Here is a 54,244-nt window from a genome sequence, read left to right as displayed (position 1 = left end):
TCCCTGGTGGGTTCCTCAGGCGCGATCCTCTCCTACATCATGTGCAAGGCGATGAACCGCTCGTTCTTCAACGTGATTCTCGGCGGCTTCGGGGGTGATGCCGATGCGGGCGCCGCCAACGGTTCGCAAGAGCAACGCAGCGTGAAGTCGGGTTCCTCAGATGATGCCGCGTTCCTGTTGACCAACGCCGACACGGTAGTGATCGTGCCGGGTTACGGCCTGGCGGTGGCCCGCGCCCAGCATGCCCTGATGGAATTAGCCGAAAAGCTGAGCCATCGCGGCGTCAACGTAAAATACGCCATCCACCCGGTGGCCGGGCGCATGCCGGGGCATATGAACGTACTGCTCGCCGAGGCCGAAGTGCCCTACGAACAGGTATTCGAGATGGAGGACATCAACTCCGAGTTCGGCCAGACCGACGTGGTGCTGGTGCTGGGCGCCAACGACGTGGTCAACCCGGCGGCGAAGAACGATCCCCAGTCACCGATTGCCGGCATGCCGATCCTCGAGGCGTACAAGGCCAAGACCGTGATCGTCAACAAGCGCTCCATGGCCAGCGGCTACGCCGGTCTGGATAACGAGCTGTTCTACATGGACAAGACCATGATGGTTTTTGGCGACGCCAAGAAAGTCATTGAAGACATGGTCAAGGCCGTGGATTGATCTGTAACGAGGCGCCTTGTGCCCTACGGGCTCGTTTCGCCCACAAAGACGGCGCTATTGGAGTCAATCGAATCCAGCGCCGTTTTTTTCGCACGTAAAGCCAAACAGGCCGTGAGGCTCATGCACTCGTATGGTGACAACGCCTTTCGCAGCGTCGCGCGCAACTACACAAGAATGACCTGGGGTCTGCGTGAGCTGAACGTGCCACCGCCCCAACTCATGAGGCTGCTCTCGGTGGCGCGAGTCGAGAACGGGCTTGGCTGGCCATCGCCCTGATGTTCGCCTGCACCCCGCTGTTGCCCTGAACCTAACCAGCCTGCGCCTGGACGCCCGGCCAGCCAGCAGCGCTGCGAGATGTGACACTCGACCATCGGCACCAGGTCACGCCTGTCGCTGAAACCGCCGTCAGACCTCACCACATCCAGCTGACGGGCTGTGCCACTACCGTACCGAAAGTGTCTTCATGCGACGAAGTTATAGTGCGTTTACCCCTTTGTTTACCCCTGGCCCACTGAAGATGAAAATCAGCAGGCATAAAAAAATCCAGTCACCGCTAAGTGACTGGATTTTTTGGAGTTTTTTGGTCGGGACGGAGTGATTCGAACACTCTACCCCTTGCACCCCATGCGGTTAATGAGTATATCTCACTGGACGCCAAACGATCCCGAAAGAAAGGGGCGAGCATAGTAATAACGCGGCCTGCAGGCTATTCTATCGTCCAGACCGCTCCACCCATGCCCATCGCAAGCCACAAAATTACATGGGGTAAAAATGGGGTAAAAAATGGAAGGCGCTGATCGAAGGGCTGATAGATGAAAGCGACGAAGTGGACAATGAAGGAGCTGCAATCGCTCACCGCCGCCGATGATGGCAAAGTGAGGCGTGAGCCGGACGGGATAGTTACCAAGGTGCGTGCCGGCAAGTTCGGCATCACTGTAGCGTTTCGCTATGAGTGGTTTGCTGGGGGCAAGAAGCACGATTACGCCCTAGGGTCATGGCCCAAGAAAACATTGGCTGAGCTTCGAGCAGAGCGCGACCGAGCTAAAGCCACCGCGGCCCAAGGTATCGATCCCGGCGCGGCCAAGAAAGCCGCCAGAATCGAAGCGCAGGCCGCCATAGTTGCAACCATTGCCGAGGCCGAACGTCAAGCAGCCGAAAACCTAACCGTCGCTGATTTGTTCGAAGCCTGGCTAATCGATGGCGTGCGACGCGAGGACGGCAATGCAGAGTTGCGCCGGAGCTTCGCCAAGGACGTGCTGCCCGTTATCGGTAAGAAGATGATCCGAGAGCTGTCCAAGCAAGACTTGCTAGCGGTTCTGCGCGCCGCGAAGAAGCGCGGGCTGAATAGAACGTTGGTAATCCTGAACAACGACATGCGCCAGATGTTGCGCTGGGCTGAAAAGCACAAGCCCTGGCGCTGCCTGATGTCGGACGGCAACCCCGCCGACCTGATGACACCCAAGGTATTGGATGACCTCAAGCTGCTAGACGCGGACTACAACGAAGTGCGTGACCGCACGTTATCGCCCGCTGAAGTTCGAGAGCTGTGCGACATATTCGCCAAGCTGGAGCGCGATTACGACGCCCTGCCCGAGGGGCAAAAGTATTCCGGCATTCGCCCGGTAAATCAGCGTGTGCAATGCGCCGTCTGGATCTGCCTGAGTACCCTTTGCCGTATTGGCGAACTGCTCATGTCCGAGTGGCAGCATATCGACCTGGAGGCCGGGACGTGGTTCATTCCTGCGGCCAACACCAAAGGCCGGCACCGCAAACGCAAAGACAACAACGTCACCCTGTCACTCTTTGCTCGGCGCCAGTTCGAAGTGCTGCACAAGTTGACCGGCGCAACGCCCTATGTGTTCCCCAACACGAAAGGCGACGGCCACGTCTGCACAAAGACAGTCAGCAAGCTGGTAGGCGACCGGCAATGCAAGTTCAAGAACCGCAGCAAGCCACTATCAGGCCGCCAGCATAACGACACACTGGTACTAGCAGGCGGGGCCAATGGTGAGTGGACGCCGCACGACCTGCGCCGCACCGGCTCGACCATGATGCAATCGCTCGGGGTAGTGCCCGACATTATCGACCTGTGCCAGGGCCACGCAGTCGAAGCGCCCAAGGTTCGCGGCGCCTACCAACATTACGACTACGCCAGGGAAAAGGCCGAAGCCTGGCGGCTGCTCGGCGAGCGAATCGAGGCGTTGTTGACGGCTGACAACGTGCTGGAGTTCCGCCGCGCCTAAACGAGTTACCGGCTGGCCTAGGGTCGCCCCCGAAATGCGGGCATCCCACCTGCCCCGGCCAGCCGATCTATTCAGAAGCGGGAGAGCCTGGGAGGGCGAATCATGGACAAGCAGGCAAAACAATCAGCCTGGGAGCCTGGCATGGAAGTCAGCTCCGAAGCCCAGTATCACGAAGTAACGGAGCGGCTGGCCAGAGAGCTTTTGCAGGCATACACACCGGAGCAGTTGGCTGTAATAACGGCGCAGCATCTGATCTATGTGGATGGGCTCAAGAGCGGCAGTGGCAAGGCAAAGGAGTCTATCCAACGCGCGAATGAAATCATCCAAGCCAAGAATGTGCAGATTCAACATGAAATCTTGAAAAACGAAGATTTATCAAGAAACACAGCCAGAATCTCGAAGATCGTGCTGGAAGCATGGAAAAACAAGACCACTAAAAAAAGGATGTCAGGTCTTGATCAATTTAACGAAGACAAATCTGCCGCTATCGAGCGCGCCCAAGTCATCGCCAAACAACAATGGCAGGCCGACGCCGCGAAGGAAATCCGCATAGGGAATATGGCTGACCGAGTTTACAGGGCGCTCGTTGATGAAGGCTTTAAAGAGTCACTGCCAGACACTCCCGACCGCCTCAAACAATGGATAAAGCCCGTCGCACCGAAATACGCCAGCCAAGCTGGTCGCTCCCGCAAAACCTCCTGAGCGTATCGGATAACCCCATAACTATAACGGTTAACCCCATATCCGTTACGGCTGGGGAATTTTCCCGCCCTGCCCTGCTAGATAAGTTTCGGCCACTTCATCCGCTAAGCGCCAGCGAGCGCAAAGGAGATTTGGCTATGCCTGTCATCACTACCCACCCGCCCAAACGCTTTACCCGCCCAGAGCGCCGTATCTACCGGCTGCAACAAGTCATAGACGCGACCGGTTTCGGTCGCGCCTGGATTTACGAATTGATGAGCAAGGGTGAATTCCCGAAGGCCCGCAAGATCGGCGCCCGCGCTGTCGGCTGGGATTCACTGGAGGTCGAGCAGTGGGTGACTGATCGACTGGAGGGTCGCGCATGAAAAAGGCGACCCGTCCCGTAGAACAAAGCCGCCCGCGCAAGGCCGAGTCTATCAGTTCCGTCCTGCACACGTTCGCACTCGATTGCACCTTCAGTCTGCTGATCGCGCTGACTGTGCTCGGCTGTTTCTGGCTGGCGGAGGTGCTGGCATGACTAACTACGCCAAACACCGGGTTGAGGATCACGAAGCCTTCATTCTGGACGAACTGCTGCCTCACATCATCGGCTATGCCCGCGCCAGTAATACTCCGACCGAGGTGGTTGCCATGGCCTGTTTCCTGAGCCTGGCGACGATACTGCAAGCCAAGGGCCTGAGTCGTGAATCGCTGCGCCAGTGCATCAACGGCGCACGCCTGCCGATCCACGACGCGCCGGAGGAACTGCAATGAAGCCCTTTCACTTCGAGATTCAGCGCATCGCCGACGCCGCCTTGCCGCAGGCCGACACGCTGCTCGCCGACTGGCTGCCGGATGGCACCCGCAAGGGCGTGGAGTACTGGCCGACCAATCCAGTACGCGGCGACCGCCAGCCGGGCAGCTTTAGTATCAACACCACCACCGGCACCTGGCACGACTTCGCCAGCGGCGATAAAGGCGGCGACCTTGTGTCGCTGATGGCCTACCTTCGCGGCTGCCGGCAAATGGATGCCGCCCGCATAATTGCCCAGCAGCTCGGACTGCCGTGCGGCGGCGAGCGTTCTAAGCCCGACCTGCTCGCCGAGGAAGTCGAGCGCCAGCGCATCGCCCGCCAGCGTGAACAGCGCCAGCGCAAAGCCGATGCAGAGCGCCAGGCCGGGTGGGATCGTGCAGCCGCCCGAGCACGTCGTGATTTCGCCCTTGCTGGCGCGCCTGATCCCGACCACCCGTACCTGAGCCGCAAGCGCATCAAGCCGCACCACCTGCGCCAGCTCGGCGACATGCTAATCGCCCCGATTTGCTGGCGCGGGGAAGTGGTGAACCTGCAGCGCATCGCCGCCGATGGCTGCAAACGTTTCCTGCCAGGCGGGAGGATTACCGGCGGCTACTGCCCGTTCGGTCGAATCGAGGCCGGCGTCGAGCTGCTGATCGTCGAGGGCATCGCCACCGCTGCCACCCTGCACGAGCAGACCGGCAAGCCGGTAGCCGCTGCAATGAGCGCGGGCAATCTGCTGCCGGCTGGGCAGGAGCTGAAGCGCCGCTATCCCGATGCCGTGCTGATCATCGCCGGCGACGATGACCGCGCCAAGGAAACCGAGGGCAAGCCCAACGCGGGCAAGCTGGCTGCCATCCACGCAGCCACGCAGCTCGGATGCGGTTACGTCCTCCCTGCCTGGCCGACGGATGCGCCTATGCATCTGAGCGACTTCAACGACTTGGCCATGTGGCAGGAGGGTCGGGCATGCATGCGCGACTGCTAACGGAGGTTCAGACCCCGGCCGGGACGGCACCGCAACCGCTGCTGCCAGAAACCGCGCCGCCGACACCCTACCCGGTAGACGCACTGCCCTGCGTAATGCGTGAAGCGGTCGAGGCCATCGTCGAACATGAGCTCGTCCCTGCAGCCATTGCCGGCCAGTGTGTTATCGGCGCAGCGACTCACTTGGCGCAAACCCGCGTCAATGCCTGGCACCCCAAGGGCAAACCCGGAGGAGCACCCTGCTCACTGTTCGCGCTGTCGCTGTTCGGCAGCGGAGAAGGTAAGTCGAGCGCGCGAAAACTGGCCTTCAAGACAATCGACGAAGCGGAAAAGGATGCCCGCACCCGATACCGCCAGACCTGCGCGGAAGTCGAGGCCATGGCCGCCGGCATGAAAGGCAAGGCGCGTGAGGAGTTCCTCGCCGCCCATACGCTGCCGCCTGATCCGCAGACCCAGTTCAGCGATGCGACCTTTGAACCGCTGGCCGGCGAGTTCATCCGGGGCAAACCGGCGGCGAGCTGGGACACGGATGAAGGAGGGCAAATGCTTGGTGGTTCATCGCTCAAGGCTGACACCGTGGCCGCGACCCTGGGCGGGCTGACCAAGGGTTTCGATGATGGACGCTTCGAGCGCACCCGTTCCAAGGGCAACCTGGAAGGCTCGGGCGTGGCCTACAACCGCCGCCTGAGCATTCACCTGCTGGCACAGCCGGTAACGGTCGCCGAGGCGCTAAGTAACCCTCTGATGGTAGGCCAAGGCTTTCTTGCGCGGTTTCTACTGGCTGCGCCGGATAGTTTGGCCGGGCAACGTTTCACCACTGTCGAGGCACTGAAGCGCAGCTCCTACGCTGACCCGCGCTTGCAACGCTACTGGGCGCGCTGCCAGGAGGTCGCAGCCAGCCCCGAACATATTGAGATGGAAATCGGCGAAGTCAGGCCGCCCGTTCTGCAGCCCGATGCAGAGGCGGTTGAGGTTTGGGTGGACTTCCGCAACGAGATCGAAGGCCACCTCGGGCCGCTCGGCAAGTTTGCCGGGCTCAAACCGTTCGCCAACCGGGGCGCCGAGCAGGCGCTGCGCCTGGCTGCCGTGCTGGGATGCTTCGAGGGTATTGAGCAAATCGACGGCGACTGCATGCGCCAGGCCTGCAAGCTGGTGCGCTACTCGCTGTCGGAGTGGCTGCGCTACACCGATGCAGACGCGATTGACCCTGAGATGAAGAAAGCCGCCGACCTGATGAGCTGGCTGCGCGACCCCAAGCGCGCGGCGAAGTGGCAAGAGTTCCACGTCAACGATCTGGGCAAGTCGGGGCCGGCGGCGATGCGCTCGGCCAAGGTACGCAACAAAGTGTTGGCCGTTCTGGTGAAGCATCACCATCTGCTGGCGCTCGGCAGCGACGGAAAGCAATTCCAAATCAACCCCCTTGCGAAAACTGCGGATTCTGAGGAAACCCAGCAACCGCGCGGCTTTGCGGTTGCGGATGATTTGCGGAAAGGTGCGGGAAAAACGCGGATCACCACCGCAGCCCGTCCGGCATCCGCAGAGCTTCCGCAAACTTCCGCAGGCCTTCCGCAAGCTGAAACCCAGCAAGTACGGGGCCTTCCGCAGAATCCGCAGTTTTCGCAGCCCCCGGCATCCGCAAACGCTGCCGCCGACTACTTGGAGTTCTGACCTATGGCCGCCTTGGACTACCTGAGCCGGGCCGGTCTGACTGTCGAGGCCGTGGCTGACAAGCTCCGCGTCTCGCCGGTCGAGCGGATGACTTCGGAGCTTCAGCAATACATCGTTGCCCACAAAGCCGAGCTGCTGATCGAGCTGGCCGGCACCCTCGCGGGGCCAGTACTGACGGCTGCGAACGACTCGCCCGAGGCGCTGGCCTGGCTGGGGCGTGTCGCTTGCCTGCTGGGTTGTTCGCCGGCCTACCTGTTGGAGCGTGGTTTTGTGGATCGTCACGACCTAGTCGAGCAGCACCAGACCCATCCGCGCTTCGCGGCCAACCTGATCCGCAGCAACCCGGCATGGATGCCGCAGCCCAGGCCCCCGGAGCAGCACCAGCACAATGAGCGGCGCCAGCCGCAGCACACCTACAACACCGCCGGCACGGCCACGCCGGAATGGATCGCCGCTCGCGATGCCTTTCATGCCCACGCCTTGGGCGGCTGCCCTCACTGCTGTCCGCCTCTAAACCGTTACTGTGAAACAGGGGGCGTGCTGCGCGCCCGCTATGTCAGCGAAACAAATACCTTGGAGACCCCCTGATGGAGCAGAAGCTGACCGTAGAGCTGCAAGCAGATGAAACCCCTGGCCAGGCCCTGGCGCGCACCGTGACCAGCCCGGAGTGCCTGAGCGCCTCGGTACTGACGATCTGCCAGAACATCGACCAGTCGCAGATCACCGAGATGGTCGGCGAGCTGAAGCAGCAGACGGCGGCCATTCGCGCCGATGATCTGTCGCGCGCTGAAAGTATGTTGATTGCCCAGGCTCACACCCTGGACGGCCTGTTCGCCAGGCTGGCCAGCCTGGCTCTAACCACCGGGGACTTAGACGCGATGGAGCGCTACATGCGGCTGGCGTTCAAATCTCAGAGCCAGGCACGCGCTACCCTGCAAACGCTTGGTGAACTCAAGACGCCGAAACAGATAGCCTTTGTGCGGCAGGCCAATATCGGCAACCAAGTTCAGGTCAACAACGACAGCGGTGCCTCGCGCGCACGTGCGAGGAAAAACAAAAAAGCGCCAAACGAACTATTGGAGGTGGAGCATGGCGAACGGCTGGACACCCGAGCGACGGGCTCGGCAGGCGGAGTTGATCCGGCAATGGCAGCCTTGGAAACAGAGCACCGGCCCAAGAAGTCAGGACGGAAAGGCCGCATCCGCGCGTAATGCCTGGAAGGGTGGTGTCCGGCCTCTGCTGCGCGACTTGGCGCTTGAGCTGCGTAAGCAGGAGGCGATCCGCCGGCAGTTGCTGGATTGAATCCAGGGCATCAACCAGAGGCGAGATATTCGCCCCGAAAATGCAGCATGTTCACTGCCGTGCTCGGCCGCCCCTTTTCGATGGCCTGACTAGCGACCTCCCTACTGCTGTGCGGAGATAAAGCACTGTCGGTGATAACCCAGATAGGGCAAATGTTCACTGGCAATCCAGTGTAACTGCAGGGGCCGATCAAGCCCTAGCAAGATCCGGTCTGAATGGGAAATTTGCGACGACAACAGCAACTCACCGCCATTATCAAAGCTGATTAAAAAACGATCAAACAGCGCATCCAGATTGGCACTGAGCAGAAAACCGTTGAACACATCCAGCCGCTCTGCATCACTGCCACATTCAGCCCAAGGTTTGGCGTGACTGGCGCGCAGTAGCTCGGGAATGGCAATACCGGTCACTGCGCAGGCGCCACCCCAGTAGTCCAGCATGGCGCTGCGAAATGCCTGCTGCCCAACGCGCTGGCGTACCAGACGCTCAACCTCAGTACCCTTAAGCTCGAGGGGCAAGTGGTCCAGCTCTTGTTGCAAGCTGACATCAAAGTCGCGGACGGCCTGATTCGGCAGTGCATGGGCAAGCTCTGCGGCACGGCGCAGCAGTACAGCCAGGGCATTCTGATCCGGCGCCTGGAACACCCCATCATCAAAAAGAAACTCGGGGAAGCTGCGGGCCAGTTCGTTGTTCAGCTGCGCCGTCGTCAGCGCGTTGAAAGACAAGATAAAACGGCCGCCATCCAGCCTGACAACCACCTGCGCCGGGTGCCGGGCTGAGGCCATTTGTACTTGGCTGTCCGTAGAGGCCGATACATATTCAAAGCCGTGATCATGCCCAGCTTTTTCGATCAGGGCACGCTGCAGGGGGTTCATGTCCTGCTGGCCCCCTGCCCCACCTTGTTCCACTCAATCGATCGGCTACGCCAATGATCGCTGATGGTCTGGGTAAATTCTGCCCGCACCAGCTTGGCTCGACTTTCACACCACTGCTGACTTTCTCTGCGAATCACCAAGCCCTCTGGGGCTCCTTGGCGATAACGGCTGGTGGTACTGGCGAGCAGTTTCTTCAGTTGTGTCAGGCTGGCTTTGCCTTCATACAAAGCTGGTACTGCAGACAGGCCAAGCGATTCAGCCAGAGCATTGCGGCGCTGGCTGCTCCAGAAGCGCTGAGCTGCCCGATCATACACATCGAACACCACAAACCAGTCAGGCAGGTTTTCGTAGTCCAGCGAGTGCTTGGCGGCACACCACTCACCAAACAGAATCAGGTCGGTGCCTAACTGCTCCTGCAATTGCCATTGATGTTGTGCCATCCAGGACGTCAGGCGCGAGAACTGGCCGACATAGGGTTCAATCAGATACTGGCCACGGTTCTGCGCGCGCAGTTGGCCATTCGGCACCAAGGAAATGCCCAGATTGGCGCCGTCAAGCTTCTCTTCCACCCGCACTGCATCGGCCAGCAACTCATCGACCTCATGGGGTGCCAGCACCTTGTCGTCCCGGGGCTGGCCTTCGCCCAGCCAGGCGATGTGTGAGGTATGGGGGAATCGGAAGAAGTCGGTCATGGATTCCCCGGAGGAAGAGCCGGCACCGGTTTACCAGGAAACTTGTTGGCATAAAAGCGACATGCATCAGCCGGACATACAAATTCCACTCTGACACCTGCCGCCTGTAACTGTGTCCACCAGTTTAGCCATTTACTGTCTGCACCTTGCCACACTGGTGGCTTTTCCGGATGGGCATTCGATACAGCGGCAAACTTGCGATCAGGCGCATCAAATTCAGGTTGCAATACCTGATCAGGAAATTCGAGGAAACTGTCATTTCCTATATCAGACAGTGCGACCTGCTCGCAGTACTTGACGTTGCCCGCATTGCGTAGCAGCCACTTGAGAAACACGTCGCCTACACCCTTGGGTGGATTGAGCTGCGTCTTGTGCTGGTATTCCCCCAAAACACGGTATCCATCATCAATCACAACGGTGCCGTCACGCTGGATCGCCCTCAACCGACGCACGCATTCCACGACACATTCAGGTGTCACATCCGGATGCTGTTCATTGGCAATCAGCAGGATATTGGTATCGATCACTGCTCGGCTCACTGACCAGACTCCTCGCGATATTTTTTCTTGCGCTGCATTGCAGCCAACGTTCTGGCGGCAATATCTGCCATTTCATCCCCAAAGAAATTTTCCGGCCAGTTTTCAATCTCACCGAACATATTCAACCGTAATGGCTCCAGTTCAGTTGCAGCACCTGCCCTATCGCAAAAATACACAGCAACATCCTCAGTGCTCAGCTTGCCTTCAGCAACACGGCGCTGAATACGGTTGAGAAAATGTTCCGAGTGACTTTCAATAATCAACTGCACATGGCGCTCCTTGCCCTTCTCCCTGGCCTGGGTAGCCGCAATAAACACATCAGCTAACTCTGCTTGGACCTGGGGGTGCAGATGAATTTCTGGTTGCTCCATCCAGACTGTTGAGTTGGGCGGGCAATAAAACGCCTGGGTCAAGGCCGGCAGTACTTGGGATACCCCGAAGCCCACATCGGTGATTTTGACTTCACTGCCAGCACCGTGGGTTCGCAGCAACACCTCGTATTCTTTGCGCCCTACAGCTACCGGCTTAACGCTGAAGCTATCGATAATCCCGAGTGTCTTCAGCCACTGGGCGATAAAGGCATCAAACGGGTAAGCCTTTTTCTTGTAGCCGCGGCTAAGTGAACGCTGCTGGGCGCTGGCAGCCAGAATGGCCGCAACGGTAAACTCCCCCTTTTGGCCGACACTCTCGGGCGTATCGCCGGACCAAGAGTAAATGCGTTTCGGGTGGTCGCGCAGTGGCCCCAGATAATAGATGCTGTTTAGTGCGGCCTCGGTGGACAATGCAAAGTCGCTGAGAAACTCAGCATTCTGGAACCGTGCCCGGCTCTGATCCGAAATACGATAAAACTTGTCTGGCTCATCCAGCGGCCATGCACGGCCTGTGCTGCGTACCAGCTTGAACTGACTTGATGTGATTTCCGGCTTGCCCTTCTGATCATTGGTATATCTCACTTCCAGCTGCGAGTTACCGTCATTGGCCAACTGGTAACACATTTCATGTATACGCGGCTGTTCGCGTTTGTCTGCCAGCAAACCGACCGACAGTTGCAAGTGGTCGCCTTGGAACCTCGCCCGTGTTAGCGGGTCGCGCACATCGAGCTTTTCTGGCAGTTGCCAGCCCAGCTCAAAGCTCAAGGATTGCTCAAGGTCGTGGTCGTGGACGCACTCGGCAAAGGTACCCAGATCTACCAACGCATTCTCATCGCCAAGATGCAGGGGACGTTTGCGATCAGTCGATAACACGGTCTGTTTCAAAGCCAGCAGCAAGTGACCTAGGCTACTTTTACCAGCGCTGTTGGCGCCAAAAATCACCGTTAAGGGTGCCAGGCGAATTGGGCCGGTATCCTTCCAGGCCTTGAAGTTCTTTATATGCAAATGGGTCAACATCAGGCCGACTCCTGGCTATGCTAATCGATGAATTTTGACCAAACCATTGATTCATTTTACAAAAATTTAGACCATCACCCAGTAGCCTGATCAGCCGTTCCAACTTCGGTAGTTTTTTACCTGTCAATGCTTCAATTCTATCGGCTATGGAAAAGTTTATGCGGCTACTTTCTGGGAAAATAGTTTTCATCAGCCTTATCTTTACAAGTCTCTTTTAAGAAGCCGTCCATCCGCAGTTGAACCAGACAAAGTTAGTACCAGCCAAGGTTTCTTCGCCAGGGTTTCTGGTGGTCGCGTCGTCGTGGTAATGATGTACTGAAAAAGAGGCTTCTCGCTCAATTTTTCGAGCTCAGAAATCAGTTCGAATAGACGGTCATAAAGTTGCAACCCCAAATCCGCTTCACGAGGGCTGTCGTGCACCAAGAATGCAGGAACATGCGTCTTTCCTTCAAGACTCAAGCAGATCACCGCCAAGTCAAATGCCACCACCTTGAGAGAGTCAATCGCTGACGTTGAGCGGTTACCACCCATCTGCACACTGAGCTTTAGCCCCTTTCCCGTAAGGCGCACTTCGCCATTAGCACTATCCCCTAAAAGAAATCGGATAATGGCGTCAAATTTTTCACTGATATCAGATAGCGCCGCGGAATTCCGGCTGATAGATCTTGACACCTCGTCTCTGAAGCCATCCAGAGCATCAAGCGACTTCTGCATTTCATCAGAGGCCGACTGGTGCTGACGCATCAATTTTTCAAGACGATCAACGTCGTCCACCACGCGCCGAGCGTCATACAAGAAGCGATCCTTTGAAGATCGCACCTCATCCAGCTTCTTATGATGGGCTTCTGCACTATCGCGCTTCTGCCTTGCCAACGCGAGTTCTGGCTTCAGTTGTTGCAAGGCGAGCTTTGCCGCATTGAGCCGCTCAGACTCCCATTGATAGTCTTCTCTGTTTTTCTGCAGGCGGTGTTTACAGGCTTCAATATCAGGCAGTTTATTGGACAAGCCGCATTTGTCCGCCAGCACTCTGTCAACAGGCACTTCACAAATAGGGCAGGGAAAGCTCTCTGCCTCTTCAAGCGCAATCCTCCGCGAAGGATATTCACCTTCAATACGGTTAATCAGGCTAGGAATGGTGTCAATTTCCCACTGGAGACGTTCAGCCTTTTTCTCCAGCTCCACCACAACAGCTCTGGCAGATTCATAGTTTTCCCGGGACTCACCGAAATCCTTTATCTCTTGATCCGCAGAAATACCTAACGCTTTACCCAGGCGATTCTGCGCCAGATCCCGGAGAATACTGATACCCATACTGCCTTGCGTAAGCTCATCGTCGCCAACCTCAAGAATCTGCAACAGACTCTCCCGCAAACGCCGTACTTCCCATTGTCTATGACCTATTTCACGTTCAAGACGATTCTTTTCTTCATCATGATTGGCAATTTGCTGCCGCAATAATTGCTCCTGCGGGTTCATCACTTTCAACAATGCTCGCAAGGCTTCAAGTTTTTCAGTCTGGTTCAACCCTCGTGCAGGCGAGTCGGAGTCAGACTGAGTGGAACGCCAATCCAATGCGTGGTCGAATCGGCACTCTTGGTCGCGGGTTAGCCAGGCCAAGGCCACCTGCCATGCAAGATGCTTCTGCCGGCGTCCCGGTATCAGCCCCGCCACTGCTGGAGTAATCAACCCGTTCTCTATCGCCTCAAGGAAAGGCTCCATACCCGTAGGCGCCAGGTCTCCCTTAATCAGATCATCAAGCTGTCCTTCAGGGATCGCAAAGTGCCTGCGGCGACGACCCAAAGGTCGCAGAATCGCCCAGCAAACCCCATCCAATATCACTTCCGCGCCAACGCTAGCGTTAAGAAACGCGGAGGTGACACTATCCCGCTGCTCTTCCGGAGCAAAGGTGCTTTCACCCAGACAATAGCGCAACAGACGGCAGAACAGCGTTTTTCCGCCGCCATGCCCAATGCCCTGATCATCCGGCGTCCAGACGATATTCATGCCTGGTCTCAAGCTGATATCGCGTAATGGCTCCTTGTCCGGTTCCTCCCAAATTACCAAGCGACGCACCCACAAACGGGGCTCTGTCGTATCAGTGGCGGGCTTTATATCCAGACTGCGCTGAAACAGTTCAGGCTGCATCATTAATCCATTCCCTGGCCACTTCGGGCAAGCGCGTTAATAGCGCGTCTATATCCATGTCTCGCAGCACATTCAACACCCAGTTCGCGCGACCGTCCGCCCATGCGGGCGTATCGAATGTGGATGAGCGAAAATCAGGTGCCCAAGTATGATCTTGCTGGTTTTCGATTAGATAACCGTTGGTTCTCAGGTGGCGCACCGCAGCACCCCAGTCGTTATTAGAGCGAGAAGCAAATGCCAAAACATTGCTTGATAAAGGCCTGGCAGCATCACCAATAAGACGTTGCCATTCCTTGGCTTGATGCTCGTCCAGCAACGGCAGCATAAGCCTTGGCTCCATCGCCAATGCAGCGGCCAACCTTACTTGACGAACACCCATTGGGGCATTGGCAGCCTTGAGCAAGGCAATGAGCTGAACGCTGGTGTCCGCTCGTTGATCGGCCCCCAAGCGCTGCCACGAAAGATCTGCTAGCAGCGCACTTTCGATTGATGACCTTTGGTGCGCACCTAGTCGACAAGAATCATAAGTATCGGCATTACCTTGCTGCCCCAACTGGTCCCAAGCATCCAATACCAATTGCTGAGTACGATACTCACCATACTTTTTAAGATCCTCATTCCTGACACTGGAAAAGTGGTCAAAAATGCTAACAATATCAGTGCGCGACAAACCGGCCAGACGAAAGAATATTGCCTCAATAAGAACTCTCTCTTGAGATTGCCGATTTGCTGCGTTCGGTTCATTCAAATCAGCAGCGGCTGACCAGCTTTCTTTAGCAAGGTTCAAAGACAACTCAGAGGCTCTTTTCATCAAAGGATTGGCGTGATCAAAGTTCGGGATCGGAACTCGTGCTAGCACATAACCTTTAACGTGCTTGTCAATAAATGGCCTAATCAGGAAATCTGCCAAGAATGACGTCAGGTATCCCGCATAAAATGCGAGCACATGCTCTTTGTGTTGCGATTCCTGTGAGGGGACAATCATAGGGGCGTCGTAAGTAGAAACGTACCCCGGGGGCACCAAGCAGGGTATCAACGTTCTAGTATCATCGTTACGTGCAATATCGCGAAATACAAGCTTAGGCATCGCAATCCAGCCCCTGGCATCCAAGCCTTTCTTTTCCAGCTTTTCCATTACTGATGCTCGACTCGCCCACTTCTCTACCGGACCAAATGACGGATGGAAGTGATGAAAACTGCCGTTCTTTAGCAAACCATAGCAGTGATCATTATCCTTACGACTCGTTAGGACATCTTTATCGGATGAGGCATGGAATTCAGCCACCACTCGGTACCGGAGCTGGCTCATGCCAAACATATTCGAAGCAACGCGCCTATGAAGCAATGCCTGCTCAAACTCATTAAAAAGAACAGCAGACCTAGCATCACCCAAGACATCGTCGAACTGTTCTCTATTGACGGTTATTAGCTCCGCTGAGTCCAGCTCACTAGAAGAGGAAATCACGGAGCTAAATCTATGTTCATCTAATATCTCAGGCGTAATGGTCATTGCCAGAAATCTATAACTAGCATGAACATCTGGAAAGAAATGCTTTTTCGAATTTTGCAAATGAAGTAGCGAGATTACAGTCCCCTTGTCGAACAGCTGCCTCCTCAATACCACGCTATCTTCTTCAAACATAAATCCAATTGGCAAAATTAGCCCGGCAATACCAGAAGGCGAAAGAACATTCTTAACAAGAACTATAAATAGTTTATAGAGATCTCTTCTTCCGTTAAGTACCTCGTAGATGCCCTGAGAGAACCACTGTTTCTGCCTAGCAATCAGGCTTTCATCGGCCGAGACATCTCGAGCCTGCACTATCTCCCACGGAGGGTTACCGATCACACAGTCAAAACCGCCATTGGCAAATACCTGAGGGAAAGCCAAAGGCCAGTGGAATACCCGCGCCTCACGGCAGGCGCTGCGTGCTGCCTCCAGCTGCTGCTGATGCTGAGTGTTGTGCTGGTCAGTGAACAGATGCAGGTACAACGTCTGGCTGGTGGGAATGCTGTTCGCTGTTTCTTCGGTTTTGGGCAGCACAAAGGCCCCCAGCAGCAGATCAGCAGCCTGCGCAATCCGGCTGTTATCGGCCTGCGCTGAAAAAGTCGCATAAGCAGCGGCGCGGGCGGCAATGTCCTCGGGCGTGTTCTCCGGTAGAGCTTCCAGAGCCTGCAATTGATCGAGGCCGCTGGCGCGATCAAGGCGCAGCTGCTGCTGGCGGCTGTGCAGGTCGCGCTCCAATTGTTTGAGGCCGGCTTTGTTATCCTTCGCCAGTTCCTTGCACACATCCTTGGCATCACCAGACAGGGGCTTGAAGGCCGCTGCAGGAATACCGGTTTCCAGTACCTTAAGGTCGGTCAGACCCAGCAAGGCATCACCGCATTGCAGGTGGTGATCGAGGAATGACAGAGGTCTGCCCTCCTCGAAACCTTCCAACCACAGGGCCGTGCGGCACAGTTCCAGCGCCATCGGGTTTCTATCCACGCCAAAGATGCAGTGGCTGATCACCTCACGCAGTGCATGGCGGTAGTCCTGCGGCTTTACCGCTCCTTCGGGACTGCGCTGGGCAGCCAGCGCTTCGGCCAAACGGCGGGCGGCGGCCAGCAGAAAGTGGCCACTGCCGCAGGCCGGGTCGATCACCTTGATATCCAGCAGCGCGGCGGTGGGGTTGGCGGGATTATCCGCAAGGCGCTGGGCGATTACCGGCTCAAGGGCGGATTTGATCAGCTCCTGCACCAGAGAATCGGGTGTGTAATAGCTACCGCTGGTTTTGCGGGCATTGCCCTTTGCTGTTTCAGAAGGGCTGGAGCCATCACTGGTCAGGCCGGCAAAGCCGAACTGGCGGGCCGGCAGGTCGACTTCTGGCACCAGTTCCAGCAGGCTTTCATAAACGCTGCCCAACTCCTCCGGCCCCATATTGCGGTAGTCCACCGGCGCCAGGCTGCCGCTGGCGTTGTCCCAGCGCAGGTGCAGGATCACCTGCAAAAGGTCGGCATTGCTCAGGCTGGCGCTGTCCAGCGCCGGGCATTGATCCTGGGAAAACAGGCCGCCGAGGGCTGGCAGTGCCAGGCGCGACTCACCGGATTGCAGGCCACGAAACACAATGCAAGCTGCCTGCCACAGATCGTCAAAACGGTTGCGTGCGCGGCGCTTGAGGGCACGGTCACGCAGGCGGGCCATGGCGTAGCCTTCTGCGTAAGCGCGCCGGGCCTGTTGTGCACCGGGGCTGTCATCAGCCGGGTGCAGGAGGCCGCGCTCTTCCACGGTAAACAGAAAGATCAGACGGTAGATCAGCCGTAGCAATTGCTGGAAGTAGGCATCCTTGGTCAGCGCACCACTTTGCAGTTGCTGGCGCAGCTCCTGGTTGGCCGTGTGTTGGATAAAGCCGCTGCCGAGGGTGAGCAGTGCCTGCTCAACACCCCTGCGCAGCCCCTCGCGCACGCGGGTGCCCTCTTCCTTACCGGCTTCGCGCCAGGCTTCCCAGATGCACTGGGCCGGGGTTTCGCCGGCCTGCCCCGCCCGGCTGGCATGCAGCAGGCGCCAGGCCATGGCGAATTCGGCAAAGCGTTGGCCGCCGAGTAGATCCTGCAGGTCAATTTCCAGATAGCTGGGACGGGTGAGGGTTTCGGCATCGCGCAGCAGACGCAGTTGCTTGCCGTTGGTGACCAGCGCCCAAAGGTGATCTTCGCTGGCGTTCAGCCATTCCTGGGCCAGCTGGAAAGCACTTTTCTTGCGGCTGCCACCACTGGCATGGGCAATGGCAAAGCGCTCGTCAGCGGTATCCAGTCCCAGATGATGGGGAGCCACTACCACCGGTACCAACCCGGCCTGCAAGCTGACCGGGTAATGGCGGTCGTTGGCATCAAAACCAGCAATAACCTGGATGCTGTGGTAGCCAAAGGCATCGCGCAGCAGCTCCAGTACGAAGGTCCGGGTCAGGCTATCCGGGTCAAGATCGCTGCGCTCGGTCTGTGGTGCGAAGTGTCGCCACTGGGCACAGGCGATCTGGAAGGCGCGACTGTAGTCATCCTTCAGGCGCAGCCCCTTGGGGGTCAGGTAATCGCTTTCCGTCTGCCGGACTGCTTCGCCCAGGGCGGCCTTTTCCAATTGGTCGGGCAGGAACAGTGTGCCTTCAAGACGCAGGCTGGGCAGATTGAGTGCGGCGTGGGCCTTGTTTCTGATCTTTTGCATGGGCCGCCTTACAGGGAATCCGGTAACAGAACATAGACGCCAATCACATCGACCGGCAGGCAAGGGGCAACGTGGTACTGACCCACGTCACGGGCTGCCTCACGCACGCGCTGGTGATCGCTGAGCAAGGCCTGCGCACGGGCTTCAGCCAGATCGCTGAGGCGTTCAGGCTGGGCCTGCAGGAAGGCCAGGGCGGCCTGCACTTCACGCTGTACCAGCTCCGCGGGAAGGTTGGCGCTGGGCTGGCATTGCAGCAGCGTGCTGACACTCTCGTCCGTCAGCCATTGCGGGTCGCTGCGACCACGCACTGCCAGGGTGACGGTTTCCTCAGCCATCAGCTGATGTGGTTGGCGGCGGCGCACATAGCTGAGCTGGTGGCGCAGACGCAGCAGGTATAGTGTGGTGACCACCTCCACATCGGCGGTCACGGTGGCGGCACAGCGCGCAGCGATTGGCTTTTCGCCCTGCAGGGCTTCTTCCAGCAGGTGGTCAGCCAGCAGGGTTACCAGCGGATGGCTGCGATGCAGGTCTGCAAAGTCCAGCGTCAGCGGCTGGGTGATGGCCTCGTCGGCCAAGCGCAGGCGCAGTGCTTCCGGCAGGTGTTGCGGCAGGAAACGGTAGCGACTGCCACGGGCCGGCTCCAGGGGGGCGTTCAGGCGTGCGCAGGCGCTGTGGACAAAGCGCCGCACATCCTCCTCGGTGCCCAGCGCCTGCTGCTGCTTTTGCCATTCGGGCAACACTTCGTCGGGGCGGATGCGCCGCTGGGCGAATACCGTGCGGTTGCTCTTGGCTTTTTCCAGGGCATCACGCCACTGGATTTGCAGGGGCTGCAGAATCTCTTCAGCGTCGGCAAACATATCTGCCGTGTAATGCTGGCGTTCGCTGCGTTTCATCAGTGCCGCCTTGACCAGCGCCTGATTGATGCGCTGTTCGTCCTCCGGCATCGGTACCAGTACACCCAGCTCCTTCTGGATTGCTTCGCCCTTGCGCAGAATCACGTTGAGCACAAAGCCATCCACCGGGTTGTCCTGGCCATAGAGCATGGTCACGCGCACCTCATCGGCCTGCTGCCCGAAACGGTCGACGCGCCCTTCCCGCTGTTCATGGCGGGTCGGGTTCCAGGCCAGATCGTAGTGCGCCACGGCGGTGAACAGGTGCTGCAGGTTGATGCCTTCGGACAGGCAATCAGTGGCGACCAGAATGCGTTGGTCGCTTTCAATCATGCCTTCCACCCGCTCGCGGCGCTCGTCGGGGGTCAGCTCGCCGGTGACTGATTCCACCAGCACCTTGCTGCCAAAGTGGCTGCGCAGGTGTTCGGCCACATAATGGGCAGTGGCAATGTAGCGGCAGAACACCACGGGCTGGAAGCCATCCTTGATCAGGCCCTGCAGGTGCTGGATCAGAGCAGCCAGCTTGGGGTCGCCCTGCTTGCCGGACAAACGCCCGGCCTCGTTGATCAGGGCTTGCAGGCGACTGGTGTCACGCAATTGCCCGGGTGGCTCCACATCACTGCCGGTCAGGTCGTCGGCTTCGCCGTCATGCAAGCGTTCGTCGTGCAGCGCCTCACTGCTGTCCAGGGTGCCTTGCAAGCGGGTGCTGAGCGCCTTGACCGCCGCTGCCGGCGAGGAAGCCACGCAACGCAGCAGTGCCAGGGTGGCGTACCAGATCAGCCGTGAGGCGCCAGCATCGGTCTGTTCGACGGTTTCCGCCAGCTCACGGCAATAGCTTTGCACCTCGTCAAACAGACGGCCCCAATCGCCACTGAGCTGATAGGTTAGCTCGGCTTTCATGCGTTTGGGGAAGGCGCGGCCGGCATCAGTTTCGGCTTGCCACTCCTCGATGTCCTTGCGCCGGCGCTGGACGAAATGCCGGGCCAGCTCCTGGCGCAAAGGATCGCTGGCAGAAGTGCGACTCTGCAACGCTGCAAACCGGGGGTCGAGCAGCGAAAGCAGATTATAGAAGGCCGCTTCATCACCAGAGTGCGGCGTAGCGGTTAGCATGATCAGATGACGCTCGGCGTCTTTGACCAGGCGTTGCAGCAACTCGTAACGCAGCTGTTTGCCCTGCCCACCGGTGGCGCAGGTGTGGGCCTCATCGACAATGATGCATTCCGGTGCAATGGCGAGGAAATACTCGCGATGACGCTCGGTTTTGATGTAGTCGAGGCTGACCACAACCACCGGGTGGTGATCAAACAAGCTGACGCCGTGGGGCAAATTACGCTCGATGCGTGCGGCACTGGCCGAGGTCAAAGCTACCGCCTGCAGGTTGAAGCGCTCGGCCAGTTCACTCTGCCATTGTTCCACCAGATGCGGCGGGCAGAGCACCGCCAGGCGGGCAATTTCGCCACGATCCATCAGTTCACGGGCGATCAGACCTGCTTCGATGGTCTTGCCAATACCCACGTCATCCGCAATCAGCAGGCGCACGGTGGACAGACGCAGCGCCATCAGCAGTGGCACGAGCTGATAGCTGCGTGGCTCTACCGCGATGTTGCCGAAGGAACGGAACGGGCCGCCACCAGCGCGCAGTTTCAGGCGCAGGGCATCGCGCAGCAACAGGGCGCCTGAATGGTTGCCGGGGCGTGTCGGATCTGGCCAGGGAAAGGTGGCTGACTCCACCGCGGTAGGCTCCAGCTCAGGGATCAGCGAAACGATATCTTCGTCGGTACCGCCGAGCGGCCGCAATCGCAACCAGTCCGGCTGGGAGTCGGTTTGTACTACCCACTCGCGGCCACGGGCGCGTACCAGGTTACCCGGTAGAAAAGTCGCTTGCGTCATGATGTGCTCTCAGGTGCGCCAAATACATCAGAATGTTTGTTGAACAAATCCGGCCACTGCTGCTTATCAGCAAACTCGAGTACCTGCCAGCCCTTGTCGTTAAGCATGGACCTCACATCGGCAGTAACTAAGTTCAGGAAAATCAGCGCGCGACTAGACTTGTATTGCGCTGCCGCAACGGCAGCTCCCTGCCCTACCGGCACATTCAATGCGTCAGGCGCACGTAAGCCGAGCTGATTGAGCGTCTGCTGCCATTGGTGCAGGAAATCGCCGGTTTCGCCAGCGTGTTCCTGAACGCTTGGCTTGATGGCTTGCGTGGAGGCGGCAAGTTTGACTTGCGCGTTGGCGATGGCAACAAGCAGTTGCAGGGCCTCCGGATTGCGACGATTGATGTTGTCGTGGTCTGGCTGGTTGAAGTAGGACAGCAGGCACTGATAGCACCCAGCCTCGCAGAGAGCCAGGCCGTGTTTCTTCTGTTCCAGCTGATCCAGTTCATCCGCAACCCATTCGCCAGCAGGCTTGTTGAAATGCATCAGCATCAGCGCAGCATTGGCCACCTCGCCCAGTGCTGCGGGTTCGGTTGCCAACCGGGTAAGCACCCCGGCCCCACCTTCCGCTGATTCATAAAACATCAGGGCCTTGCGGTTGTCCTGGGTCGGCAGCGGCTCCGCCACAAGTTCCGCCTCCTCAATCTGGAAAACCATTTCAATGCCGCGCTTGAGGGCAGCCTGGAGTGTCGCCATGGCTTCCAGTGACAGCTCCCTTAGCGGGGTCAGGATCAGCAGGTTCCGGTGATCTTCGACAAAAGGCACGATGCGTTGATTGGGCACTTTATCCAGAAGCGGCTCATCGACTGCGGCATCACCCTCCTCCGCATTTGGGTCGTCCTTTTTGCTCCAGGTGCCGGTAATGGGATTGATGTAAAAGCCCAGCTGATTTTTGTCCTTGCGTCTGCGCCAGCCACGGTTGATACGCCACAGGCGTGCTGCCGGGGTGTAAACAAGCCCAGCCAGCAAATCATCCCCCTGCCTGACCTCAGCCTGACTTTTCTGGATGACACCATCACGGCCAGGCAGGAAACGGAAGGTAGTCTGCAGTTCAAAGCCTTGCCGCTGACGATCTTCGTCGTTGATGGAGATTCGTTCTACCGGAACGGTTTCAACCGTTTCAATGCGATACAGCTCCCTGACCCAATCGCTGTCGGTCAGCAGCGCATCGCAGTTCTCGCAGCGATCCACCAGCGGCTCCCCTTCGCCAGGCTCACCAAGGTGGCCGTAACCGCACTGGCTACAGATGCGTGAGGCAATGGTACTTAGCTGGCTGCTGCCCGAGACGTGATCGGCGGAACCCACATTCAACTTGGCCCGAACGACTCTGTACATGCGCCCCTGGTGATAAATCAGGCTGCGCGGACCGAACTCTGAGAGCGCCAGGAATCGTGGCCGGCTGACCATGCTGCCCTCGTCATCCTTGCTGCTGCCTCCCTGCCCGCCCCGGGCAGGAATCCAGGCCATTAGTGGCAGACGCGGGAAGTTGTACCCCGGCAGAAAACCCTGACTGGCGAGATAACGGTAGGTATAGAAGTCCGACCCCTGAGTGTTTCCGGTTTTCAGCAACACAGCAAACTGGCGGGCCGCATCACCATAGCGGCGACTGGCATTGTTGCGCTCGGCATGCGAAGCAGTATGGCTTTTGACTATCTGATCGGCCATTTCCATTTGCTTGCGGGTGGCGTCAAACAGGGCTCGCCAGCGATCCAAAGCCAGGCTGAAGGCATGCGGCGCAGCCTTGATGACCTGACTGACATAATCCTCACTGAACCAGATGCTGCCCTTGAGTTCCTCAGTCAACTGGGTAATCACCCCCAAGGCGTTTTGTTGTGCACGCTCGATAACGGCTGGATCGGTGAGTCGCTCGGATAACATTTGCTTGACCGGCTTGCCGGATTCTTCAAGCTCCAGCAAGGGGGCGATACTGGTTTCAAGCCCTACCTCGGCACAGGCCAGCCATACAGCATGCAGATGGCTTTCAACCAAATCGCGATTGGCCAGATCCAGCGTCGGTGGCTTGACCACCCCATGCACCATGTCACTGGCATGGTGGAAAAACCACTGATCATGTGGGCTGAGTGCGGCACAGTAGGTGACAACCAGTGCCTGCTGGCCAGAACGGCCAGCGCGGCCGCTGCGCTGCGCATAGTTGGCCGGTGTTGGTGGCACGTTACGCAGGTAAACGGTGTTGAGCGCTGAAATGTCGACACCCAGTTCCATGGTCGGCGAACAGTACATTACCGGCAGGCGTTCGAGCGGCGCTTCGTGGGCCGGATTTTCATCCCAGTCCTTGCGGTCCTTGTCTGTAAAGCGAAAACGCTGCTCCAGCAATTGCCGGCGTGCAGGCTCCACCTGGGCGGTGTGTTCCTGGGCCTCAAAATCGAATAGCGGATGACCCGGTTGCTCAAGAAGTGCTGCAACGTTTTGGTATAGCTGGCGGAAAAAGGCATTCACCCTGCCTTCATTGCCGTCATTTTCTATCAAGCACCAGTCCAATGCAGCGGCGTTCAAGCGCCAGCCAACCAGCTTGTTATCAATAGGATGCTTGTGGATATAGCCATAGTGGCTAGCAGCCTGAAGCATGGCGCCAATCAGTTCTGCCCAGTCGACTTCCTTCCATTCATGCACCTGACCGGCAAGGGCGGTTTGCTTCCAAACCTCGGCGTTTTTTACCTGTTTGAGCAGACGAGAGCGTGGCCCGCCTGTTACCAGATCAGTACGTGGCTTGCCCTTATATTCCGGCCTTTTATCCAGAATCAGGTAACGCGCTGTTTCCAGTTTTTCATCAGCGGCGAAAGCCCAGCGTTCATGCAGGTAGCTGTATGCACTGGTGCGAGCCTTGTCCTGCTCCACAGGATCGAGATAGCGCGTTTCAAGACACAGACCACGGCGCATTTCATCGAACACCACCTGAAATAGCGCTGCGCGATTGTGCGGATTCAGCTTGCGCAGGACGGACCCTGCGTTATCAAACAATGACGCTTCATTGCAGAAGTCATCCAGCCCACGGTAGCGGATAGTCAGCAGGTTCAGCTGATCCAGGTTGGGGTTGTTGAACCGCCACCCACGGCGTAAGTCGCGTAACAGCCGATAGCCGATGATAAACCGCAGGGTGCGCTGCGCCTCCTGCCTGGCCAGCCCCATCAGTTTTGGCGTGCGCAGGTACTCCGCCAGGGTGGCGTAATCGACCGAATCAAAGCCAAGAGCCTTGAATACAGCATCGGCAAGATGTTCCTCGGTAAGCATTCCCTGATTCTTTTGCAGGGCACCGATCAAACCTGCCCTGAGGGTCAGCAGGAATACAAAGTCATTGAAATGACCGGCCTGAAGTGCCGCATCCTGACGATTGTCCGAAAACCCAAGGAGTTTGCGCGGGTCCGGCAGCCCTTCCGGCAAGTCACTGATCGAGAAAAGTTGCCGCAAGGCACTTAGCGTCAGAACCGTGGTAGCGGAAGACCGCCCCTCACCCGACAAACTGGCAAGGCGGTTCATGTCCTTGCCGTGCGCCTCGTGCAAGGTTGCGCAATTCAGGCAGAAACGGAACTTGCCCGGTATATACCAGAAGGCTTCACCCCTGCCTTCCAAGCCCTGGGGATCAACCAGGGCGGGTACCGGTACCGCCTTCTTATAATTGCTTTTGATTTTTGGTTCGGCTTTTGTCAGGTCCAGCCAGGCTTCCGGCAGGTCTTCAAGTATGCCCAGGTACGATTGGCCATCACGCTTCGGACAAAGAAAGCCGAAACGCGCGTCTTCATTGTCATCTGCGCTGATGTCATCGATTTCTCGGGGACTGTACTGAGCGCGACCCTGCTCTGAACGCCATACTGGGTGATATTCCTGACCGCAATCACGGCAGAAATGGGCGGGATACAGCATGACTGACTCAGACTGCCTGCCAGGAGCAAAGCGCTGTGCATCCAGAGTTATCTGTCGTGCAGCAACCGGTTCAAGCGTGATGTGGACCTTGCCCGGACCACTGATGAACTGGTGCAGCTTGAAGGCAAAGGGTGCTCGCCCTTGCTCGGTTTTCACACTGTGGGCAGCCACCAGAAAGCGCTGGAGGGCGGTCTTTGCCTGTTCCTCGCTGCATTCTGCATCAGCCGCGAGCAGCTGACTGGCGGCTTCTAGGGTTATCGGCTTGGCCCGCCGTGGCGCTTCATGGGCCGACAACTCAATACCGAGATGCAGTTCAACCCAGATAGCCAGTGGGTCGTTGCGAAACTCGGCAAAGCTGCCCCAGGAGAAAGCGTCCTTTGACAGCTGACTTTTCAACAACGGCCGCACCGCCTCAAGCCCCTTGGCAGGATCGGTGACGCGCTCCAGCGTTTCGCCAATCACGTCATGCTCAGTGATGCTGGTGCCAAACAGTTTGCTTGCGACCGCGGCAACTGTTCTGTTGCGATCAGCCTGAGTGCCAGCACTGGACATGGTTGCCGAGGTGCCAATACACACCAGTTCGTTGGCCTGAAGGCGCTGACGAAGCCGTCTGACCAGCAAGGCTACATCTGCACCTTGCCGGCCTCTGTAGGTGTGCAATTCATCGAGAATAAGAAAGTTCAAATCATGGCAGTGCTCGACAACGCGCCGGTCAGTTTCCTCATAGCGAGTGAGGATCAGCTCCAGCATCATGAAGTTGGTTAGCAGGATATCCGGCGGGTTGGTCGCTATCGCATCACGCTCTGCAGCAGATTCCTGGCCGGTGTAACGGGCTACCGTGAATGGCTTCTCGCCGTCCGCAAAACCGTAGAGAAACTTGTCCAGTTCTTCCAGCTGGCTGTTTGCCAAGGCGTTCATCGGGTAAATGACGATCGCCCGTGTGCGTGGCGTTGGGTCCAGCTGCTTGGACTTGAGGATGCGATCTATCACTGGCAAAAAGAATGACAAGGATTTACCCGAGCCAGTGCCGGTGGTAACAACGTAACTCTGCCCTGCCTGCCCCTTGGCCAGGGCCTCCATTTGGTGTGCATAAAGGTGTAGGGGTTGGGGATTACCCTCGGTCTTCCCGGTCTGGAAGATTTGCGCACAGGCGGGATGCAGCAGACCCTCAGTAACCAGCTTTTGGACAGTGCCCTTGCGCTGATAGTTTGGGTTGATTTGGATTAGGGGTTCAGGCCAGTAGCGCCCAGCGTCATACTGGCTCTCTACATGCTGCAGAATATCCGGTGCCGCGATTCTGGTGAAACTGCGTGAGAACGCGCTGTATTCGGAAACCAGCTTGGCGCGAAACTCAAACACATTGTCCATAAGGCTTACTCCATTTACCAAAATCGAAGCGCCTGCAGAGATAGCGCCGGGTCCATGAGGCCGTCACTCTACGCCCTTGAAACCGTCGCAGGATACGCCATCCAGGCTATAGAAAAGCTGCGCAGCTAGCGTCATTCGCCCCCGGAGAATTCCCTTTCCTCCGGACCTGCCGCACTGCCGGACGACTAATTCAAGCAACAAGATCCTGACGAGATCCTCGGCGCAACCTACTCGTCTTGGCGAGCCCCTGCCAACCTCTATCAATCACATTTAATTTCATGGGGTAAAACATGGGGTAAAAAAAACAACACCTCAAAAACCTTCGCCCATAAAAAAATCCAGTCACCGCTAAGTAACTGGATTTTTTAGGGTTTTTTTGGTCGGGACGGAGTGATTCGAACACTCGACCCCTTGCACCCCATGCAAGTGCGCTACCAGGCTGCGCTACGCCCCGACATCACTTATCAGCCTCGCTGAAAGTGGTGCGAACTATACATTAAGCTTATGAATTGTGGAAGTTTTTTTTGAGATTCGTGTCAATTTCTCAAGACCTGCAGAACATCTTCCAGCTCTGAGACGGTCTGGCGGATCAGCTGCTTGTATTGAGTGGTGTCGTCTTTGGCTTCTTCGCCAGACAAACGCAAGCGGGCTCCACCGATGGTGAAGCCCTGCTCGTATAAAAGGGCGCGAATCTGGCGGATCATCAGCACATCCTGGCGCTGATAGTAGCGGCGGTTTCCCCGCCGCTTTACCGGATTGAGCTGAGGAAACTCTTGTTCCCAGTAACGCAGGACGTGGGGCTTGACGGCACAAAGTTCGCTGGCTTCACCGATGGTGAAATAGCGCTTGCCCGGAATTGGCGGCAATTCGTCGTTATGACTTGGTTCCAGCATAAGCTTCGACCCTAGCCTTGAGCTTCTGGCCCGGACGGAACGTGACGACACGACGTGCAGATATCGGAATCTCCTCGCCAGTCTTGGGATTCCGCCCCGGGCGCTGACGCTTGTCTCGCAGATCGAAATTGCCGAATCCGGACAATTTGACCTGTTCGTTCTGCTCCAGCGCCTGACGGATTTCCTCAAAGAACAGTTCGACCAGTTCCTTGGCTTCCCGCTTATTCAGGCCTAGCTCTTCGTAAAGACGTTCAGCCATTTCAGCTTTCGTCAGAGCCCCCATACGCTACTTCCTTAACGTGGCGTTAAACCTTGTTTCCAGGGAGGTGAGGATATTTTGCGTGGTAGTGTTCACCTCATCGTCAGTAAGAGTGCGCGATGGATGCTGCCAGGTCAAGCCGACCGCCAAGCTTTTGCTAAGCGGATCAATACCTTTGCCCTGATACACGTCAAACAACCGGAGGTCGGTGAGCCATTCACCTGCCTGCTCGCGCATGCACTCCAGCACCGACTCGGCTGTCACGTCGCGAGCAACCAGCAAGGCTAGATCGCGACGCACTTCCGGGAAGCGTGACAGCTCTGCGAATTTCGGCAGACGTCCTTCGGCAACCTCAGACATCAGCAGCTCGAACAGATAGACCGGCTGATCAATGCCCAGTTCGGCGCCCAGCTGAGGATGCAGCGCTCCCATGTAGCCAACCAGGCGCCCGTCACGCTCGATACGCGCAGTCTGCCCCGGGTGCAGCGCTGCATGTTCGCCAGGCACGAAGCGGAACGCCTCCGCATCACCCGCCGCGCCCAGCAAGGCTTCCACATCCGCCTTGGCGTCATAGAAGTCGATAACTTCGCGACCATTGCTCCAGCCTTCCGGCAGTCGGCTACCGGTAGCGATACCGGCCAGCATGGCTTCCTGCTTGAGTTCGCCCAACTGTCCCACGAAACGCAGGCCGCTCTCGAACAGGCGCACACGGTCCTGCTGACGATTGAGGTTATGCAGGGTGGCCTTGACCAGGCCCGGCCACAACGAAGCGCGCATGGCTGCCATGTCAGCGGAAATCGGGTTGGCCAACTGCAAGGGGGTGACCCCCGGCGTGAACAGCTCAAACAGCTTGGGATCGATGAAGCTGTAGGTAATGGCTTCCTGATAACCGCGCGCGACCAGTAGGCGACGCAGCACCGGCAATTCCGAGCGGGCCTCACCCTTGGCTTGTGGCGCCAGGCGCGCTTGCGGGTAACGAACCGGCAGCAGGTTGTAGCCGTACAGGCGGCCCAGCTCTTCGATCAGGTCCACTTCCAGACTGATATCGAAACGGTGACTGGGAACAGTCACTTGCCAGACACCGGCAGCTTGCTCGCTAACACCCAACTCCAGCGCGGTCAGTAGACGCACGATGGTCTCACCGCCCATTTCCAAGCCGAGCATCTGGTTAACTCGCTCGGCACGCAGAGTGATCGGCGCAATGTTCGGCAGGTGGCTTTCACTCGCGGCGTCAATTACTGGGCCGGCTTCACCGCCGACGATGTCCAGCAACAACGCAGTCGCGCGCTCGATGGCCTGACGGGCCAGCTGGAAATCCACACCGCGCTCAAAGCGGTGCGACGCATCAGTGTGCAAGCCGTAGGAGCGCGCCTTGCCGGCCAGAGCGATCGGATCGAAAAACGCAGCTTCAAGGAACAGATTACGGGTGGTATCGCTCACACCGCTGTGCTCGCCGCCCATCACACCGGCAATGGCCAGTGCACGCTGATGGTCTGCAATCACCAGGGTATCTGCACGCAGGGTGACCTCCTGGCCATCGAGCAGGACGAGCTTCTCGCCCTCTTCCGCCATGCGCACGCGGATGCCGCCGTTGATTTCAGCCAGGTCGAACGCGTGCATTGGCTGCCCTTGCTCAAGCATGACGTAGTTGGTCACGTCCACTGCAGCATCAATGCTGCGGATGTCGGAACGACGCAGACGCTCCACCATCCACGGGGGGGTCGGCTTGCTCAGATCGACATTACGAATCACCCGACCGACATAGCGTGCACACGCCTGCGGCGCAAGCAGCTCAACGGAACGTACGTCATCATGCACTGCGGCAATCGGTTCAACGACCACTGGGTTAATGTCACAGCCGTAAATGGCGCTGACTTCGCGGGCCAAGCCCTGCAGGGACAGGCAGTCGCCACGGTTCGGCGTCAGGCCGATCTCGATGGAGGCATCATTGAGGTGCAGGTAGTCGCGAATGTCGCTGCCCACCGGAGCATCAACGGCCAGCTCAAGCAGGCCGTCGTTATCGTCGCTGATGCTCAGCTCACTGGCCGAGCACAGCATGCCGAAGGATTCGACACCGCGCAGCTTGGCCTTTTTGATCTTGAAGTCTTCGCCAAGTACCGCGCCCACCATGGCAAAGGGGACCTTGATACCCGGGCGCGCGTTTGGCGCGCCGCACACGACCTGGAAAGTTTCACTGCCGTTATTAACCTGGCACACGCGAAGCTTGTCGGCATCGGGATGCTGCTCGGCACTGAGGATCTCCCCCACCACCACGCCACTGAATTCGCCGGCAACTGGCGTCACGGCGTCAACTTCCAGGCCGACCATGGACAGCTTGGCAACCAGTTCTTCACGATCTACTGCCGGATTACTCCAGCTGCGCAACCATTGTTCGCTGAATTTCATGTTCTGTTCTCTCCTGTTCGATTCGGTAGCGATCTGTTGGCTTTAGCGAAACTGCTCTAAAAACCGCAGGTCGTTATCGAAGAACAGGCGCAAGTCATTCACGCCATAACGCAGCATCGCCAGCCGCTCAACGCCCATGCCGAAGGCGAAGCCCTGGAATTCTTCCGGATCGATACCAGACATGCGCAACACATTCGGATGCACCATGCCGCAGCCCATGACTTCCAGCCAGCCGGTCTGCTTGCACACCCGGCAACCCTTGCCGCTGCACATCACGCACTGCATGTCGACTTCGGCGGAAGGCTCGGTAAAGGGGAAGAACGAGGGGCGAAAACGCACACCCAGCGGCTTCTCGAAGAACACCCGCAGGAATTCCTCGATGGTGCCCTTGAGGTCGGCGAAGTTGATGTCCTGGTCGACCAGCAAGCCTTCGACCTGGTGGAACATCGGCGAGTGGGTGATATCCGAGTCGCAACGGTAAACGCGGCCCGGGCAGACGATGCGGATGGGCGGACGCTGACTTTCCATGGTGCGCACCTGTACCGGCGAGGTATGGGTACGCAGCAGCATGTTGGCATTGAAGTAGAAGGTGTCGTGCATGGCCCGGGCCGGATGGTGGCCGGGAATGTTGAGCGCTTCGAAGTTGTGGTAGTCGTCTTCGACTTCAGGGCCTTCAGCTACCTGGTAGCCGATATGGGTGAAGAACTGCTCGATACGCTCCATGGTCCGCGTGACCGGATGCAAACCACCGGAAGCTTGGCCGCGGCCCGAGAGGGTCACGTCAATTCGCTCGGCAGCGAGCTTGGCGCTCAGGGCTACCTGTTCGAGTTCAGTCTTGCGGGCATTCAGGGCATCTTGCACTTGGCCTTTGGCGGCGTTGATCAGCGCGCCAGCCTTGGGACGCTCTTCGGCGGACAGCTTGCCGAGGGTCTGCATCAGCAGGGTCAGCTCGCCCTTCTTGCCCAGGTACTGAACCCGGATTAGCTCAAGGGCATTGATGTCTGCACTGTGTTGGACGGCCTCAAGCGCTTGCGAGACCAGTGCATCCAGGTTTTCCATGTATAACCTCCAGAGGGTCTTGCAAAACCACTCTGAACCTGCTGACCGGCAGGCCGTCATGGGTGTTTTTGCAAGAGCCCCTTTCCAATACGAAATAGGGGAAGAGCACAAGGCTCTTCCCCTATTGATGACGCTTCGCGCCGGACGAATCCGGACTTGCCGGGGAAGTTAAGCCAGAGAGGCTTTGGCTTTCTCGACAATGGCGGCGAAGGCCGCTTTTTCGTTCACTGCCAGATCAGCCAGAACCTTGCGGTCGATCTCGATGGACGCTTTCTTCAGGCCAGCGATCAGACGGCTGTAGGACAGACCGTTGATACGAGCACCAGCGTTGATACGAGCGATCCACAGAGCGCGGAACTGACGTTTCTTCTGACGGCGGTCACGGTAGGCGTACTGGCCAGCCTTGATTACCGCCTGCTTGGCAACGCGGAATACGCGCGAACGCGCACCGTAGTAGCCTTTGGCGAGTTTCAGAATCTTCTTGTGACGAGCACGAGCGATGACGCCACGCTTAACACGAGCCATGAGTAATTTCCTCTATTTCTTGACCGATTAACGAACGCGCAGCATGCGCTCTACCCGAGCCTTGTCAGACGGGTGCATCAGAGATGTACCACGCAGCTGACGCTTACGCTTGGTAGTCATTTTGGTCAGGATGTGGCTCTTGAAAGCGTGCTTGTGCTTGAAGCCATTAGCAGTCGGCTTGAAGCGCTTTTTGGCACCACTCTTGGTTTTCATTTTTGGCATGTTCGGATACTCCGCATTGGGTGATTACGCATAACCGCAAGGCCTGCCAGTGCCCTGGTGGTTACTTTTTCTTTTTGGGGGCGATGACCATGATCAGCTGGCGTCCTTCCATCTTCGGATGCTGTTCAACGGCACCGTATTCCGCAAGGTCACTTTCAACCCGCTTCAACAGTTCCATGCCCAGCTCCTGGTGGGCCATCTCACGACCGCGGAATCGCAGGGATACCTTGGCCTTGTCCCCTTCACTTAGGAAACGTACCAGGTTGCGTAGTTTTACCTGGTAATCCCCATCTTCCGTCCCTGGACGAAACTTTACTTCTTTAACCTGAATCTGCTTCTGGTTTTTCTTCGCAGCAGCAACCTGCTTCTTCTTTTCGAAGATGTGCTTGCCGTAATCCATGATCCGGCAAACCGGCGGTGCTGCATCAGCGGAAATCTCCACCAGATCGAGCTTGGCTTCTTCAGCGATACGCAGCGCTTCATCAATCGAGACGATGCCAACCTGCTCGCCATCGGCACCAATCAAACGGACCTCACGAGCCGAGATATTCTCGTTGATCGGGGCCTTGGGTGCAGCTCGTTTATCCTGTCTCATATCACGCTTAATAGTAATTACTCCAATTCTTGGCGACCACGCCGGGAAACCGCCTGTGCAAGCAACTCGCTGAACTGATCGATGGGCATGGAGCCCAGATCAACGCCTTCACGGGTGCGCACAGCAACGGATCGTGTCTCAACTTCCCGATCTCCAATAACCAAGAGATAGGGTACCTTGAGCAAAGTATGCTCGCGGATTTTAAAGCCGATCTTCTCGTTTCTCAAGTCAGACTTGGCTCTGTAGCCGCTTTGATTGAGAGTTTTCTCAACTTCACGTGCAAAATCAGCCTGCTTGTCGGTGATATTCATGATCACCGCCTGGGTTGGCGCCAACCAGGCCGGGAATGCGCCTTCGTAGTGCTCGATCAGAATACCGATGAAGCGCTCGAAAGACCCCAGAATGGCTCGGTGCAGCATGACCGGATGCTGACGATCATTGTTTTCGCTGACATATTCGGCACCAAGGCGGACCGGCAGGTTGAAATCCAGCTGCAAGGTACCGCACTGCCAGACGCGACCCAGGCAGTCCTTGAGCGAAAACTCGATCTTCGGACCGTAGAAAGCACCCTCGCCCGGCTGCAAATCGTAAGGCAGCCCAGCGGTATCCAGCGCAGCGGCCAGCGCAGCCTCGGCACGATCCCACAACTCATCGGAACCCACACGCTTTTCCGGACGCGTGGAAAGCTTCAACTGGATATCAGTGAAACCGAAGTCGGAATACACCGCCTGGGTCAGGCGAATGAAATCAGCCGACTCAGACTGCATCTGCTCTTCGGTACAGAAGATGTGCGCATCATCCTGAGTAAAGCCGCGCACGCGCATAATGCCGTGCAGCGCACCGGAAGGCTCGTTACGGTGGCAGGCGCCAAATTCGGCCAGACGCAAAGGCAACTCGCGGTAACTTTTCAGGCCTTGGTTATACACCTGCACGTGGCAGGGACAATTCATCGGCTTGATCGCGTAATCGCGGCTTTCCGACTCGGTGGTGAACATGTTTTCCGCATAGTTGGCCCAATGCCCGGATTTCTCCCAGAGCACGCGATCCACAACCTGCGGGGTCTTGATTTCCAGGTAGCCGTTTTCGCGCTGCACCTTGCGCATGTACTGCTCCAACACCTGGTATAACGTCCAGCCATTGGGATGCCAGAACACCATGCCCGGCGCCTCTTCCTGGGTATGGAACAGGTCCATTCGCTTGCCGAGCTTGCGGTGATCGCGTTTTTCAGCTTCTTCGATACGCTGAATGTAGGCCGCCAACTGCTTCTTATCTGCCCAGGCAGTGCCATAGATGCGCTGCAACTGCTCGTTTTTCGAGTCGCCGCGCCAGTAGGCGCCGGAGATACGGGTCAGTTTGAAGGCTTTGAGAAAGCGCGTATTCGGCACGTGCGGACCACGGCACATGTCGACGTATTCTTCGTGATAGTACAAGCCCATGGCTTGCTCTTCCGGCATGTCGTCGATCAGGCGCAGCTTGTAGTCTTCGCCACGCGCCTTGAAGACTTCGATGACCTCGGCGCGCGGCGTCATTTTCTTGATGACGTCGTAATCGCGGGCGATCAGCTCCGCCATGCGCGTTTCGATGGCCACCAAGTCTTCTGGCGTGAAAGGACGATCAATAGCGATATCGTAATAAAAGCCTTCCTCGATCACCGGCCCGATTACCATCTTGGCGTTCGGGAACAGCTGCTTGACGGCATGCCCGACCAAGTGAGCACAGGAATGGCGGATGATCTCCTGCCCTTCCTCATCCTTCGGCGTAATGATTTGCAACGCAGCGTCGGTTTCGATCAAGTCGCACGCATCGACCAGGCGACCGTCGACCCTGCCGGCCACAGTGGCCTTGGCCAGACCAGCACCAATGGATTGCGCCACCTCGGCAACCGAGACCGCATGATCGAACGAACGCTGACTACCGTCGGGAAGAGTAATGATGGGCATGGCGCCTCCTCTCCTAGTGGTGACCCCTACCAAAGGCCACGTGGGTTGGGATGAGCCAGTAAAGCGATTCGCCGGGGAAACCTGCCGCACTCTGGCAGAGACCAAAAGGCCGACACGGACGAACCGGAGCACTGGAAATCAAGATGCGGGATACTTTCAGAACGTCGCCGCCATGACAAGCGACCCATAAAAAAAGGGTCGCTTTCGCGACCCTTTCTTCGAATTTGGTAGGCACAATTGGACTCGAACCAACGACCCCCACCATGTCAAGGTGGTGCTCTAACCAACTGAGCTATGTGCCTTCCGATGGGTGCGCATTCTACCTGCAGCTCAATGGGTGTCAACACATTTTTCGCTAACTGGCTGAAAAAGTGGATCTTTTATCGTCACGAGGTTTTTTTCCCAGCTATCGACTACTAGCCGGACATAGGGGACTTGGGTAGGATCGAACAATCGTCAAATATTTCAAACACGGACCTTAAAATGACGAACACAGCTTATCCGGACTCCTATTACGCCGCATCCGCCAACCGCACGCCGTTGCGCCCAGTGCTGGAGGGTGAAGCCGAAACCGATGTCTGTGTAATTGGTGCCGGCTATACCGGACTCTCCACTGCGCTTTTTTTGCTGGAGCACGGTTTTAAGGTCACCGTTCTGGAAGCCGTGAAGGTGGGCTTTGGCGCCTCAGGGCGTAATGGCGGGCAGATCGTCAACAGTTACAGCCGCGACCTCGATGCCGTAGAAAACAGTGTGTCGATCGAAAAAGCCAAGCTGATCGGCGAGATGGCGTTTGAAGGCGGCCGCATCATTCGTGATCGCGTGGCGCGTTACGGTATTCAGTGCGACCTGAAGGATGGCGGTGTATTTGCCGCATTTACCCCTAAGCAGATGAACCATTTGCAGGCACAGCAGCGACTCTGGGAGCGCTACGGCTACGAGCACCTGGAACTGCTCGATGGCGATGCCATTCGCCACGTGGTCGCCTGCGACAACTATATAGGTGGAATGCTCGACAAACAGGGCGGTCATATTCATCCGCTCAACCTGGCGCTAGGCGAAGCCGAGGCGATCGAGTCTCTGGGCGGCGTCATTTATGAGCACAGCCCAGCCACGCGTATTGAGCGCGGCGCCAATCCCATCGTGCATACGCCGCAAGGCCGGGTAAAGGCCAAATTCCTGGTCGTGGCCGGCAATGCGTACCTGGGCAACCTGCTGCCGGAGCTGGCCGCCAAATCCATGCCCTGTGGCACCCAGGTGATCACCACCGAACCCCTGTCCGAAGAAATGGCCCGTAATCTGCTCCCCCAGGATTACTGTGTCGAAGACTGCAATTACCTGCTCGACTATTACCGGCTCTCTGCCGACAAACGCCTGATCTATGGCGGTGGCGTGGTTTATGGCGCGCGTGATCCAGCGAACATCGAAGCGATCATCCGGCCGAAAATGCTCAAGACGTTCCCGCAGCTCAAAGACGTGAAAATCGAATATGCCTGGACCGGCAATTTCTTGCTGACCCTCTCACGCTTGCCGCAAGTCGGTCGCCTGGGGGAAAACATTTACTACTCACAAGGGTGCAGCGGGCACGGTGTCACATACACCCATGTCGCCGGCAAGGTGCTGGCCGAGGCTCTGCGCGGCCAAGCCGAGCGCTTTGATGCATTCGCCAGCCTGCCCCATTACCCCTTTCCCGGCGGCCAAGCTCTCAGCGTACCGTTCAGTGCTCTGGGTGCCTGGTATTACAGTTTGCGAGATCGCTTGGGAATTTGACGGTCTGTAATCGGCGCCTCGCAGGCACCGATGATTAACTACGGACACTTCGGCAAGGCTGCACAAACCTTACTACCAGGCTCACCCTGCAGTGGCGCAGCAAATCGAGCATCCTTTGGCGCCAACTGGCTCGCACACCTGCGCGCCTGCATGGCTGCCTGCATGCAACCACGCTCCGCCAGCACTTCGGACAGATTGAACCAGCCGGGTGCAAACGCCGGCTGCACTTCAATACCGCGCAACAGCGCTTGCTCGGCCGCTTGACGATCACCCTGGGCATAAGCCTCATTTCCCAGCGCGAACCAGGGCAGGGCCTCTTCCGGCCAGGTCTGGGTTGCCGTGCGGTAGGCGTGACGCGCAGCGTCTTTTTGGCCGGTTTCTTCAAGATCACTGGCAGCCTGCAACCAGGGCAGCACCTGCGCGGTGGCCGGCACTCGCTCAGGAGGAACGATGACCACCGCCCAGCGCCCTGCTCGGTGCCAGGTACGCATGAACGATACGAAAGAAGTGTGTAATTGCCGCGTGGTACCCGAGCGCAACACCAACCTCTGCTGCTCACGGTCAAAGCCGACAATCACCGCAAAATGCCATTGTGGCCAGCGCTCAAATGCCAGGTTTTGCATGACCAGGACAGGATTGCCGGCCGCGACTTCTTCCAGTACAGCTTCCAAGCTGGGCTCAAGGGGATAGACCAGCTGCCCCTGAGCACGCGCAGCCGCAATCAGCTCTACCTGAAGGCTGCCCTGGCGGACGGGCAGAAACACTTGATCCTTGAGCGCTTCCGGCGTTATCGAAACGCCCCGTTGCACCAGCACGGTCGCCAGGGCAGCCGGGCCACATTGGTAGTCATCCTGGGAATAGAACGGCACATCTTCCAGCTCAACCCGCACCGGCAAGTGCGAAGCCTCCGGCCCCAGCACGGGAGACCTCGCACAGGCGCCCAGCAGACACATCAGCAATAACGGTACAAAAAAGCTTTTAATCAACGAACACACCGAATAAAGCTGAATATGTCGGTGGCGCAAAGCATGTCGGTGATGATGAAAATCACCAGAAACAGCACGATGATGCCCACCACGCTACCACCGGCAGGCGCCTGATCCAGTTGCTGATTGAATTGCGCCAACTCGGCGGCCGTCAGGCTGTTGATACGCTGTTCCACTTGAGACGGCTCAACGCCCAATGCCACCAACTTTTCTTTGACCCCCTGATCCTCGAGCATGCCGAGCAGTTGCTGGCGATCCACCTGTTGCTGCTGAGCCGCAACCACTTCAGCCGTGCCGAGCATCGCTGCGTGGGCAAGCGGTACCTGCGCGAGCAGCAGAAAATGAGACATCGCCAGTATGGCTGCCAGCCGACGCATAAAGGGACGAGTGAGCATTGGTGTTCTCCTTGGATGAAGGCCAGCTGGCCATGCCTCGATAGACCATCCGTACAGCAGCAAGGTTCTAGACGAACGCGTGTCCCTGTAACATCCGTGAAACAGGTCTCGCTCAACGCACCCGCTGCATTTCCACCGACAACCAGTCTGCTACTTCACTGGACAATTGATCGCCCGCCAGACCAAACGCATCGACGACGGCTCGCACCTTCTCCGTACGCGCCCGCTCTATCACCTCAAAACCCCGACTGGCCAGAATTTTCCCGTCACCCTGCAACAGGCTTACCTGCAAGCGAATCCGCACGACCGCTCGCTCATCGCGATACTCGCTCTGGAAAGCGCGCAACTCTCCCGCCAACACCAGATCAACTGACGCTTGGGTATCATCGCTGACCACTGCCGCGAGCAGGTCACGATGACGCAGCACCTCGAGCAGTCGATCACGCAATAGCACCGGGGCGCGATCACTCCAGCGAACCCCTTTGTACACACTGACACGGTGGGCTTCCGGGACAACCACGATGTGCGAACTGTCGAGCAGCGGCGAAGCCACGGGTTTGTTGACCCGCAAGGTTTTATTTAAGCGGTGGCCAGCCTTGTTCGATTGCAGCTCTTGAGCAGGCAGGTTGTAGACATCGAGCTCTGTAGCCTTGGGCAATACCGAGCAGCCGCTCAGTCCCATCAGGACCAGCAGCACAGGCGTCCAAAGAAGCCTCATGGCTGGAATTCCTTGATAGCGTCGCGATTGAATAAATAGCCGGCCGGATTTTCTTCAAGTTGGCGGGTAAACGCTCGCAGCGAGCCCATGGCCTCGCGTAAATCATCGAGCGTGGGTCCCAGCTCCGCCACACCGCGAAGCCCTGCATCCATGGACTCGCGATTATCCGCAAGCAGGCTTTCGATCTGCTGGCTGCTGCGCGCCAGTGCTGCCATGGCCTGCGAGGCATGTGTCAATGTGGTGCGCCCTTGAGAGTCGACCAATTCGTTAGCGTTTTGCAGCAGGCTGGTGGACGCCTGCAGCGTTGTATTCAACTGCTCCAGCGTTTGCCCCAAAACTTCGCGCTGCCCCGCGACACTGCCTGTGGTTTGCTCGATATGCGCCAAGGTCTGAGCAATGCGATCAATGTTCGCTTCGGAAAACATCCGGTTAGCCTGATCGAGCAGACGGGTAATATTGGTCATCAAGTCTTCTCCGCCTTCCATGAGCTTGGAAATGGGTGAAGGGTCGGCCACGATCACGGCGAGGTCATCAGCATTGGTTTGCAAAGGAAGGCTTTGCGGAGAGCCGCCGTGCAATTGAATAATCGCGGTGCCCGTGATCCCGGTAATCGCCAGGCGCGCTCGGGTGTCCTCCTTGATGGGCGCCGTCGAGGCGACCCGTATGCGCGCCCGCACTTTGCGCGGGTCTTGCGGATCAAGCCATAACGCCATGACATCGCCGATACGAATCCCGCTGTATTCCACCGCACTCCCCTTGGAAAGACCGGTCACCGCCTCCTGAAAGACCACTTCGTATTCGTTATAGGCCTCATCGGTACTGGTCTTGCCCAGCCAGAGAGCGAACAACAGCCCTACCGCGACGACCAGCACGGTGAACAGACCGATCAGAACATGATGGGCTCGGGTTTCCATTCAGCGACTCCCTTGCGCACGTGTGGCGGCCTGCGCTGCGGCGCGCCCGCGCGGTCCGTGAAAATACTCTGCGACCCAGGCATCGTCAGTTGCGGTCACCACCTCTAGCCGGTCGGCTACCAAGACCTTTTTATGCGCCAGCACAGCGACCCGATCGCAAAGGCTATACAGCGTATCCAGGTCATGGGTCACCAGGAAGACGCTCAACCCCAGTGCATCGCGTAACGTCCCAATCAATTGGTCGAAGGCGGCAGCGCCAATCGGATCGAGCCCGGCGGTGGGCTCATCGAGAAACAGGATTTCCGGATCCAGCGCCAAGGCGCGCGCCAGCGCCGCCCGCTTGACCATGCCACCCGACAGCTCGGCTGGATATTTGTCCCCGGCCCCTTGTGGCAATCCGGCCAAGGCCAATTTGACTCGGGACAGACGTTCGGCCGCCGGGCGCTTCAGCTTGGCGTGCTCAATCAATGGCAATGCAATGTTTTCGCATACCGTCAGCGATGAAAACAATGCACCACGCTGGTAAAGCACGCCCATGCGGCGCTCAAGCCGGGAACGCTCCTGCCCGGACAGCTCGCTCAAGGACTGGCCGAAGACCCGAATGCTGCCGGCATTGGCCCGCCGCAACCCAACAATAGTGCGCAGCAATACCGATTTCCCGGTCCCTGAGCCGCCCACCACACCGAGCACCTCGCCGCGATACATGTCCAGGTTCAAATCGTCATGTACCACTTGGGCTGCGAAACGGTTCACCAGATTGCGCACTTCGATGATGACGTCCTCGCTCACCAGCCCATCTCCATCAGAAACAGCGCAGCCAGCGCATCCAGCAGAATCACGATGAAAATCGATTGCACTACGCTTGAAGTGGTGTGTTCGCCCACCGATTGGGCGCTGCCGGCCACCCGAAACCCCTCCAGGCAACCAATGATCGCAATCAAAAAAGCGAACAGCGGCGCCTTCCCCATGCCGACCAGAAAGTGCCGCACCTCGATGGTGTCTTGCAGAATGGTCAGGTAAAGGCTGAGGGGAATATCCAATGACACCGCACACACCACCGCACCACCCAGCATGCCACTGAGCATGGCGATTAGGGTCAGCATCGGCAGGGCGATCAGTAACGCAAATACCCTGGGCAACACCAGAAGCTCCACCGGACTCAGGCCCAGCGTACGAATTGCGTCAATCTCCTCGTTGGCTTTCATCGATCCGATCTGCGCGGTAAAGGCGCTGGCCGTACGACCAGCCATAAGAATTGCCGTGAGCAGCACACCGAATTCGCGCAGAAAGGAGAACGCCACCAGATTTACGGTATAAACACTGGCGCCGAAGTCGGCCAAAATGGTGGCTCCCAGAAAAGCCACCACAGCGCCAACCATGAAGGTCAACAGCGCCACGATAGGCACCGCATCCAGCCCTGTCTGCTCAATATGCGCGACCAGCGCGGTGAGTCGCCAACGACGCGGACGCACAAGTACCGACATCATCGAGGCCAGCACCAACCCGATGAAACCCAACAAGCCGATACTTTGCCGCCAGAGGCGCACCATGCTTGCGCCTATCTGCTCGAATAGCTCGATAACGGTTGACCGCTGCGGTGGCGTGACTGACTGCGGAGCCACACTCAGGGCAGAAGCCATGGTCTGCAGCAATGCCCGACGTTCATCTGACAAATCCGGTGCGCTACGCGACAGTTCAAGCAGACGCTCGCTGCCCAATAGATCCACCAGCAAAGCCACGCCTGCGGTATCCAGCTTGCCCATTTCAGCCAGCTCAACCGTTACCCGCGGCATCAATCGCTGTCGCCATGCCGATACCTCGGCGGTCAACTGTTCATAAGACGCAAGCGTCCAATCCCCGCCGAGTTGCAGCGTGTCAGTCGCGTGCTCTGCGAAACGGATATGCGAGGTTTTCGTCATGCGCTCAAGCTTAGCAATACACTGTAGAACCGTTATAAAGCGTCCCAGGTATAGCCTGGAGCTATCACGCAGCGCCGGTCTTCATGCTCTTGATACAGATCAACGAGCCCACCCAAGGCTGGACCTAGACTGAGGAAACTTTTGTAAGGAACTGGAACGTCCCATGCTCGACGCCATCCGCTGGGATACTGCCCTCATTCGCCGCTACGAGCAGGCAAGCCCAGGTTACAACACCTACCCGGACGAAGAGCAATTCAGCCCGAATGTGGGCTCATTTGAGGTGCTGCACGCGTTGCGTGACAGTCACAGGTCCGGACGTCCCTTATCGCTGTATCTGCATCTGCCGTTCTGCGCCAACCTTTGCTACTACTGCACCTCAAACAAGGTGATCACCAAAGATCGTGGCCGAGCGCGTTTCTACCTGGAGCTCCTGGAGAAAGAAATCGCCATGGTGGCGCGCCACGTTGGGCACCAACAGCGCGTCGAGCAACTGCATTTCGGCGGCGGCACACCCACCTTCCTCAGTCATGATGAGCTCCGCCGGTTGATGGCCTGCCTGCGCACCCATTTCAACCTGCTCGAGGATAACCACGGCGACTACGGTATCGAAGTGGATCCCCGCGAAGCCGATTGGCAAACCATGGGACTCTTGCGTGAGCTGGGTTTCAACCGGGTGAGCTTAAGTGTTCAAGCGCTGGACCCTGAAGTGCAGTTGGCAATTAACCGCCTGCAGAGCCTGGAGCAGACCCGAACCATCATCGAAGCCGCGAGGACCCTGCAATACCGTTCAATCAACGTTGATCTGCTATACGGCCTTCCGAAACAGACGCCTCAGCGCTTCGCACATACCGTCGAAGCCATGATTGAGTTACAACCTGATCGGTTGACTCTTTCCCACCATGAACACTGTCCCGATCGGTACAGTGCCCACCGTCGAATCAATCCCGCCGAGTTGCCGGGCCCCGAACTCAAGCTGGAAATGCTGCAAGGTAGCGTCGAACAGTTGACCGCTGCAGGTTATCGCTTCATTGGCATGAATCACTTCGTCCTGCCTGACGATGAACTCGCCATGATCCAGGAAGACGGCAACTTGCAGTACAACCTGCTGGGGTATGTCGGCCAAAACCATTGCGATCTGATCGGCCTCGGTGTGTCGGCCATCAGCCGTATTGGCAACCTCTACAGCCAGAATCACAGCGATCTCACCAGCTATCAGCAAAGTCTGGATTACGAGCAGCTGCCCGTCTGGCGCGGCTTGAAAGACACCCCTGATGACCAGCTGCGCCGCGCCGTGATTCAAAGCCTGATATGTCGATTCGACCTGGACATCGTTGCTCTCGAGAAAAACTATGGGATCAATTTCCAGATTTATTTTGCAGATATCTATGCAGCACTACTGCATATGGCCAAAGACGGCCTGCTTAAGCTGAATGCCCAGCGCCTGGAAATCCTGCCCGAGGGACGCTTGCTGGCCCAGTCCATTTGCCAGCTCTTTGATCGTTATAGCCCCCTGTGCAAAACAACAATTGATGCGCCGGGCGCTCTAATAACATGAGATGTGACTATTGGCCGCAGTGAGGGTCCTCACCACCAGAGCGCGCGAAAACCCGGCATTAAACCCATGTCCTATACTCCAGGGCGATTTTTGCCAGCTAGTCTGCGACATTCACCTGAGTTAACCTTACACGTGTTGTGGTATTCACTCAGGAAGAGCCATGTCCGACCCTATGAAAGCCCGCGCTCCACGCCAGGCCCATTGCAAAGATTGCAGTTTGGCGGTTTTGTGCCTGCCATTGTCTCTGGGCATGGAAGATTTGGACGCCCTGGACGAAATCGTCAAGCGCGGCCGGCCGCTGAAAAAAGGCGAGTTCCTGTTTCGTCAGGGAGATGCCTTCAATGCCGTCTTTGCCGTGCGCTCGGGTAGCCTGAAAACCTTCAGCGTTACTGACCTGGGTGAAGAGCAAATCACAGGCTTCCACCTCCCCAGCGAGCTGGTCGGTTTATCCGGCATGGATACCGAGTTGCATCCGGTGTCGGCTCAGGCGCTGGAAACCACATCGGTATGCGAAATTCCATTCGAGCGCTTGGATGAGCTGTCCGCACATCTGCCGCAATTGCGCCGCCAATTGATGCGTCTGATGAGTCGTGAAATTCGCGACGATCAGCAAATGATGCTGTTGTTGTCCAAAAAAAGCGCCGATGAGCGCATTGCCACTTTTTTGGTCAACCTCTCTGCCCGTTTCCGCGCCCGAGGCTTTTCTGCCAATCAATTCCGTCTGGCCATGTCACGCAACGAAATCGGCAACCATCTGGGCCTGGCTGTAGAGACCGTCTCCCGAGTATTCACCCGCTTTCAGTCCAGCGGGCTGCTACAGGCCGAGGGTAAGGAAGTGATTCTGCTTAACCCTATCGAGCTATGCGCCATGGCGGGCGGCAGCCTGGACAACTGATCTTGTATCTCGCCCGGAGGCATGGACAACCTGTTGATGGACTCGGGCGCGAACACGATAGCCAGCTGCTGGCGACGCCTACCGACTGCAACGATATAATCCAGACGTTTAGTACCTGTCGCAGAGTATCCCGATGATTTTCGATGAATTCACCATCAAGTCCCTGATCCGCCCGGTCGCGGATTTTCCCAAACCTGGCGTGGTGTTTCGCGATATCACTCCGCTCTTCCAGTCACCACGTGCCCTGCGCATGATGATCGACAGCTTTATCCAGCGTTATGTGGAATCAGACTTCACGCACATCGGCGCGCTCGACGCGCGCGGTTTTCTCCTCGGCCCGATCCTGGCCTACGAGCTGAATAAGCCCCTGATCCTGTTCCGCAAGAAAGGCAAGCTGCCCTCCGACCTGCTCGAAGAAACCTATCAGACCGAATATGGCGATGCAGTCATTGAAGTCCAGGCAGATAGCCTGTGCGAAGGCGACTCGATCTTGCTGGTGGATGACCTGATCGCCACCGGTGGGACCCTGCTGGCCGCAGTCAATCTGGTCAAGCGTATGGGCGCCAGCGTCTACGAAACCGCTGCCATCGTTGACCTGCCGGAACTGGGCGGCTCCCATCGACTGCAGGACATCGGTATTCCAACGTTCACGCTTACCGCTTTTTCCCTCGACGATCGCTAACTCCCCTTCTGATGCCGACGCTCTGTCGGCATCGACGGTCCCGCCCCACCTAAAGTTGGCGGCAACTCCTCGCTGCTCGTTCCAATAATGACCCTACCAGGCAGCGCATTCGCCCCTGATGTCAAATCGAACTCAGGTCCCTTCAGGGACATAGCAGCAAGAGGATCTCGTCATGAGCACCCAACCCGCTCTGCGCGCCCATTTTCCCGTTCGCCGGATGGATTTCGTCTTTACCCAGACACCCAAATACTGGTGGAGCGGCGACCCGTTCATGAGCCACTTCATGAACAACCTGTCTTCGCTTTTTCCATACGGTGAAAAGTTCTTTGTCGACAGCGTGCGCGCGGCGCGTGATCAAGTAAAAGACCCGCAGCTGCAAAAAGATATCAGCGCATTTATTGGCCAGGAAGCCATGCACTCCAAGGAGCATGCCACCTATAACGATTATGCCGCCGAGCATGGCATCGACCTGGAGCGCCTTGAATTGCGCATCAAGGTACTGATGGAGTGGGTAACTCGTTTCTCGACCCTGAAAATGCGTGTTGCCGTCACCTGCGCGCTGGAGCACTTTACAGCCACCATGGCCGAGCAATTGCTGCGCCGAGAAGATATCAACCTGCAAATGAGCGACCCACGCATGTACCGGCTCTGGATGTGGCACGCCATTGAAGAAAACGAGCACAAGGCGGTGGCCTACGATGTCTACCAGGCCATTGGCGGTGGTTACTTCCAGCGCACATCGATCATGATCCTCACCACGTTGTTGTTTCTGGGTGTGATCGGCTGGTTCCAACTGCATTTGTTACGCAAGGATGGTCAGCTGCTCAATGGGAAAGCCTGGAAATACGGACTGAAAACCTTGTTCGGCCCGCGTAACGGCTATATCACCGGGCTCATCAAGCCTTATCTGAGCTATTACCGTCCCGGTTTCCATCCCAACGACCACGACACCCGCGCTCTGGAGAAACGCTGGAAGGATGCCTTGGCCTTCGAAGGCTGATCATCAGGCGTTGCCCAAGCCCTTTAGCACAGTGGCCCCTACAAATAGCATCAAGATCAATTCCTGCGCTTCGGCGCGAATGGCCAAACACTTTTCCGGCTGCTCCAGGTAATCCTGGGCCAGCTGGAAAAGTTGCCGGGTAATCATCGAAGACACCCGCAAGACCGTCTCGACATCCAGATCCTTAAGCAAGCCGAACTCCATGATGTCCTCGGCCATATCCCTCGCAAAATCATCCATTACCTCTCGCAAGGCCGCTCGCAGTACGGGTGACGCACCGTATAGCTCGCGCATGCCCACAATGAAGCCATCTGGGTTTTTCTCGACGAAATCGAAGAACAGCCGCACGGTTACTTCGCAGACGTGCGTGCCTCGTCGTACATCGATTCCGGGCAACTGCGGCGCGTCCGCAACCTCCTCCATCGGCCGCTGCGCGGCCTCGCGCCGCAGCTCACGCAAGGGTTGGCGCAACTGGCCTGCAATCTGCGCAATGATGGCCAGACCGAGCTCATCGACGCTCTGGAAATGCCGGTAGAAGGTGTTGGGGTTCAAACCCGCCTCCCTGGCCAACTCGCGCAAGCCGAGACTGCTCAGGCTGTGGGTTCTCGCCATCAGCCGCAGTGCGGCGTCCAATAACAGCCGTTTCCCCTGAGCCACTGGATTGCTCAACAATGTCATTCCGTGTTCCTTGTCGCGTTCGGTTACTCAACGGAGGTTAGGGTGCCGCCAGGGTAGACAATTGTCCACAGGCGTATACAGTTGTCTACGCCAAGACAAATAATCATAAGAGGACTCCTGGCCATGAATGCTGCTTCCCCTTCGGCCCTCCGGCATTGCAAGGTGGCCATTATTGGCACCGGATTTTCCGGCCTCGGCATGGCCATTCGCCTGAAGCAAAAGAACGAAACCGATTTTCTTCTTTTCGAGAAGGAAGGTGGGGTTGGCGGCACCTGGCGAGTCAATCATTACCCAGGTTGCGCCTGCGACGTGCAATCGCATCTGTATTCCTTTTCCTTTGCGCCTAACCCGAACTGGACGCGTATGTTCGCGCCGCAACCAGAGATCAAAGACTACCTCGAAGGTTGCTGGCAACATTTTCAGCTTCAAGACCGCAGCCTGCTCAATACCGAAATTAAGCGACTGGAGTGGGATCAAACACAGCAGCTCTGGTTGATCGAAACCACCAACGGCGCGCGCTACAGCGCCCAATTCGTGGTGTCCGGCATGGGTGGCCTGTCCACGCCGTCAATCCCCTCGCTCAAAGGGCTGGATACATTTACCGGCAAGGTCTTTCACTCTCAGCAGTGGGATCATGACTACGATCTGGATGGCAAGCGGGTTGCGGTAATTGGTACTGGCGCATCTGCCATTCAGTTCGTGCCACAGATCCAGAAGCGTGTCGCCCGCCTCGATCTGTATCAGCGCACCCCGCCCTGGATTATGCCCAAGCCGGACCGACGCATCGGTGACAAGGAACAACGACGCTTTCGCCGCTTTCCGGCCCTGCAGAAGCTGTGGCGCGGCGGCATCTATGCGTTCCTCGAAGCCCGTGTGCTGGGCTTTGCCATCAGCCCGCAGATTCTGCGCATAGCCAGCCTGGTTGCCAGACACCACCTGCATAAACAGATCAAAGACCCAAAACTGCGCGGCCAACTCACGCCTGACTACACCATGGGCTGCAAGCGCGTGCTGATTTCCAACGATTATTTCCCGGCTGTGGCCCAGCCCAATGTGAAACTGGTGACCCAGGGCATCGCGGAAATCCGCAGTAACAGCATTGTCACCGCAGATGGCCACGAGCGGCATATCGACGCGATCATCTTTGGCACCGGCTTTACCCCCAGCGACCCGATCCCACGGGGCGTCATCTTCGGTCGCGATGGACTCGACCTGGTGGACAGCTGGCCGCAAGGCCCCGAAGCCTACAAGGGCACCGTCACTGCAGGGTTCCCCAATCTGTTTTTTCTTATGGGCCCCAATACCGGTCTCGGCCATAGCTCGATGGTTTACATGATCGAATCGCAGATCAATTACGTCATCGACGCACTTAGCCAGCTCGATGGGCTCCAATTGCGCAGCTTGGAAGTCAAGCGTGAAGCACAGGATCACTTCAACCAGAAGATCCTCGGCAGCATGGACCGCACCGTATGGAATTCAGGTGGCTGCAACAGCTGGTATCTGCACCCGGTCAGCGGTCGCAATTGCACGATATGGCCTGGCTTTACGTGGCGTTTTCGGCAGATCACCAAACATTTCGACCCAGCGGCGTACCATTTCAATCGCCTGCCTGCGCTGAACGCTACGGCGAACCCGCACACCCAAGCTGCAGCCCAGGAGCTCAACGCATGAGATCCTTCCATAACAAGGTTGCCGCTATTACCGGAGCCGGGTCAGGTATTGGTCGCGCTCTGGCGCTGGATCTTGCACGCCAGGGTTGTCAACTGGCGCTCAGCGACATAAACGCGCCTGGTCTGCAGGAGACAGTGGAACAGGCGAAACGCCACGGCGTACGCGTTACCCAACAGGTGCTCGACGTTGCCGACGGCCAAGCCATGCAGGAATGGGCTGCGCAGGTGGTTGCCGAACACGGCCGCGTCAACCTGATCTTTAACAATGCCGGAGTAGCTCACGCTGGAACCGTGGAAGCCAACGAGCTGGCCGACTACGAATGGATCATGAATATCAACTTTTGGGGCGTGGTCCACGGTACCAAGGCATTTCTGCCGCACCTCAGGGCCAGTGGCGCGGGGCACATCATCAACATTTCCAGTGTGTTCGGCATATTCGCCCAGCCGGGCATGAGCGCCTATAACGCCACCAAGTACGCGGTGCGCGGCTTTACCGAATCACTGCGTCAGGAGCTTGACCTGACCAATTGCGGAGTGTCGGCCAGCTGCGTGCACCCCGGAGGGATCAAGACCAATATCGCCAGGACCGCCCGCATGAATGCGAGCATGAGTCAGATCACCGGACAAAGTGCAGAGCAGTCGCGCCAGCAGTTCAACGATTTGCTGCTGCGCACCACGCCGGAAAAGGCTGCGCAAATCATCCTCAAGGGGGTTCAGCGCAACAAGCGCCGCATTCTGGTCGGCCTGGACGCCACTGCAGCGGACATGATGATGCGCAGCATGCCATCGCTCTATCAACGCATGGTGGTGACCAGCATGCGCCTGGCAGCACGTTTCGCACCCAAGCGCACGACGGATAAAACGCAGCCGTCCACCGAGATCTGAGCAGGCCTTTCCCGTCTCCCTCGGGGAGACGGGTTTTTTAGCCTGTTACCAGAGTCAATTCTCACGCCATACACGACGGCGATCCGCCGCACGTAACAGGCATCGAGCTACAATCCCAGCTGCTTGCTGATGATCTCGTTCATGATTTCCCGCGTGCCGCCACCAATGGACAGAATGCGGTTGTCGCGGTACAGGCGCTCAACGCGGCTCTCGCGCATGAAACCCATGCCTCCCAGGAGCTGGGTGGCGTCGTAGGTGATGCGATCGGACACATCTGTGGCGAAGTTCTTGGCCATGGAGATTTCCTTGACCACGTTTTTGCCGGCGGCCATTTTCGCGGCCTGGCGGTAGGTGAACTCACGGGATACTTCCAGCTGCGTGGCCATTTCTGCCAGGCGATGCTTGATCACTTGAAATTTGCTGATCGGCTTGCCGAACGCCTTGCGCTCCTTGGCCCAGGCCAAGGCATCTTCCAGCGCCATCTGTGAAGTCATGTTGGCCATCAGCGCCAACGCCAGACGTTCGTTCTGGAAATTGGCCATGATGCCGGCAAAGCCCATGTTCTCGACACCGATGAGGTTTTCAACCGGAACCATGCAGTCATCAAAGAACAGCTCGGCAGTATCAGAGCACCACCAGCCCATCTTTTTCAACTTGCGACCTACCGTAAAACCCGGGGTGCCCTTCTCTACAAACAACAGGCTCACCCCGCCGAAACCTTCATCGCCTGTGCGAACTGCCACGGTGTAGTAATCGGCGCGCACGCCACTGGTGATGAACGTCTTGCTGCCCGTGACGCGGTAGAAATCACCTTCGCGCACCGCACGGGTCCTGAGGTTGGCTACATCGGAACCACCACCAGGCTCGGTAATGGCCAGCGCGATAATCTTGTCGCCCGCCAATACTTCGGGCACGACACGGTCACGAATCGCCGGCTTGGCCCATTTGAGGACAGGTGGCAAACCAATATCCAGCGAGCAGAGACCGGCGACCAGGCCGGTCGAACTGCAACGAATCAGCTCCTCACTGGCCGCCACCTTGGCAAACAAGTCGCCTTCATGACTGCCGCCGTACTGCTCGGGAAAGCCGATCCCGAGAATCCCGGCGTCCCCGGCTTTTTTGTACAACTCGCGGGGGAACTCTTCGGCCTCTTCCCACTCATCAATGTGCGGAAGAATCTCGCGCTCGACAAAGCGGCGCACCGAGTCGCGGATTTGTTGATGGGTTTCGTCGAAATATTGCTGGATATCAGCCATGCGAGCAGGCTCCGGTTATTATTTGCCGAAACCTTACCAAGCGCTTGCTTGGTTATCAACTAAAACCGTGAGACCGCTTCATCCATACGCAACTTGGCTGAAATCAGGAGTTGATTGGCTTGCGTCCCGCCAACGCATGGGCCAAGGTGCCGCCGTCCACCAACTCAAGCTCGCCCCCCAAGGGGACACCATGGGCGATGCGTGACACCACCAAACCTTTAGGTGCCAGCAACTGGGCTATGTAGTGGGCGGTGGCCTCGCCCTCCACCGTCGGGTTGGTGGCCAGAATGACTTCGGTAAAAGCACCTGCAGCAACGCGCTCGAGCAATTCGGGCACACCGATGGCTTCCGGGCCCAAACCATCCAGCGGCGAGAGATGCCCTTTGAGCACAAAGTAGCGGCCGCGAAAGCCGGTCTGATCCACGGCGAATACATCCATCGGGGTTTGCACGACGCACAATAGGCTATCGTCACGGCGCGGATCAGCGCATTGCGGGCACAAATCGTCTTCTGTAAGCGTGCGACACTGGCGGCAATGGCCGATACCTTCCATTGCCTGAGCCAGGGCCTGGGACAATCGCATACCGCCGCTGCGGTCGCGCTCAAGCAATTGCAGGGCCATGCGCTGGGCGGTTTTTTGACCGACGCCGGGCAAAATGCGCAGCGCATCGATGAGTTGACGGATCAGCGGACTGAAGCTCATGGGAATACTGCCGAACTGCGGAAGTGAGGGCCGGGTTATACCTGTCGGCCTTGGACAACGTCAAATGACTTCAGGCCGCCTCAAGCGCCTCGATGACCCGTCTGGCGGTCATTTCACTGGATGCCGGGTTCTGGCCAGTGATCAGGTTGCGATCACGCAGTACATGCACTGCGAAATCCGGACCGACATGCACCAGGGCGCCTAACTCACGCAACGTGCTTTCCAGCAGGAAAGGCACAGCCTGCTGTAGCTCTACAGCCATTTCTTCACTGTCGCTAAATGCGGTCAGGTTGCGACCTTCAACCCACGGCACACCTTTAGCGCGCATCACGCCAATAAATGCTGAAGGTCCGTGGCACACTGCTGAGCAAATCCGCCCCTGCTCGTCGAAATCAACCAATAACTTGCTGAGCACGGGGTGACCGGGCAGGTCGAATACTGTTCCGTGACCGCCGGGCAAAAAGATCGCATCGAAATCACGGGCGCTAATCTGCTGGTCAAGCACGCCAGCGGCCTGTAGGGCAGCGCGAGCGTCGTCCCATTCCGGATGGCTGCCAGCATCTTGTGTACTACGCGGATCAAGGGGCGTGGCACCACCCTTGGGGCTGACCACCTTGATGCGATAACCCGACGCCTTGAACAGGCTGTAGGGTATGGCGAACTCTTCCAGCCAGAGCCCGGTTGCCTCTCCATTGAGAAGTCGGTCGGCACTCGTGACCACCATCAGGATGTGCTTGCTCATAACGGCCCCGGTCATATTGATAGCTTGTGAAAGCATGACAGCGGAGATGCAAGCAAGGTTCGGATAAATCTACAGGCTCGCCAATGGACATGCCCCACTGGCGAGCATCATCCACGAGGGATCAGAAAGGCATCTTGAAGCCTGGCGGCATTTGCAGGCCGGCAGTCATGCCAGACATCTTCTCTTGGCTGTTCTGCTCGATCTTGCGCACCGCGTCGTTAACGGCAGCCGCAATCAGGTCTTCCAGAATGTCCTTGTCTTCCTGCATCAGGCTGTCATCGAGATTGACGCGCTTGACGTCATGACGGCCATTCATGACCACGCTCACCAAGCCGGCGCCGGACTGACCGGTGACCTCGGCATTGGCCAACTCTTCCTGCATTTTCTGCATTTTTTCCTGCATTTGCTGAGCCTGCTTCATCAGGCCTGCCATGCCACCTTTCATCATTGCTTACCTCAGGTATTCAGGTTTCTACGGGTTCGATAGTACCGTCGCGGATTACCGCGGCGAACTGCTGGATCATTTGCTGGACCAGCGGATCGTCATGGATTGACTGCTCCGCCTCTTGCTGTCGAGTTGCACGCTGTCGGGCAGCGGCCTGGGCCGGCGTTTCCTGCTCAGGCTTGCACAACTCAACATTTAACGTGACGCTGCGTCCCAGATATTGATTGAGCGCCTCGTTCAAGCGCCGTTGCTGGCTATCGTTGAACAGCGCGCCTTGGGCAGGGTCCAGATGCAGCAGCCAGACGTCCCCCAGGGCAGAAATAAGCGTGCAATTAGCCGCGATATTTGCAGTCATGCCGCCCAACCCCAGGCGAGGAAAGATATCCAGCCATTCTGCAGCAAGACCGGTTGCCGGCTGCGCGGCAGGCGAGGGTTCAAGCTCCCCAAGTACATCTTGCGCCGGAGCGTCGAAATCGTACTCAAAGCTGTCGGCACTGACTTCGCAATAATCGTAGTCGCCTGGCGGTGGCTCGTCGTAGTCCTCCGCTGACGTCTCTACAAACGCATCAACCTCCGGTACCGACGCAGCTATGGCGACGGGTTCAGGTTTAATTTCAGCATTAGTATTGCCCAACGCCGTTGGCTCTTCCCAAGGAAGATCGATCTTTTCCGCCGCAACGGGCGAAATATCCGTCACAGTCTTCGACAGCGGCGCAGCCTCTACAGGCGGGGCGGCGGTGACGGCGTAAACCATAATTTCTGGCTCAGCAGTCATCGCAGGCTGGGGCGCAGGTGCGACAACAGGAGCGCTGTTTGCCACCGGAGCGGGTTGGGAATCAGCTGTGGCCTGGCTGATCCCCAGCGGCTTTAGCGGTGTTCGGGGCGCGCCATCAAGCTCTGCTGGCCGGAATGCCAGCATGCGCAGCAACACCATTTCGAAGCCACTGCGTGGATCTGGCGCCAACGGCAAATCGCGACGGCCAATCAGGCCCATCTGATAATAAAATTGCACGTCTTCGGCGGGCAAAATCTTCGCCAGTTCCAGCACCCGCTCACGGTCGCCCTGGCCATTGTCAATCGCTTCAGGCAAAGCCTGGGCAATCGCTACGCGATGCAAGACGTTGAGAATTTCCGCTAGCACACCATTCCAGTCCGGGCCCTGCTCGGCGAGTTGGCGTACCGCCTCAAGTAAACCTCGCGCGTCGCCGTCCAGCAAGGTATGCAGCACACCGTAAACCTGACCATGATCGAGCGTACCCAACATAGCACGCACATCAGCCGCCACTACCTTGCCTTCACCGAAGGCTATAGCCTGATCGGTAAGGCTCATGGCGTCGCGCATCGAACCGTCTGCGGCACGACCAAGCAGCCAGAGGGCATCGTTCTCGAACGGAATGTTTTCGGCCCCTAGAACATGGCTGAGATGTTCGACTACTCGCTCCGGCGGCATGTTCTTCAGTGAGAACTGCAGACAGCGCGAGAGAATGGTCACCGGCAATTTTTGCGGATCGGTAGTAGCAAGCAGGAACTTGACGTGTGGCGGCGGCTCTTCGAGCGTCTTCAATAACGCATTGAATGAGTGACTGGAGAGCATGTGTACTTCGTCGATCAGATAGACCTTGAAGCGGCCCCGGCTCGGTGCGTACTGAACGTTGTCGAGCAGCTCGCGTGTGTCTTCCACTTTGGTGCGGCTCGCGGCGTCCACCTCGATCAAATCGACAAAACGTCCTTCATCGATTTCTCGGCACACAGAACATTGCCCGCAGGGGGTAGAACTGATGCCGGTTTCGCAATTCAGGCACTTGGCAAGAATACGCGCAATGGTGGTTTTACCCACCCCACGCGTGCCCGTGAACAGGTAGGCATGATGCAAGCGCTGGCTGTCCAGGGCATTGATCAGAGCCTTGAGCACATGGGCCTGACCGACCATTTCCCGGAATGATCGAGGACGCCATTTACGTGCAAGGACTTGATAACTCATCGATACCTGTCGTGATTAATGTTCGGAAGACGCCCATCCTAGCGGAGCAAGGGGCAAATTGCATCCGCCAAGCCATCCGCGCTGATGCGGCGCATCTGAAATCGACATACCCATCCAGGCACCGCTCTGCAAAGGTGATGGAGTCGAGCTATCTAGGCCGCCAGACTTACTTTCTGGCAGAATCCCACCGTTTACGCTTGAGAAGCCGAGCCATGCAACCCGAAGATTTGCTCTTACTGGTGACCCGAAGCATGCCCTATGGCAAATATAAAGGCCGCCTGATCGCCGACCTGCCAGGCCCCTACCTCAACTGGTTCGCCCGCGAAGGTTTCCCCAACGGAGAAATTGGTCGTTTGCTAGCCCTGATGCACGAAATCGATCACAACGGCTTGAAGCCATTGCTAGCACCGTTGCGCCAAAACGCCAAGGCACCTGACAGGAAGACACCGAGCCGACTTCAAGCATCTGCCAAGCAAGCCACAACACACGGGTAAGCCAGGGGCAGCACTACGGAACAGAAGGGAGATAATGGAGGTGAACCCTACCAGCCACACCCCGGCACACGACGTCACCGCTGCGGCTGCTCCCTTCCGGGCCTGACCGGGTTCACGGTTGATCGTTGCGGGGGGACCGGCAGGGCCCACCATAACGCGTCTCGCCTTGCAGCGAGTGGGCGGTATTGTACCGACTTGGCGTTAAGTTACAACCACCCCGAGCAAAAAGTATTTCGCAGACAATGACTTATCTCGCCCCCCTTTCGAAACACGAGCAAATCAATTTCCCCTCCCACAGACAAAACCCCAACCCGCGTAGGCGGATTGGGGTTTTGGTGTTAGGCGCTTGACGATGACCTACTCTCACATGGGGAAACCCCACACTACCATCGGCGAAGAGTCGTTTCACTGCTGA

The 54,244-nt window shown here is 57.7% G+C and carries 46 protein-coding genes, 2 tRNA genes, 1 other RNA gene and 1 pseudogene; 18 read left to right on the top strand and 32 right to left on the bottom strand.

All coding sequences use genetic code 11. The features are described 5' to 3' along the window. The 10 genes from ACTV8E_RS20085 to ACTV8E_RS20040 all read left to right on the top strand — a co-directional run. A partial coding sequence (locus ACTV8E_RS20085) for an NAD(P)(+) transhydrogenase (Re/Si-specific) subunit beta (protein ID WP_443200627.1) occupies positions 1-663 on the top strand: 663 nt, incomplete at its 5' end. An 833-nt stretch (positions 664-1,496) separates the two neighbouring features. Continuing rightward, positions 1,497-2,906, top strand: coding sequence for a tyrosine-type recombinase/integrase (locus ACTV8E_RS20080; protein ID WP_443200626.1), 1,410 nt, complete (start codon positions 1,497-1,499; stop codon positions 2,904-2,906). A 102-nt stretch (positions 2,907-3,008) separates the two neighbouring features. After that, on the top strand, positions 3,009-3,608 hold the full coding sequence (locus ACTV8E_RS20075) for a hypothetical protein (protein ID WP_443200625.1): 600 nt from the start codon (positions 3,009-3,011) through the stop codon (positions 3,606-3,608). Positions 3,609-3,745: 137 nt separating this feature from the next. Further along, on the top strand, positions 3,746-3,973 hold the full coding sequence (locus tag ACTV8E_RS20070) for a helix-turn-helix transcriptional regulator (RefSeq protein WP_443200624.1): 228 nt from the start codon (positions 3,746-3,748) through the stop codon (positions 3,971-3,973). Then, positions 3,970-4,125, top strand: coding sequence for a hypothetical protein (locus tag ACTV8E_RS20065; RefSeq protein ID WP_443200623.1), 156 nt, complete (start codon positions 3,970-3,972; stop codon positions 4,123-4,125). Before ACTV8E_RS20070 ends, ACTV8E_RS20065 begins: the two co-directional genes overlap by 4 nt. Then, positions 4,122-4,361 (top strand): hypothetical protein, encoded by a 240-nt coding sequence (locus tag ACTV8E_RS20060; RefSeq protein WP_443200622.1) that lies wholly within the window; start codon positions 4,122-4,124, stop codon positions 4,359-4,361. The genes ACTV8E_RS20065 and ACTV8E_RS20060 overlap by 4 nt, the downstream gene beginning before the upstream one ends. Next, positions 4,358-5,368 carry a toprim domain-containing protein gene (locus tag ACTV8E_RS20055; RefSeq protein WP_443200621.1) on the top strand — a complete coding sequence of 337 codons (1,011 nt, stop codon included), beginning with the start codon at positions 4,358-4,360 and terminating at the stop codon, positions 5,366-5,368. Before ACTV8E_RS20060 ends, ACTV8E_RS20055 begins: the two co-directional genes overlap by 4 nt. After that, positions 5,350-7,035, top strand: coding sequence for a DUF3987 domain-containing protein (locus ACTV8E_RS20050; RefSeq protein WP_443200620.1), 1,686 nt, complete (start codon positions 5,350-5,352; stop codon positions 7,033-7,035). The genes ACTV8E_RS20055 and ACTV8E_RS20050 overlap by 19 nt, the downstream gene beginning before the upstream one ends. Before the next feature lie 3 nt (positions 7,036-7,038). Further along, positions 7,039-7,623, top strand: coding sequence for a hypothetical protein (locus ACTV8E_RS20045; RefSeq protein ID WP_443200619.1), 585 nt, complete (start codon positions 7,039-7,041; stop codon positions 7,621-7,623). Further along, on the top strand, positions 7,623-8,246 hold the full coding sequence (locus ACTV8E_RS20040) for a hypothetical protein (protein ID WP_443200618.1): 624 nt from the start codon (positions 7,623-7,625) through the stop codon (positions 8,244-8,246). Before ACTV8E_RS20045 ends, ACTV8E_RS20040 begins: the two co-directional genes overlap by 1 nt. Before the next feature lie 192 nt (positions 8,247-8,438). Here the strand turns inward: ACTV8E_RS20040 and ACTV8E_RS20035 are convergent, their stop codons facing one another. From ACTV8E_RS20035 to ACTV8E_RS19945, 19 genes and pseudogenes are all read right to left on the bottom strand, one after another. Further along, complete coding sequence (locus ACTV8E_RS20035) at positions 8,439-9,212, bottom strand: HNH endonuclease (RefSeq protein ID WP_443200617.1); 774 nt, start codon at positions 9,210-9,212, stop codon at positions 8,439-8,441. Next, complete coding sequence (locus ACTV8E_RS20030) at positions 9,209-9,904, bottom strand: RNA ligase family protein (RefSeq protein ID WP_443200616.1); 696 nt, start codon at positions 9,902-9,904, stop codon at positions 9,209-9,211. Before ACTV8E_RS20030 ends, ACTV8E_RS20035 begins: the two co-directional genes overlap by 4 nt. After that, a complete protein-coding gene (locus ACTV8E_RS20025) occupies positions 9,901-10,443 on the bottom strand; it encodes a hypothetical protein (RefSeq protein WP_443200615.1) in 543 nt (180 codons plus the stop codon). Before ACTV8E_RS20025 ends, ACTV8E_RS20030 begins: the two co-directional genes overlap by 4 nt. Beyond that, positions 10,440-11,831 (bottom strand): DUF3696 domain-containing protein, encoded by a 1,392-nt coding sequence (locus ACTV8E_RS20020; RefSeq protein WP_443200614.1) that lies wholly within the window; start codon positions 11,829-11,831, stop codon positions 10,440-10,442. The genes ACTV8E_RS20025 and ACTV8E_RS20020 overlap by 4 nt, the downstream gene beginning before the upstream one ends. A gap of 201 nt (positions 11,832-12,032) precedes the next feature. Continuing rightward, the gene (locus ACTV8E_RS20015; protein ID WP_443200613.1) at positions 12,033-13,979 is read right to left on the bottom strand and encodes a DUF2326 domain-containing protein; all 1,947 of its coding nucleotides are present in this window, start codon (positions 13,977-13,979) and stop codon (positions 12,033-12,035) included. Next, positions 13,966-18,171, bottom strand: a complete 4,206-nt coding sequence (locus ACTV8E_RS20010; protein ID WP_443200612.1) for an Eco57I restriction-modification methylase domain-containing protein — start codon at positions 18,169-18,171, stop codon at positions 13,966-13,968. Before ACTV8E_RS20010 ends, ACTV8E_RS20015 begins: the two co-directional genes overlap by 14 nt. A gap of 8 nt (positions 18,172-18,179) precedes the next feature. Continuing rightward, complete coding sequence (locus ACTV8E_RS20005) at positions 18,180-20,951, bottom strand: helicase-related protein (RefSeq protein WP_443200611.1); 2,772 nt, start codon at positions 20,949-20,951, stop codon at positions 18,180-18,182. Then, positions 20,948-25,033: a Zn-binding domain-containing protein gene (locus tag ACTV8E_RS20000; protein ID WP_443200629.1), complete on the bottom strand. Its 4,086-nt coding sequence runs from the start codon at positions 25,031-25,033 to the stop codon at positions 20,948-20,950. The genes ACTV8E_RS20005 and ACTV8E_RS20000 overlap by 4 nt, the downstream gene beginning before the upstream one ends. Before the next feature lie 447 nt (positions 25,034-25,480). Next, positions 25,481-25,957 (bottom strand): annotated as a pseudogene (locus ACTV8E_RS19995) (DEAD/DEAH box helicase); the annotation flags it as partial. A gap of 665 nt (positions 25,958-26,622) precedes the next feature. After that, a tRNA-Pro gene (locus ACTV8E_RS19990) sits at positions 26,623-26,699 on the bottom strand. Between the two features lie 82 nt (positions 26,700-26,781). After that, a complete protein-coding gene (locus ACTV8E_RS19985; protein WP_251837831.1) occupies positions 26,782-27,138 on the bottom strand; it encodes a MerR family transcriptional regulator in 357 nt (118 codons plus the stop codon). Further along, positions 27,119-27,421, bottom strand: a complete 303-nt coding sequence (gene ihfA / locus ACTV8E_RS19980; protein ID WP_251837832.1) for an integration host factor subunit alpha — start codon at positions 27,419-27,421, stop codon at positions 27,119-27,121. The genes ACTV8E_RS19985 and ihfA overlap by 20 nt, the downstream gene beginning before the upstream one ends. Before the next feature lie 3 nt (positions 27,422-27,424). After that, positions 27,425-29,803, bottom strand: a complete 2,379-nt coding sequence (gene pheT / locus ACTV8E_RS19975) for a phenylalanine--tRNA ligase subunit beta (protein WP_443200610.1) — start codon at positions 29,801-29,803, stop codon at positions 27,425-27,427. 42 nt (positions 29,804-29,845) lie between these two features. Then, entirely contained in the window at positions 29,846-30,862 is a 1,017-nt protein-coding gene (pheS, locus tag ACTV8E_RS19970; RefSeq protein WP_443200609.1) for a phenylalanine--tRNA ligase subunit alpha, read from the bottom strand. Between the two features lie 168 nt (positions 30,863-31,030). Further along, positions 31,031-31,387 (bottom strand): 50S ribosomal protein L20, encoded by a 357-nt coding sequence (gene rplT / locus ACTV8E_RS19965; RefSeq protein ID WP_251837835.1) that lies wholly within the window; start codon positions 31,385-31,387, stop codon positions 31,031-31,033. Positions 31,388-31,414: 27 nt separating this feature from the next. Beyond that, positions 31,415-31,609, bottom strand: a complete 195-nt coding sequence (gene rpmI, locus ACTV8E_RS19960) for a 50S ribosomal protein L35 (RefSeq protein WP_251837836.1) — start codon at positions 31,607-31,609, stop codon at positions 31,415-31,417. A 61-nt stretch (positions 31,610-31,670) separates the two neighbouring features. After that, positions 31,671-32,222: a translation initiation factor IF-3 gene (gene infC, locus ACTV8E_RS19955; protein ID WP_251837856.1), complete on the bottom strand. Its 552-nt coding sequence runs from the start codon at positions 32,220-32,222 to the stop codon at positions 31,671-31,673. Then, entirely contained in the window at positions 32,222-34,144 is a 1,923-nt protein-coding gene (gene thrS / locus ACTV8E_RS19950; RefSeq protein WP_443200608.1) for a threonine--tRNA ligase, read from the bottom strand. Before thrS ends, infC begins: the two co-directional genes overlap by 1 nt. A gap of 225 nt (positions 34,145-34,369) precedes the next feature. Next, positions 34,370-34,446, bottom strand: a tRNA-Val gene (locus ACTV8E_RS19945). A 181-nt stretch (positions 34,447-34,627) separates the two neighbouring features. Between ACTV8E_RS19945 and ACTV8E_RS19940 the strand changes: the two genes are divergently transcribed. After that, positions 34,628-35,911, top strand: coding sequence for an NAD(P)/FAD-dependent oxidoreductase (locus ACTV8E_RS19940; RefSeq protein WP_443200607.1), 1,284 nt, complete (start codon positions 34,628-34,630; stop codon positions 35,909-35,911). A 38-nt stretch (positions 35,912-35,949) separates the two neighbouring features. Here the strand turns inward: ACTV8E_RS19940 and ACTV8E_RS19935 are convergent, their stop codons facing one another. From ACTV8E_RS19935 to ACTV8E_RS19910, 6 genes are all read right to left on the bottom strand, one after another. Beyond that, positions 35,950-36,864, bottom strand: a complete 915-nt coding sequence (locus ACTV8E_RS19935; protein WP_443200628.1) for a PA2778 family cysteine peptidase — start codon at positions 36,862-36,864, stop codon at positions 35,950-35,952. A gap of 29 nt (positions 36,865-36,893) precedes the next feature. Beyond that, positions 36,894-37,292 carry a PA2779 family protein gene (locus tag ACTV8E_RS19930; protein ID WP_251837839.1) on the bottom strand — a complete coding sequence of 133 codons (399 nt, stop codon included), beginning with the start codon at positions 37,290-37,292 and terminating at the stop codon, positions 36,894-36,896. Positions 37,293-37,404: 112 nt separating this feature from the next. Further along, entirely contained in the window at positions 37,405-38,010 is a 606-nt protein-coding gene (locus ACTV8E_RS19925) for an ABC-type transport auxiliary lipoprotein family protein (RefSeq protein WP_443200606.1), read from the bottom strand. Further along, positions 38,007-38,924 carry an MlaD family protein gene (locus tag ACTV8E_RS19920; RefSeq protein ID WP_443200605.1) on the bottom strand — a complete coding sequence of 306 codons (918 nt, stop codon included), beginning with the start codon at positions 38,922-38,924 and terminating at the stop codon, positions 38,007-38,009. Before ACTV8E_RS19920 ends, ACTV8E_RS19925 begins: the two co-directional genes overlap by 4 nt. Continuing rightward, positions 38,925-39,713, bottom strand: a complete 789-nt coding sequence (locus ACTV8E_RS19915; protein WP_443200604.1) for an ABC transporter ATP-binding protein — start codon at positions 39,711-39,713, stop codon at positions 38,925-38,927. Then, positions 39,710-40,843, bottom strand: a complete 1,134-nt coding sequence (locus ACTV8E_RS19910) for an MlaE family ABC transporter permease (RefSeq protein ID WP_251837843.1) — start codon at positions 40,841-40,843, stop codon at positions 39,710-39,712. The genes ACTV8E_RS19915 and ACTV8E_RS19910 overlap by 4 nt, the downstream gene beginning before the upstream one ends. A 163-nt stretch (positions 40,844-41,006) precedes the next feature. Here ACTV8E_RS19910 and hemN point away from each other — a divergent pair, with 163 nt between their 5' ends. The 4 genes from hemN to ACTV8E_RS19890 all read left to right on the top strand — a co-directional run bounded on the left by hemN (position 41,007) and on the right by ACTV8E_RS19890 (position 44,975). Beyond that, entirely contained in the window at positions 41,007-42,398 is a 1,392-nt protein-coding gene (hemN, locus tag ACTV8E_RS19905) for an oxygen-independent coproporphyrinogen III oxidase (protein ID WP_443200603.1), read from the top strand. A gap of 160 nt (positions 42,399-42,558) precedes the next feature. Further along, complete coding sequence (gene fnr / locus ACTV8E_RS19900) at positions 42,559-43,293, top strand: fumarate/nitrate reduction transcriptional regulator Fnr (RefSeq protein ID WP_443200602.1); 735 nt, start codon at positions 42,559-42,561, stop codon at positions 43,291-43,293. Between the two features lie 133 nt (positions 43,294-43,426). Then, the gene (locus tag ACTV8E_RS19895; RefSeq protein WP_251837858.1) at positions 43,427-43,975 is read left to right on the top strand and encodes an adenine phosphoribosyltransferase; all 549 of its coding nucleotides are present in this window, start codon (positions 43,427-43,429) and stop codon (positions 43,973-43,975) included. A 172-nt stretch (positions 43,976-44,147) separates the two neighbouring features. Then, positions 44,148-44,975, top strand: a complete 828-nt coding sequence (locus ACTV8E_RS19890; protein WP_273537624.1) for a metal-dependent hydrolase — start codon at positions 44,148-44,150, stop codon at positions 44,973-44,975. A gap of 3 nt (positions 44,976-44,978) precedes the next feature. Here ACTV8E_RS19890 and ACTV8E_RS19885 read toward each other — a convergent pair whose 3' ends face one another. Then, positions 44,979-45,653, bottom strand: coding sequence for a TetR family transcriptional regulator (locus ACTV8E_RS19885; protein WP_251837847.1), 675 nt, complete (start codon positions 45,651-45,653; stop codon positions 44,979-44,981). Between the two features lie 123 nt (positions 45,654-45,776). Between ACTV8E_RS19885 and ACTV8E_RS19880 the strand changes: the two genes are divergently transcribed. Both ACTV8E_RS19880 and ACTV8E_RS19875 read left to right on the top strand, forming a co-directional pair. Next, positions 45,777-47,324, top strand: coding sequence for a flavin-containing monooxygenase (locus tag ACTV8E_RS19880; protein WP_443200601.1), 1,548 nt, complete (start codon positions 45,777-45,779; stop codon positions 47,322-47,324). Beyond that, positions 47,321-48,208 (top strand): SDR family NAD(P)-dependent oxidoreductase, encoded by an 888-nt coding sequence (locus ACTV8E_RS19875; protein WP_443200600.1) that lies wholly within the window; start codon positions 47,321-47,323, stop codon positions 48,206-48,208. Before ACTV8E_RS19880 ends, ACTV8E_RS19875 begins: the two co-directional genes overlap by 4 nt. Positions 48,209-48,315: 107 nt before the next feature. On the opposite strand, the gene ACTV8E_RS19870 is transcribed toward ACTV8E_RS19875, so the two are convergent. The 5 genes from ACTV8E_RS19870 to dnaX all read right to left on the bottom strand — a co-directional run bounded on the left by ACTV8E_RS19870 (position 48,316) and on the right by dnaX (position 53,335). Further along, on the bottom strand, positions 48,316-49,464 hold the full coding sequence (locus ACTV8E_RS19870; RefSeq protein WP_443200599.1) for an acyl-CoA dehydrogenase family protein: 1,149 nt from the start codon (positions 49,462-49,464) through the stop codon (positions 48,316-48,318). A 103-nt stretch (positions 49,465-49,567) separates the two neighbouring features. Then, on the bottom strand, positions 49,568-50,167 hold the full coding sequence (recR, locus tag ACTV8E_RS19865; RefSeq protein ID WP_251837851.1) for a recombination mediator RecR: 600 nt from the start codon (positions 50,165-50,167) through the stop codon (positions 49,568-49,570). 70 nt (positions 50,168-50,237) lie between these two features. Then, positions 50,238-50,909: a type 1 glutamine amidotransferase domain-containing protein gene (locus tag ACTV8E_RS19860; protein ID WP_443200598.1), complete on the bottom strand. Its 672-nt coding sequence runs from the start codon at positions 50,907-50,909 to the stop codon at positions 50,238-50,240. Positions 50,910-51,030: 121 nt separating this feature from the next. Then, positions 51,031-51,357, bottom strand: a complete 327-nt coding sequence (locus tag ACTV8E_RS19855) for a YbaB/EbfC family nucleoid-associated protein (RefSeq protein ID WP_251837853.1) — start codon at positions 51,355-51,357, stop codon at positions 51,031-51,033. A 16-nt stretch (positions 51,358-51,373) separates the two neighbouring features. Continuing rightward, positions 51,374-53,335, bottom strand: a complete 1,962-nt coding sequence (dnaX, locus tag ACTV8E_RS19850; protein ID WP_443200597.1) for a DNA polymerase III subunit gamma/tau — start codon at positions 53,333-53,335, stop codon at positions 51,374-51,376. Positions 53,336-53,547: 212 nt separating this feature from the next. Between dnaX and ACTV8E_RS19845 the strand changes: the two genes are divergently transcribed. Continuing rightward, positions 53,548-53,829, top strand: coding sequence for a DUF3820 family protein (locus tag ACTV8E_RS19845; RefSeq protein ID WP_273537611.1), 282 nt, complete (start codon positions 53,548-53,550; stop codon positions 53,827-53,829). 45 nt (positions 53,830-53,874) lie between these two features. Here ACTV8E_RS19845 and ffs read toward each other — a convergent pair. Beyond that, positions 53,875-53,971: signal recognition particle sRNA small type (ffs, locus tag ACTV8E_RS19840), an RNA gene on the bottom strand. Between the last annotated feature and the right edge of the window lie 273 nt (positions 53,972-54,244).

The sequence above is a fragment of the Pseudomonas sp. B392_1p genome (assembly GCF_052245235.1).
GTDB classification, from domain to species: Bacteria; Pseudomonadota; Gammaproteobacteria; order Pseudomonadales; family Pseudomonadaceae; genus Serpens; species Serpens gallinarum.
Note: the sequence above shows the minus strand (reverse complement) of the source record. Positions and strands in the feature narration are given on the sequence as shown.

Bases quoted from the DNA above. Each gene is read 5' to 3' on its own strand.
- ACTV8E_RS19855 (WP_251837853.1), bottom strand. From the start codon at position 51,357: ATGATGAAAGGTGGCATGGCAGGCCTGATGAAGCAGGCTCAGCAAATG.
- ACTV8E_RS20065 (WP_443200623.1), top strand. From the start codon at position 3,970: ATGAAAAAGGCGACCCGTCCCGTAGAACAAAGCCGCCCGCGCAAGGCC.
- ihfA (WP_251837832.1), bottom strand. From the start codon at position 27,421: ATGGGGGCTCTGACGAAAGCTGAAATGGCTGAACGTCTTTACGAAGAG.
- ACTV8E_RS20015 (WP_443200613.1), bottom strand. From the start codon at position 13,979: ATGATGCAGCCTGAACTGTTTCAGCGCAGTCTGGATATAAAGCCCGCC.
- ACTV8E_RS19920 (WP_443200605.1), bottom strand. From the start codon at position 38,924: ATGGAAACCCGAGCCCATCATGTTCTGATCGGTCTGTTCACCGTGCTG.
- ACTV8E_RS20070 (WP_443200624.1), top strand. From the start codon at position 3,746: ATGCCTGTCATCACTACCCACCCGCCCAAACGCTTTACCCGCCCAGAG.
- ACTV8E_RS19925 (WP_443200606.1), bottom strand. From the start codon at position 38,010: ATGAGGCTTCTTTGGACGCCTGTGCTGCTGGTCCTGATGGGACTGAGC.
- ACTV8E_RS19890 (WP_273537624.1), top strand. From the start codon at position 44,148: ATGAGCACCCAACCCGCTCTGCGCGCCCATTTTCCCGTTCGCCGGATG.
- fnr (WP_443200602.1), top strand. From the start codon at position 42,559: ATGTCCGACCCTATGAAAGCCCGCGCTCCACGCCAGGCCCATTGCAAA.
- ACTV8E_RS19940 (WP_443200607.1), top strand. From the start codon at position 34,628: ATGACGAACACAGCTTATCCGGACTCCTATTACGCCGCATCCGCCAAC.
- ACTV8E_RS20010 (WP_443200612.1), bottom strand. From the start codon at position 18,171: ATGCAAAAGATCAGAAACAAGGCCCACGCCGCACTCAATCTGCCCAGC.
- ACTV8E_RS20055 (WP_443200621.1), top strand. From the start codon at position 4,358: ATGAAGCCCTTTCACTTCGAGATTCAGCGCATCGCCGACGCCGCCTTG.
- ACTV8E_RS20035 (WP_443200617.1), bottom strand. From the start codon at position 9,212: ATGAACCCCCTGCAGCGTGCCCTGATCGAAAAAGCTGGGCATGATCAC.
- pheS (WP_443200609.1), bottom strand. From the start codon at position 30,862: ATGGAAAACCTGGATGCACTGGTCTCGCAAGCGCTTGAGGCCGTCCAA.
- ACTV8E_RS19895 (WP_251837858.1), top strand. From the start codon at position 43,427: ATGATTTTCGATGAATTCACCATCAAGTCCCTGATCCGCCCGGTCGCG.
- ACTV8E_RS19935 (WP_443200628.1), bottom strand. From the start codon at position 36,864: ATGTGTCTGCTGGGCGCCTGTGCGAGGTCTCCCGTGCTGGGGCCGGAG.
- ACTV8E_RS20040 (WP_443200618.1), top strand. From the start codon at position 7,623: ATGGAGCAGAAGCTGACCGTAGAGCTGCAAGCAGATGAAACCCCTGGC.
- ACTV8E_RS19845 (WP_273537611.1), top strand. From the start codon at position 53,548: ATGCAACCCGAAGATTTGCTCTTACTGGTGACCCGAAGCATGCCCTAT.
- ACTV8E_RS19985 (WP_251837831.1), bottom strand. From the start codon at position 27,138: ATGCTGGAACCAAGTCATAACGACGAATTGCCGCCAATTCCGGGCAAG.
- rpmI (WP_251837836.1), bottom strand. From the start codon at position 31,609: ATGCCAAAAATGAAAACCAAGAGTGGTGCCAAAAAGCGCTTCAAGCCG.
- hemN (WP_443200603.1), top strand. From the start codon at position 41,007: ATGCTCGACGCCATCCGCTGGGATACTGCCCTCATTCGCCGCTACGAG.
- ACTV8E_RS20020 (WP_443200614.1), bottom strand. From the start codon at position 11,831: ATGTTGACCCATTTGCATATAAAGAACTTCAAGGCCTGGAAGGATACC.
- ACTV8E_RS20030 (WP_443200616.1), bottom strand. From the start codon at position 9,904: ATGACCGACTTCTTCCGATTCCCCCATACCTCACACATCGCCTGGCTG.
- ACTV8E_RS19885 (WP_251837847.1), bottom strand. From the start codon at position 45,653: ATGACATTGTTGAGCAATCCAGTGGCTCAGGGGAAACGGCTGTTATTG.
- ACTV8E_RS19875 (WP_443200600.1), top strand. From the start codon at position 47,321: ATGAGATCCTTCCATAACAAGGTTGCCGCTATTACCGGAGCCGGGTCA.
- ACTV8E_RS19860 (WP_443200598.1), bottom strand. From the start codon at position 50,909: ATGAGCAAGCACATCCTGATGGTGGTCACGAGTGCCGACCGACTTCTC.
- rplT (WP_251837835.1), bottom strand. From the start codon at position 31,387: ATGGCTCGTGTTAAGCGTGGCGTCATCGCTCGTGCTCGTCACAAGAAG.
- ACTV8E_RS19870 (WP_443200599.1), bottom strand. From the start codon at position 49,464: ATGGCTGATATCCAGCAATATTTCGACGAAACCCATCAACAAATCCGC.
- pheT (WP_443200610.1), bottom strand. From the start codon at position 29,803: ATGAAATTCAGCGAACAATGGTTGCGCAGCTGGAGTAATCCGGCAGTA.
- thrS (WP_443200608.1), bottom strand. From the start codon at position 34,144: ATGCCCATCATTACTCTTCCCGACGGTAGTCAGCGTTCGTTCGATCAT.
- ACTV8E_RS19930 (WP_251837839.1), bottom strand. From the start codon at position 37,292: ATGCTCACTCGTCCCTTTATGCGTCGGCTGGCAGCCATACTGGCGATG.
- recR (WP_251837851.1), bottom strand. From the start codon at position 50,167: ATGAGCTTCAGTCCGCTGATCCGTCAACTCATCGATGCGCTGCGCATT.
- ACTV8E_RS20050 (WP_443200620.1), top strand. From the start codon at position 5,350: ATGCATGCGCGACTGCTAACGGAGGTTCAGACCCCGGCCGGGACGGCA.
- dnaX (WP_443200597.1), bottom strand. From the start codon at position 53,335: ATGAGTTATCAAGTCCTTGCACGTAAATGGCGTCCTCGATCATTCCGG.
- ACTV8E_RS20005 (WP_443200611.1), bottom strand. From the start codon at position 20,951: ATGACGCAAGCGACTTTTCTACCGGGTAACCTGGTACGCGCCCGTGGC.
- ACTV8E_RS19880 (WP_443200601.1), top strand. From the start codon at position 45,777: ATGAATGCTGCTTCCCCTTCGGCCCTCCGGCATTGCAAGGTGGCCATT.
- ACTV8E_RS20045 (WP_443200619.1), top strand. From the start codon at position 7,039: ATGGCCGCCTTGGACTACCTGAGCCGGGCCGGTCTGACTGTCGAGGCC.
- ACTV8E_RS20075 (WP_443200625.1), top strand. From the start codon at position 3,009: ATGGACAAGCAGGCAAAACAATCAGCCTGGGAGCCTGGCATGGAAGTC.
- ACTV8E_RS20080 (WP_443200626.1), top strand. From the start codon at position 1,497: ATGAAGGAGCTGCAATCGCTCACCGCCGCCGATGATGGCAAAGTGAGG.
- ACTV8E_RS20060 (WP_443200622.1), top strand. From the start codon at position 4,122: ATGACTAACTACGCCAAACACCGGGTTGAGGATCACGAAGCCTTCATT.
- ACTV8E_RS19910 (WP_251837843.1), bottom strand. From the start codon at position 40,843: ATGACGAAAACCTCGCATATCCGTTTCGCAGAGCACGCGACTGACACG.